Origin of the sequence: Spongiactinospora sp. 9N601 (assembly GCF_044326295.1) — a bacterium.
Lineage (GTDB): Bacteria > Actinomycetota > Actinomycetes > Streptosporangiales > Streptosporangiaceae > Spongiactinospora > Spongiactinospora gelatinilytica.
The window spans coordinates 510,202-552,840 of sequence record NZ_JBIRBB010000004.1; the positions used below are offsets into that span (position 1 = coordinate 510,202).

38 protein-coding genes, 1 rRNA gene and 1 riboswitch (1 of these 40 only partly in view) are annotated in these 42,639 nt (G+C 70.2%); of the genes, 18 read left to right on the plus strand and 21 right to left on the minus strand.

The window, feature by feature from the left end:
* Both ACH34R_RS12190 and ACH34R_RS12195 read right to left on the minus strand, forming a co-directional pair.
* Positions 1–602, minus strand: partial view of a SigB/SigF/SigG family RNA polymerase sigma factor gene (locus ACH34R_RS12190; protein WP_397561469.1) — the 5' portion only. 169 nt of this gene lie to the left of the window's left edge; only the first 602 of its 771 coding nucleotides appear in the window; it begins with the start codon at positions 600–602; its stop codon lies off the left edge, out of view.
* 193 nt (positions 603–795) lie between these two features.
* Entirely contained in the window at positions 796–1,263 is a 468-nt protein-coding gene (locus ACH34R_RS12195; RefSeq protein WP_397561470.1) for a MarR family winged helix-turn-helix transcriptional regulator, read from the minus strand.
* Between the two features lie 46 nt (positions 1,264–1,309).
* On the opposite strand from ACH34R_RS12195, the gene ACH34R_RS12200 reads away from it, so the two are divergent.
* The 3 genes from ACH34R_RS12200 to ACH34R_RS12210 all read left to right on the plus strand — a co-directional run bounded on the left by ACH34R_RS12200 (position 1,310) and on the right by ACH34R_RS12210 (position 4,945).
* Complete coding sequence (locus tag ACH34R_RS12200) at positions 1,310–2,392, plus strand: substrate-binding domain-containing protein (protein WP_397561471.1); 1,083 nt, start codon at positions 1,310–1,312, stop codon at positions 2,390–2,392.
* A gap of 114 nt (positions 2,393–2,506) precedes the next feature.
* Complete coding sequence (locus ACH34R_RS12205; protein ID WP_397561472.1) at positions 2,507–3,934, plus strand: APC family permease; 1,428 nt, start codon at positions 2,507–2,509, stop codon at positions 3,932–3,934.
* Positions 3,935–4,945 (plus strand): acetamidase/formamidase family protein, encoded by a 1,011-nt coding sequence (locus tag ACH34R_RS12210; RefSeq protein WP_397561473.1) that lies wholly within the window; start codon positions 3,935–3,937, stop codon positions 4,943–4,945.
* Here ACH34R_RS12210 and ACH34R_RS12215 read toward each other — a convergent pair.
* Positions 4,937–6,376 carry a DHA2 family efflux MFS transporter permease subunit gene (locus ACH34R_RS12215; protein WP_397561474.1) on the minus strand — a complete coding sequence of 480 codons (1,440 nt, stop codon included), beginning with the start codon at positions 6,374–6,376 and terminating at the stop codon, positions 4,937–4,939. The genes ACH34R_RS12210 and ACH34R_RS12215 overlap by 9 nt on opposite strands.
* Positions 6,377–6,449: 73 nt before the next feature.
* Here ACH34R_RS12215 and ACH34R_RS12220 point away from each other — a divergent pair, with 73 nt between their 5' ends.
* Positions 6,450–7,121: a TetR/AcrR family transcriptional regulator gene (locus tag ACH34R_RS12220; RefSeq protein ID WP_397561475.1), complete on the plus strand. Its 672-nt coding sequence runs from the start codon at positions 6,450–6,452 to the stop codon at positions 7,119–7,121.
* On the opposite strand, the gene ACH34R_RS12225 is transcribed toward ACH34R_RS12220, so the two are convergent.
* The 4 genes from ACH34R_RS12225 to ACH34R_RS12240 all read right to left on the minus strand — a co-directional run bounded on the left by ACH34R_RS12225 (position 7,118) and on the right by ACH34R_RS12240 (position 12,349).
* On the minus strand, positions 7,118–7,642 hold the full coding sequence (locus ACH34R_RS12225) for an RNA polymerase sigma factor (protein WP_397561476.1): 525 nt from the start codon (positions 7,640–7,642) through the stop codon (positions 7,118–7,120). The genes ACH34R_RS12220 and ACH34R_RS12225 overlap by 4 nt on opposite strands.
* 104 nt (positions 7,643–7,746) lie before the next feature.
* Entirely contained in the window at positions 7,747–9,423 is a 1,677-nt protein-coding gene (locus tag ACH34R_RS12230; protein ID WP_397561477.1) for a cytochrome bc complex cytochrome b subunit, read from the minus strand.
* A gap of 119 nt (positions 9,424–9,542) precedes the next feature.
* Positions 9,543–10,217, minus strand: coding sequence for a Crp/Fnr family transcriptional regulator (locus tag ACH34R_RS12235; RefSeq protein ID WP_397561478.1), 675 nt, complete (start codon positions 10,215–10,217; stop codon positions 9,543–9,545).
* A 38-nt stretch (positions 10,218–10,255) separates the two neighbouring features.
* On the minus strand, positions 10,256–12,349 hold the full coding sequence (locus ACH34R_RS12240; protein ID WP_397561479.1) for an adenylate/guanylate cyclase domain-containing protein: 2,094 nt from the start codon (positions 12,347–12,349) through the stop codon (positions 10,256–10,258).
* Between the two features lie 291 nt (positions 12,350–12,640).
* Between ACH34R_RS12240 and ACH34R_RS12245 the strand changes: the two genes are divergently transcribed.
* Positions 12,641–13,456, plus strand: a complete 816-nt coding sequence (locus ACH34R_RS12245) for a hypothetical protein (RefSeq protein ID WP_397561480.1) — start codon at positions 12,641–12,643, stop codon at positions 13,454–13,456.
* Positions 13,457–14,671: 1,215 nt separating this feature from the next.
* On the opposite strand, the gene ACH34R_RS12250 is transcribed toward ACH34R_RS12245, so the two are convergent.
* On the minus strand, positions 14,672–15,673 hold the full coding sequence (locus ACH34R_RS12250; protein WP_397561481.1) for a hypothetical protein: 1,002 nt from the start codon (positions 15,671–15,673) through the stop codon (positions 14,672–14,674).
* A gap of 284 nt (positions 15,674–15,957) precedes the next feature.
* Here ACH34R_RS12250 and rsgA point away from each other — a divergent pair, with 284 nt between their 5' ends.
* The 3 genes from rsgA (at position 15,958) to ACH34R_RS12265 (ending at position 18,412) form a co-directional block, all read left to right on the plus strand.
* Positions 15,958–17,076, plus strand: coding sequence for a ribosome small subunit-dependent GTPase A (gene rsgA, locus ACH34R_RS12255; protein ID WP_397561482.1), 1,119 nt, complete (start codon positions 15,958–15,960; stop codon positions 17,074–17,076).
* A gap of 123 nt (positions 17,077–17,199) precedes the next feature.
* Positions 17,200–17,709 carry a GNAT family N-acetyltransferase gene (locus tag ACH34R_RS12260; protein WP_397561483.1) on the plus strand — a complete coding sequence of 170 codons (510 nt, stop codon included), beginning with the start codon at positions 17,200–17,202 and terminating at the stop codon, positions 17,707–17,709.
* A 79-nt stretch (positions 17,710–17,788) separates the two neighbouring features.
* Positions 17,789–18,412, plus strand: a complete 624-nt coding sequence (locus ACH34R_RS12265) for a DJ-1/PfpI family protein (RefSeq protein ID WP_397561484.1) — start codon at positions 17,789–17,791, stop codon at positions 18,410–18,412.
* 36 nt (positions 18,413–18,448) lie between these two features.
* Here the strand turns inward: ACH34R_RS12265 and ACH34R_RS12270 are convergent, their stop codons facing one another.
* On the minus strand, positions 18,449–19,195 hold the full coding sequence (locus tag ACH34R_RS12270) for an SDR family oxidoreductase (RefSeq protein ID WP_397561485.1): 747 nt from the start codon (positions 19,193–19,195) through the stop codon (positions 18,449–18,451).
* An 88-nt stretch (positions 19,196–19,283) separates the two neighbouring features.
* Here ACH34R_RS12270 and ACH34R_RS12275 point away from each other — a divergent pair, with 88 nt between their 5' ends.
* Entirely contained in the window at positions 19,284–19,868 is a 585-nt protein-coding gene (locus ACH34R_RS12275; RefSeq protein ID WP_397561516.1) for a TetR/AcrR family transcriptional regulator, read from the plus strand.
* A 6-nt stretch (positions 19,869–19,874) separates the two neighbouring features.
* Here the strand turns inward: ACH34R_RS12275 and ACH34R_RS12280 are convergent, their stop codons facing one another.
* The 3 genes from ACH34R_RS12280 to ACH34R_RS12290 all read right to left on the minus strand — a co-directional run bounded on the left by ACH34R_RS12280 (position 19,875) and on the right by ACH34R_RS12290 (position 21,448).
* The gene (locus tag ACH34R_RS12280) at positions 19,875–20,312 is read right to left on the minus strand and encodes a hypothetical protein (protein WP_397561486.1); all 438 of its coding nucleotides are present in this window, start codon (positions 20,310–20,312) and stop codon (positions 19,875–19,877) included.
* A 144-nt stretch (positions 20,313–20,456) separates the two neighbouring features.
* Complete coding sequence (locus ACH34R_RS12285) at positions 20,457–21,140, minus strand: hypothetical protein (protein ID WP_397561487.1); 684 nt, start codon at positions 21,138–21,140, stop codon at positions 20,457–20,459.
* Between the two features lie 68 nt (positions 21,141–21,208).
* Complete coding sequence (locus tag ACH34R_RS12290; protein WP_397561488.1) at positions 21,209–21,448, minus strand: hypothetical protein; 240 nt, start codon at positions 21,446–21,448, stop codon at positions 21,209–21,211.
* Positions 21,449–21,580: 132 nt separating this feature from the next.
* Between ACH34R_RS12290 and sigJ the strand changes: the two genes are divergently transcribed.
* Entirely contained in the window at positions 21,581–22,486 is a 906-nt protein-coding gene (gene sigJ / locus ACH34R_RS12295; protein WP_397561489.1) for an RNA polymerase sigma factor SigJ, read from the plus strand.
* Between the two features lie 36 nt (positions 22,487–22,522).
* Here the strand turns inward: sigJ and ACH34R_RS12300 are convergent, their stop codons facing one another.
* The 4 genes from ACH34R_RS12300 to pdhA all read right to left on the minus strand — a co-directional run bounded on the left by ACH34R_RS12300 (position 22,523) and on the right by pdhA (position 26,427).
* Positions 22,523–22,822, minus strand: a complete 300-nt coding sequence (locus tag ACH34R_RS12300; protein WP_397561490.1) for a Dabb family protein — start codon at positions 22,820–22,822, stop codon at positions 22,523–22,525.
* A gap of 104 nt (positions 22,823–22,926) precedes the next feature.
* A complete protein-coding gene (locus ACH34R_RS12305; protein WP_397561491.1) occupies positions 22,927–24,246 on the minus strand; it encodes a dihydrolipoamide acetyltransferase family protein in 1,320 nt (439 codons plus the stop codon).
* A 34-nt stretch (positions 24,247–24,280) separates the two neighbouring features.
* A complete protein-coding gene (locus ACH34R_RS12310; protein ID WP_397561492.1) occupies positions 24,281–25,261 on the minus strand; it encodes an alpha-ketoacid dehydrogenase subunit beta in 981 nt (326 codons plus the stop codon).
* Entirely contained in the window at positions 25,258–26,427 is a 1,170-nt protein-coding gene (pdhA, locus tag ACH34R_RS12315) for a pyruvate dehydrogenase (acetyl-transferring) E1 component subunit alpha (RefSeq protein ID WP_397561493.1), read from the minus strand. The genes ACH34R_RS12310 and pdhA overlap by 4 nt, the downstream gene beginning before the upstream one ends.
* 308 nt (positions 26,428–26,735) lie before the next feature.
* Here pdhA and purS point away from each other — a divergent pair, with 308 nt between their 5' ends.
* The 4 genes from purS to purL all read left to right on the plus strand — a co-directional run bounded on the left by purS (position 26,736) and on the right by purL (position 30,606).
* Positions 26,736–26,993, plus strand: coding sequence for a phosphoribosylformylglycinamidine synthase subunit PurS (gene purS, locus ACH34R_RS12320; protein WP_397561494.1), 258 nt, complete (start codon positions 26,736–26,738; stop codon positions 26,991–26,993).
* 224 nt (positions 26,994–27,217) lie between these two features.
* Positions 27,218–27,607: an ATP-binding protein gene (locus ACH34R_RS12325; RefSeq protein ID WP_397561495.1), complete on the plus strand. Its 390-nt coding sequence runs from the start codon at positions 27,218–27,220 to the stop codon at positions 27,605–27,607.
* A gap of 66 nt (positions 27,608–27,673) precedes the next feature.
* Complete coding sequence (purQ, locus tag ACH34R_RS12330; protein ID WP_397561496.1) at positions 27,674–28,354, plus strand: phosphoribosylformylglycinamidine synthase subunit PurQ; 681 nt, start codon at positions 27,674–27,676, stop codon at positions 28,352–28,354.
* Complete coding sequence (purL, locus tag ACH34R_RS12335) at positions 28,351–30,606, plus strand: phosphoribosylformylglycinamidine synthase subunit PurL (protein WP_397561497.1); 2,256 nt, start codon at positions 28,351–28,353, stop codon at positions 30,604–30,606. Before purQ ends, purL begins: the two co-directional genes overlap by 4 nt.
* A 38-nt stretch (positions 30,607–30,644) precedes the next feature.
* Here the strand turns inward: purL and ACH34R_RS12340 are convergent, their stop codons facing one another.
* Entirely contained in the window at positions 30,645–32,456 is a 1,812-nt protein-coding gene (locus ACH34R_RS12340) for an acyl-CoA dehydrogenase (RefSeq protein WP_397561498.1), read from the minus strand.
* A gap of 132 nt (positions 32,457–32,588) precedes the next feature.
* Positions 32,589–32,648: riboswitch (guanidine-III (ykkC-III) riboswitch) on the plus strand.
* 29 nt (positions 32,649–32,677) lie between these two features.
* On the opposite strand from ACH34R_RS12340, the gene ACH34R_RS12345 reads away from it, so the two are divergent.
* Positions 32,678–33,001 carry a DMT family transporter gene (locus ACH34R_RS12345; protein WP_397561499.1) on the plus strand — a complete coding sequence of 108 codons (324 nt, stop codon included), beginning with the start codon at positions 32,678–32,680 and terminating at the stop codon, positions 32,999–33,001.
* A gap of 182 nt (positions 33,002–33,183) precedes the next feature.
* On the opposite strand, the gene ACH34R_RS12350 is transcribed toward ACH34R_RS12345, so the two are convergent.
* On the minus strand, positions 33,184–33,642 hold the full coding sequence (locus ACH34R_RS12350) for a hypothetical protein (RefSeq protein WP_397561500.1): 459 nt from the start codon (positions 33,640–33,642) through the stop codon (positions 33,184–33,186).
* A gap of 149 nt (positions 33,643–33,791) precedes the next feature.
* On the opposite strand from ACH34R_RS12350, the gene ACH34R_RS12355 reads away from it, so the two are divergent.
* A complete protein-coding gene (locus ACH34R_RS12355; protein WP_397561501.1) occupies positions 33,792–34,292 on the plus strand; it encodes a GNAT family N-acetyltransferase in 501 nt (166 codons plus the stop codon).
* Here the strand turns inward: ACH34R_RS12355 and ACH34R_RS12360 are convergent.
* Positions 34,279–36,258 carry a molybdopterin-dependent oxidoreductase gene (locus ACH34R_RS12360; RefSeq protein WP_397561502.1) on the minus strand — a complete coding sequence of 660 codons (1,980 nt, stop codon included), beginning with the start codon at positions 36,256–36,258 and terminating at the stop codon, positions 34,279–34,281. The two genes, ACH34R_RS12355 and ACH34R_RS12360, sit on opposite strands and share 14 nt — an antisense overlap.
* Before the next feature lie 85 nt (positions 36,259–36,343).
* The gene (locus tag ACH34R_RS12365) at positions 36,344–37,084 is read right to left on the minus strand and encodes an isocitrate lyase/phosphoenolpyruvate mutase family protein (RefSeq protein ID WP_397561503.1); all 741 of its coding nucleotides are present in this window, start codon (positions 37,082–37,084) and stop codon (positions 36,344–36,346) included.
* A 274-nt stretch (positions 37,085–37,358) separates the two neighbouring features.
* On the opposite strand from ACH34R_RS12365, the gene ACH34R_RS12370 reads away from it, so the two are divergent.
* Positions 37,359–39,887 (plus strand): YbhN family protein, encoded by a 2,529-nt coding sequence (locus ACH34R_RS12370; protein WP_397561504.1) that lies wholly within the window; start codon positions 37,359–37,361, stop codon positions 39,885–39,887.
* Between the two features lie 7 nt (positions 39,888–39,894).
* On the opposite strand, the gene ACH34R_RS12375 is transcribed toward ACH34R_RS12370, so the two are convergent.
* On the minus strand, positions 39,895–41,994 hold the full coding sequence (locus ACH34R_RS12375; RefSeq protein ID WP_397561505.1) for a S9 family peptidase: 2,100 nt from the start codon (positions 41,992–41,994) through the stop codon (positions 39,895–39,897).
* Between the two features lie 555 nt (positions 41,995–42,549).
* On the opposite strand from ACH34R_RS12375, the gene ACH34R_RS12380 reads away from it, so the two are divergent.
* Positions 42,550–42,639: ribosomal RNA gene (locus ACH34R_RS12380) — 16S ribosomal RNA — on the plus strand; the annotation flags it as partial.

Genomic DNA, 42,639 nt, shown 5'->3' on the forward strand with positions numbered 1-42,639 from the left:
TTGACGGCGTGCCTGTCGACCAGGGTGTCCAGGGAGCGGTCCTGGTCGGGCAGGAAGTCGCCGAGGTCGGCGGCGTCCTCGGCGCCGCTCACCGGCGCGTCCAGCGACAGCGCGCTGTAGGCCCCGGACGCCTCCAGCGCCAGCAGGACCTCCTCCTCCGATATCCGCATCCGCTCGGCCAGCTCGGCGACGGTCGGGGAGCGGCCGAGCGCCTGGGTCAGCTCCGCGGTGATCTTGTTGATCTCCAGCCGCCGCTCCTGGTACACCCGGGGCACCTTGATCGCCCATGTGCGGTCCCTGAAGTGGCGCTTCACCTCGCCCATCATGGTGATCATGGCGTAGCCGCGGAACTCGTGTCCCAGCTCGGGGTCGAACCCGTTCACCGCCTTCATCAGGCCCACGTAGGCGGCCTGCCGTAGGTCCTCCATGGGCTCGCCGCGGTACCGGTAGCGCCGGGTCACCTCGGTGACCAGGCCCTCGTGCAACTCCACCACCCGCTCGCGGATCCTGACCCGGTACAGCTCGGAAGCCTCCGGGCGGACCATCTCGGCCAGCAGTTCCTCGGCGGTCATCTGCTCGAACGCGACATCCAGGACGGTCATTTCGCTGCTCCATCGGGGGTTCACAGCGTGCCCCGTCCGTGCGGGAAGCCCGAAAGCCCAGACAGGACACGCCTCATCAACCTGAGACGAAGCCCCGCTGCTGGACTTCGAGATCAACCATGCCCCGCGATCGGTGCTTCGCACCTCACCTTTGTCACAAAACGGTAACGAGGCGGTCTTTCCGGCCGGGCGCTCAGCGCTCCAGGTCGGTGACCAGGGACTCCAGGTCGCGCATCAGAGATTCGGTGCGCTCGGCGCCGAAGGCGGCCAGGATCGCGCGGTGGTGCTCGGCCAGGCCGCCCTCCAGGCGGTGCAGCAGCGAACGGCCGCGATCGGCCAGGAAGACCGCGACGCGGCGGCGGTCGGAAGGGTCGTGGCCGCGATAGACCAGGGCGCGATCGACCAGCCGATCGACGGCCTTGGTCAGGGTGGGGTGCGGCATCAGGGCGGCCTCGGCCAGGTCGCCCATGGAGTGGCCGCGGCCGTCGGCCAGGGCCTGGAGGATGCGCCAGTGCTCGACGGAGAGCTGTTCGCTGGCGAGCACGGCCGCGAGACCCCGGTTGACGCTGCGCTCGGCCTTGCTGAGGAGGTAGGCGAGCGAGGAACCCAGCCCCGCCGTGAAGGTCGTGGAAGGAGGCTTCGCCGTGGGCTCGGTCAGCACCACCGGCTCCTTTCGTTCGCGCGTACGCTAGAGGATACTCTGACGCGTGGTCATCGACCCACTTGAAGCCCACCTGGTCAGGGCCGACGCTTTCCGGATCGCGCTGGTCGCGCCGGTCTCCGGGGTGCTGGGGATGCTCGGCCCCTGCGTGATCAACTGCGCCTCGCTGGGCGCGGCCGAGGTCAGCGACCGGGGCGGGGTGCTCGGCCGGCACGTCGAGCTGGTGCTGGTGGACGGCGGGCGGCCACCCGCCGAGGTCGCCCGCGAGGTCGCCGGGCTGGCTCGGGCCGGCGCGGTGCAGGCCGTGGTGGGCACGCACGCCAGCGACGTGCGCGTCGCCGTGGAGCGCGCGCTCGGCGGCGCCGCCCCCTATATCTACACGCCCCCCTACGAGGGCGGTTCGCGCACGCCCGGCGTCTACTTCCTGGGCGAGCCCGCCTCCCGCCAGGTCGGGCCGGGCATCGACTGGCTGGTCCGGCACCGGCGGGCGCGGCGCTGGTACCTGCTGGGCAACGACTACGTCTGGCCGCGCCTGGTCCACGTCTCGGCGCGCGGGCGGCTGCTGGCCCGTTCGGCGCGGGTGGTCGGTGAGCGGCTGATCCCGTGCGGGTTCGGCGACCTGGCGATGGGCCGGGTGATCGAGTCCCTGGCGGCGCTGCGCCCCGACGCGGTGCTGCTCAACCTGATCGGCAGCGACCTGGTGGCCTTCAACCGCGCCTTCACCGCGGCCGGGCTGCGCTGCGCCCGGCTGTGCGGGGCCCTGGAGGAGCACGGCCTGCTGGCGGTGGACGGCGACTCCACCGGCGAGCTGTACGCCACGATGGGCTACTTCGGCACCGTACCGACCGACGCCAACCTCGATCTCAGCGCGCGTTACGTCCGCCGCTACGGCACCACCGCCCCGATGATGAGCGCGCACGGGCACGGCAGCTACGAGGGCGTGCTGATGATCGCGGCGCTGGTGGCGCGGGCGGGCGCCGCCGCCGTACCGGCGATCGAGGCCGTGGCCGACGGCACCACGGTCAGCACCGGCCGGGGGCGGCTCACGCTGGCCGACCGGCACGTACGGCAGCGCGTCTACGTGGGGCGGGCCGACGGGCTGGAGTTCGACGTCCTGGCCTCGTCCTGAGCGGCGTCGCGGGCGTGACGCGAACAGGTAAAGCTTCCATGTGAAATCTTTCCGCCTGCAAGAATGCGGCATATCGTACGGCTCGGCCCCCCAGAGCGAGAAAGAGCCACAGATATGTCACGTTCGTCCGACGTCTCGGATCAAACCTCCCCACCCGCCCCGGACGGGATCGAGCGCTTCGGCTACAAGCAGGAGCTCAAGCGCTCCCTCGGCTTCGCCGACCTGCTGATCTACGGCCTCATCTTCATGGTGCCGATCGCGCCCTTCGGCATCTTCGGCAGCGTGTTCAACGCCTCCGGGGGAATGGTCGCCCTGGCCTACGCGATCGGCATGGTCGCGATGGCCTTCACCGCCCTGTCCTACGCGCAGATGGCCCGCGCCTTCCCGATGGCCGGCTCGGTCTACACCTACGCGGGCCGCGGCATCGGCGCGCCGGTCGGCTTCCTGGCCGGCTGGGCGATCCTGCTCGACTACGTACTCGTCCCCTCGCTGCTCTACCTGGTGGCGAGCACGGCCATGGCGTCGATCGTGCCCGCGGTGCCGATATGGGCCTGGCTGATCGGGTTCGTGCTGCTCAACACGGTGGTCAACTACTTCGGCATCCAGATGACCGCCAAGACCAACCGGATCATGCTGGTCGCCGAGCTGATCGTGCTGGCGATCTTCCTGGTCATCGGCATCGGCGCGCTCATCCAGGGCAAGGGCGGCGGCGACCCGCTGAGCCCGCTGTTCGACGTGAGCACCTTCTCCTGGCCGCTGATCTTCGGCGCCACCTCGGTCGCGGTGCTGTCCTTCCTGGGCTTCGACGGCATCTCGATGCTGGCCGAGGAGAGCCGCGAGGACGGCAGGCGGCTCGGCCGTTCCATGGTGTACGCGCTCGGGCTGGCCGGGCTGCTGTTCGTCACGCAGACCTGGGTCGCCGCGCTGCTCACCCCGGACCGTGACAGGCTGCTGGCCGAGGGCGATGCCGCCGGGTCGGCCTTCTACGACACCGCCGCCTTCGCAGGCGGCCCCTGGCTGGGCGTGCTGACCGCCGTGGCCACCGCGGTGGCCTGGGGCTTCGCCAACTCCCTGGTCGCCCAGGCGGCGACCTCGCGACTGCTGTTCGCGATGGGCCGGGACGGCCAGCTCCCACGCGTGCTGGGCCGCGTCCACCCCACCCGCAAGGTGCCGGTCAACGCCATCTTCCTCGTGGCAGGCATCTCGCTGGCGCTCGGCCTGTTCATGAGCACGCTGAAGGACGGCATCACGCCGCTCAGCACGCTGGTGAACTTCGGCGCGATGTGCGCCTTCCTGGTGCTGCACGTCTCGGTGGTGGTCCACTACCTGATCAGGAAGCGCAGCCGCAACTGGTGGGCGCACCTGGTGGCGCCGGCCATCGGGTTCGTCATACTCGTGTTCGTCGTGGTCAACGCGCAGGTCGCCGCGCAGCGGCTGGGCTTCGCGTGGTTCGGTATCGGGGTGATCGTCCTGATCGGCTCCTACCTGCTGGGCCGCAAGCCCACGCTGGCGACCGAGCAGGACGCCAAGGAGGTCGCATAAGTGAACGTCGTGTCCTACCGGCCCGGTCCCGAGGACCTGGCCTACACCTTCGGCGGACGCCCCGCCGCGGCTCGGATCGCGCCCGGCACGATCCTTGAGCTCTACACCGAGGACTGCTTCGGCGGCCGGGTCCGCGGCCCGGCCGACCTGCCCTCGCAGGTGTGCGAGTTCCCCTACCTCAACCCGGTGACCGGCCCGTTCCACGTCGAGGGGGCCGAGCCCGGCGACACGCTGGCGCTGCACTTCGTGTCCATCGAACCCGCCCGCGACTGGGGCGTGTCCACCACGTTCCCGCACTTCGGCGCGCTCACCGCGACCCACACCACGGCGATGCTGCACGCTCCCCTGGAGGAGCGGGTGTGGGTCTACGAGATCGACGCTGACAAGCGGACCGTCCGGTACCGGGCCACCCGCGGCGACTTCAGCGTCGAACTCCCGCTGGACCCGATGCACGGCACCGTCGGGGTGGCCCCCGCCGCCTTCGAGGCGCGGATGACGATCACCCCGGACGCCCACGGCGGCAACATGGACACCCCGGAGCTGCGCGCGGGCGTCACCCTCTACCTGGGCGTCAACGTCGAGGGCGGGCTGTTCGGGGTCGGCGACGGGCACGCCCGCCAGGGCCACGGCGAGGTGTGCGGCACCGGCGTGGAGGCCGCAATGAACACGGTCGTCGCGGTCGAGCTGATCAAGGGCGTGGCCACCCCGTGGCCCCGGCTGGAGGACGACGAGCACCTGATGTCCACCGGCTCGGCCCGCCCGCTGGAGGACGCCTACCGGATCAGCCAGCACGACCTGGTGACCTGGAGCGCCGCCCTGACCGGCCTGGACGAGCTGGACGCCTACCAGCTCGTCAGCCAGGCCGCCCAGGCCCCGGTGGGCAACGTCTGCGACGCGAACTACACGATGGTCGCCAAGCTGGCCAAGGCGTACCTGGGCGGGGCCGCCGTCTACGACTCCGCCCACCGCAGGCTGCGCGAACTCGGCGAACGGTACCTCTCCTCACGCTGAGCCGACGCCCGCGGGCTCCTTCGGCCCTCCCTCATCCGCCGCCTCCGGGGTGGGGGAGGGCCGGCGGCGCAGCGCGTACAGGCTGATCGGCACGCCCGCCAGCACGATGACCGCCGCCATGGCCAGCGTGAAGCGGTAGCCGTCCAGGAACGCGGTGAGCGCGGGCAGGCCCTCCGTCAGGCCCGAGGTCTGCCGGGCGGTGAGGATCGCGCCCATCACGGTGATGCCGAGCAGGCCGAAGACCTCGCGGGAGACGTTGATCACGCCGGAGGCCACCCCGGCGCGGCGGTCCGGCAGCGTACCCAGGATCGTCGAGGTGAGCGGCACCAGCAGGCCGCCGCCCAGCGCGTACAGCAGGAACCACGGCAGGATGTCGGTGTAGCCCGTGCCCGCGCCCAGCCGGGAGATCGCGAAAACCGCGCCCGCCATCAAAGCGAGCCCCAGCGCGACCGTGCGGTCGTCACCGAGCACCCGGGCGACCCGCTGGGCGAGCACCGCCACCACCGCCATCAGCAGGGCCATCGGCACGAACGCCGCCCCGGCCTGGGTCGGGGTGAAGCCCAGCACGTTCTGCAACCACAGCGCGCTGAAGAAGTAGATCCCGAAGACGCCGAACGACCACAGCCCCATCGCCACGATCCCGCCGCTGAACACCCTGGACCGGAACAGCGACAGGTCGATCATCGGCTCCGCGCCCCGCCGTTCCACCAGCAGGAACGTGGTCGCCGAGACGATCACCAGGGCGAACGCGGTGAGGATCTGCGGCGAGGTCCAGCCGGCCTGCTCGCCCTCGATCAGGGCGAAGGTCAGCGCGGACAGCCCGATGGTGGCGGCGGCCAGGCCCGGCAGGTCCAGGCTCCGCCGTACCCGGTCACGGCTGGCGGGCAGCGCCCACATGCCGAGCGCCAGCGTGCCGATCCCCAGCGGCACGTTGATCAGGAAGATCCACCCCCAGTGCCAGTTCTCGCTGATGAAACCGCCGGTCAGCGGGCCGAGGGCCATGGACAGCGCCCCGGTGGCCGTCCATATCCCAACGGCGGTGCCGCGCTCGCGGGCGTCGGGGAAGACCCGGGACAGCAGCGCGAGCGAGGTCGGGGTGAGCAGCGCCGCGCCGAGGCCCTGCACCGAGCGCGCCGCGATCAGCATCCCCCCGTTCGCCGCGACGCCCGCCGCCAGCGAGGCCGCCGTGAACACCACCAGGCCGGTCAGGAAGATCCGCCGGCTGCCGAAGACGTCGGCGAGCCGCCCGCCGGCGAGCATCAGCCCGGCGAACACCAGGATGTAGCTGCTCGCGATCCACTCCAGGCCGGACAGGGTCAGCCCCATCTCCCGCTGGATGGTCGGGAGGGCCACGTTGACCACGTTGTTGTCCAGGTAGGTCATGAACGAACCGAGCGCCACCGCGCCCAGCGCCCACCATCGCCGCTCCATTGCGCCTCCTGACTATACGGCGTACATGTACAGTGCATAGTGGAACTTGTACGGCGTATAGTTGTCAAGTGTGATGAGCAAACTGACCCGCGAGGCCGTCCTCGACCGCGCGGTGCGCCTGGCCGACGAGGAAGGCGTCGCGGCCGTCTCGGTCCGGCGGCTGGCCGCCGAGCTGGACGTCACACCGATGGCGATGTACTGGCACTTCAAGAACAAGGAGGAGCTGTTCAGCGCCGCGGCCGACCACCTGCTCGCCGGGCTCATCGGGCCGCCGGTCCCCGAACAGGCGTGGAACGAGCGGCTGCGGGCGATGGTCGGCCGGGTGATCGAGCTGATGCGGGCGCACCGCTCGCTGCCCGAACTCCTGCGCCACTGCGACAAGAGCCGCGCGCTCAACTTCCTGCGGGCCACCGACACCGTGCTCGGCCTGCTGAAGAACGAGGGGTTCACGCTGACCGAGGGCTACTACGTCGCCGGCTACCTGCTCAACGGCTGCATGGGGCTGGTCGCCGGTGACCCGTCCTGCCGGCCGAACATGGGCGAGCGGGAGGCGGCCGAGCAGCGCAGGCAGCACCGGGCCGCGCTGACGGCGCTGCCGCCTGACGGGTTTCCCAGCATCACCGAGTGGGCCCGGACCGCGCCGGAGCCGCCCGACGTCGAGCACTACTACGCCATCGGCCTGGACCTGCTGGTCGCCGGGGTGGAGGGCCTGGCGGCGGCCAGACGTTCCCAGGGGCGTTCCTAGGAGCGGGGCGCGCCCAGCAGCACGGACAGGCGGTGCAGCCCCCTGGTCGTGCGCGCCTTTACCGTGCCGAGCGGCACCCGCAGCCGTTCGGCGATCTCGCGCTGGGTGAACTCCCCGTAGTACGCCAGCTCGATGGCCTGGCGCTGCGCGACGGGCAGCCGGGCCATCGCCGCGTGGATCTCCTCCCGCACGGCCAGCTCCTCACCGGCGACCCGGCCGTCGCACCCCGTGGCGTCCGGCACCGCCGACAGCGGCAGGGTCGCCGGACGGCGGGCGCGCAGGTGGTCCACGGCCCGCTTGTGCGCGATGCCCAGCAGCCAGGCGGGCAGGCTGCGGTCCGGATCGAACCGGAGGCGCGACCGCCACGCCTCGGCGAAGACGATCTGTACCACGTCGTCCACTTCCTGCTCGGGGACGAACCTCCGCAGATAACCCCGGACCAGTACGGCATGCGCGCGGTAACACTCGCCGAGGGCGTCGGCCTCACCCGCGGCCAGCCGCGCGTTGAGTGTGTCGTCCATGCGCGAGCCCCCGCCCCGCCCCTCGCAACCTGCCGGAACGTATTCGTAGCCCGCCGCCCCCGCCCGGACACCCCCCGCCTTTCCCCGATTGCCTCAACGAGCGGTCAACTTCCCTGATCGGGCCTGTGGTAGCTCTCGCCCGCGGTGACGGCCTTCCTGCCCTCGCCGTCCGCCCCCGGCACCTCGGTGATCGGCGGCTCGCTGTAGGCGCGGCTCATCCTGGCCCGCAGCCGCCCGATCCGGCCGCGCAGGCCCTTGGGCCTCGGTTCGCCGTCCTCCGCATCGTCCATCGCCAGCTCCGCGCCGCGCAGTTCCGGGATCGCCTCGGCACCGAGCAGCGGCGCGGCCATGTCGTCGCTGGCCGGTACGTCGATCTCGGTGAACTCGCCCTCCGGCAGCCGCTTGATCACGCCGCTCTCCACGCCGTGCCCGATCATCTGCGCGTCCCGCAGCCGCAGGCCCCGGCACAGCCGGTACGTGATGACGTACGCGAGCACCGGCCCCGCGAAGATCGCGACCCGGCCGAACCAGGTGATCGCGAACAGCGGGATGTGGAAGTGGTCGGAGATCTCGTCGTTCGCGCCGAGCAGCCACAGCACGCCGTAGAAGGTGACCGCCGCCATGCCGATCGCGGTGCGGTGCGGGTTGTCGCGCGGCCGTTCGGCGAAGTGGTGCTCGCGGGTGTCGCCGGTGATCCACCGTTCCACGGACGGGTAGACGATCAGCCCGCCGAAGATGAGGGCCAGCGGCAGCAGGCCGGGGATGAGCACGCTGAGCGGCAGGGTGTACCCGGCGAAGTTGATCTCCCACCCCGGCATGATCCGCAGCGATCCCTCAAGGAAGCCCATGTAGAAGTCCGGCTGGGAGCCCGCCGAGATGTCCGCCGGGGTGTAGGGCCCGAACAACCAGATCGGATTGATCTGCACGGCCGCCCCGAGCCCGGCCAGGATCGCGAAGGTGAACATGAAGAACGCGCCGGACTTGAGCATGAACGACGGGAAGAACGGCCCGCCCACCACGTTCATGTTCGTCCGGCCCTTGCGGGCGAGCTGGGTGTGCTTCTGCACCCACATCAGCGTCAGGTGCGCGGTCACCAGGGCGACCAGCAGGCCGGGCAGCAGCAGAATGTGGATGGTGAAGAAGCGGGCGATCACGTCCTCGCCCGGATACTCGCCGCCGAACAGGAAGAACGACAGGTAGGTCCCCACCAGCGGCAGCCCGATCAGGATGCCCTGGGTGATCCGCAGCCCGGCCCCGGACAGCAGGTCGTCCGGCAGGGAGTACCCGGTCAGGCCCTCCACCAGCGCGATCGCGAACATCACCAGGCCGATGTGGTAGTTCAGCTCGCGCGGCTTGCGGTACGCGCCGGTGAAGAAGATCCGCAGCAGGTGGGCCATCAGCCCGCCGACGAACAACAGCGCCGCCCAGTGGTGGATCTGCCGCATCAGCAGCCCGCCGCGCACCTCGAAGCTGATGTGCAACGTCGACGCGTACGCCTCGGACATCATCACGCCGCGCAACGGCGCGTACGGACCCGTGTAGGCGACGTGTCCCATGCTCGGCTGGAACCAGAACGTCAGGAACGTCCCGGTCAGCAGCAGGATGATGAACGAGTACAGCGCGATCTCGCCGAGCAGGAACGTCCAGTGGTCGGGGAACACCTTGCGTATGTTCCGCCGTACCACGTTCCCCAGCCCGAGCCGGTCGTCCAGATACCGGCTCACCCCCGCGACGACCTTGGGCACCCCGCCCGGCTCGCTCATCGCCCGCCCCCTCAGCATGCGTCCACGCACCTGTCACCTGTGACTTCGTGCGAGACCCCGGCAGCGGTTGCATCGTTCCGGCAGCGCGGGCCGGACGCCGGGCCATGGCGTTGGCGCGGATAGCGGGGGGAAGGGCGTCAGCGGGCGCGTTTGCGGAGGGCTTCCAGGTCGTGGATGGTGACGCGGCGGCGGCCGGTCTCGATGAGGCCGCGGTCGCGGAGGGAGCGCAGGGCCTTGCTGACCGCCTCGCGGGAGGCGCCGGTCCAGCCGGCGAGCTCGTCCTGGGAGAGCGGCAGCGCCACCCGGACCCCGCCGGCGGACTGCTCGCCGTACCGTTCGGCCAGCTCGACGAGGCGCGTCGCGACCCGGCCCGTGGTGTCGAAGGCGCCGTACTCGATCCGCTTGCGGTCGGAGTCGCGCAACCTGCCGATGATCAGCTTCATCAGCAGCACCGCGACCTGGCCGTTCTCCCGCAGGAACCCCGGGAAGTCACCGATCACCAGGGCCTCGACCGGTTCCAGCGCGGTCACCGTGCCCGAGCGGGGCCCGCCGTCGATCGCCGACATGTCGCCGAGCAGCGCCCCCGGACCCCGGACGGCGAGCACCACCTCGGTGCCGCCCTCGGTGTGCGAGGAGACCTTGACCCGCCCGGAAGTGAGCACGGCCACCCAGTCGGCGGTGTCACCCTCGCTCATCACGGCCGCGCCGCGCTCCCATCGGCGGGTCCGGGCGCTCGCCCGAAGCGCCGCGATCTCGTCTTCGGTCAGCAGATCCAGGAACTCGCCGGGCTCCGTGGTCGGCTTGACGCTCATCGGGCTGCCTCCAGGGACGCGGGGGGAATCATCCCCGATTATTTCCCGGAATCCGGGTGCCCGGCGATGGATCGGAGCACGAAAGCCTCCACCGGCTGGTCCTTGCCTTTCAGCCGCAGCGGGCCGAGCGGGCTCGCCACGGCCGTTTCGCCGAGCAGGTCGCGGGTGGTGGAACCGATCACGACCGTACCCGGCTCGGCCAGTGACTGGAGCCGGGCCGCCACGTTCACGCAGTCGCCCATCGCGTTGAAGCCGCGCAATTCCGGGCTGCCGATGTTCCCGACGAGCGCCATTCCGGTGTTTATCCCGACGCGGAATTTCGGCCATTCGATCGTGTTGCGGCGCCCCGCCGCCTGTTCGCCGAGCACCTCGGCGGCCACCCGCTCCGCCGCCTCCTGCATGGCGAGCCCCGCGCGGGCCGCCGCGCGGGCGTGGTCCGCCTGCCGGGCCGGCGCGTTGAACAGCGCCAGCAGGGCATCGCCGACGAACTGCACGATGGTGCCGCCGTTGTCCAGAATGCAGGGGACGGCGGCGGTGTGGTACCGGTTGAGCATTTCCACGATCTCGCCGGGGGAGACCTTCTCGGAGAAGGTGGTGAACCCCTTCAGATCCGCGAACAGCGAGGTCAGCTCCACCAGCGACCCGCCGAGCGCGGCCTGCGCCGGGTCGGCGAGCAGCGCGGAGGCCACGTCCGGCGACATGTACTGCCGGAAGAGCGTGGACAACTCAGCGTAAAGCCGGTCGTTCTCCAGCGCGATCGACAACTGGTTGGCGAGCAGCGCGGCCAGCGGTTCGTCCTGCGGGGTGACCCCGACCGGCACCCTGATCACGCCGGCCAGCCTCCCCTTGACGGTGAGCGGGTAAATGCGCCGGTCGTGGCCGTCTCTGAGCGGGGTGGCGCGGGCGAAGTCGGCTTCGCGGTAGTCGGCCGAGCCCATCGAGACCGTGCCGTCGGCGACCAGGCTGATGCGGACGTCGCCGTACGCCTGCCGCACCCGGTCCAGGGAGGCGCTGAGCAGTTCGCGCTCGGCGCGGCCCACCCGCGCGCCGCGCCCGACGTCCACCAGCGCGGCCAGCCGGTCGGAGATCTCGCGCTCGTTGGCCAGGGCCGCGCCCGCGCGGTCGAGTACCGCCGCCTGCGCCTCGGTCAGCCCGAACTTCCCGGCCAGCCGGGTCGCCACCGGCACCCTGGACACCGAACCCTGCCGCAGGTGATCGACCAGCGCCTCCAGGGCCTGGGCGTACTGGGCCTGGAGCCGCCGCACGGTGGCGGCCAGCGCGATCGAGTCGAACAGTCCCGCGCTGGAACCCTCGTGCCGGAACTGGAGGTAGCCGCTGTAGGCGACGAACACGAAGGCGAAGGTGAGCAGTATGTGCCACTCCCACCAGGAAAGGTGCCAGTTGTTGCGGCTCATCCCGGCGATCATCGCCTCGGCGAGCAGCGTGTAGGCGGTGATCAGGCTGACCAGCATGGCGGCCGGGCGGCGGCGGTGCAGCCGGAACATCATCACCGCCGCCGCCCCGTACAGGGCCACGGCGACCAGCGAGAACGCGCCGAGCGTCGCACCGCCCGGCGGTGGCGGGGCGCTGAGCGGGGTCAGGCCGGGGAGCAGGGAGGCGGCGGTCCAGGCGAGGAGCAGTACGGCGAGGCCGGCGCGGAGCGGGCGGGCGGCGGCGAGCACGGCCTGGGCGGCGCGGCCGTCCAGGGGGAGCGCGGACATGAAGGCGAAGATCGAGGCCACGGTCAGGCCGACCGGCTGGTCCAGGTCGAAGCCCATGCTGCCGGTGGGGAGGATGATCTTGGGGGTGCTCAGGCCGTGCAGGAAGAAGAAACCGGCATTGGTCAGGAAGACCAGGGAGACCAGGAGGATACGGGCGTCGGGGCGGCGGATCAGGGCGCGGGTCATCAGCAGGCCCAGCGCCAGGTTGATGCCCGCGACCAGGATGATCAGCCAGAAGTGGCTGGTCTCGTGCTGCCAGATGATGTTGATGTCGTCCTGGGCGAGCAGCAGCCACAGGCCGAGCATGGGGATCACCATGTGGATCGCCCACACGACGCCCCGGACGGGCTGGGTGGCGGGGGGCAGGTAGAGATCGGGCTGGGGGCGGGGGCGGGGGTTGCTGGTCGGCACTGTTGCCCTCCAGGTCGGGGCGGGGGGCGTGCGTCGGCGCCACCCCGTCGTTGTTCGCCCCCCGAACAGCACCTGATTATCCCGATGGTCGCTGAGGGCGCAAACGCGAGTGTGTGACGGACTTGTGATGTTTGTCGGGACAACCGTTGGAACGGTACAAGCGTGTACTTCTTGCTCATACTCACCAAGAGAAGCCTGGGCCACCGGGGGCGCTCGGTTTCTCTCCAGTCTCCGGCGGCATATTGATTCGGCAGCCGCCGAGGCGCGCAAGTCTTGAAAGAGGTATGCCCAGTGGCTCTCAAGCTGCCTGGCGGACGGGCTCTCGCTCTCGCCGCGTCCGGTGTTCTCGCCGGCTCGCTCGTGGTGGGTGGTTTCGCGAACGCTTCCTCGGCCGCGTCCACCGCCGCCGCGTCGAACGTCATCTATGCGTGTGTCAACAAGTCCACGCAGGTCGTACGGATCGTGGGCGCCAGGACCAAGTGCAAGCCGGGCGAGACCCGGATCTCCTGGAACCGGCAGGGGCCGAAGGGCACGGACGGTGAGGGCGGGCTGGGTCCGATGGGCGCGACCGGTCCCAAGGGGCCGAAGGGCGACCCGGGCGCACAGGGCCCGAAGGGCGACCCGGGCGTGCGCGGCCCGCGTGGGCTGCAGGGCCCGGCGGGCGCGAAGGGCGAGCCTGGCAAGGACGGCGTGGACGGCGCTGACGGCAAGGACGGCAAGGACGGCAAGGACGGCGCACAGGGTCCCAAGGGTGACCCGGGCGAGGGCGGCGGCAGCCTCCGGATCCAGGTCCGGTCGGACGAGTTCTACAACTCCTCCGGCGATTCGGTTTCCTGCCAGTCGAACGAGGTGGTGACCGGTGGTGGCTACCACCTCAACACCAACAAGCGGGTCACCGTGACCGGCAGCTACCCGTCGGGCAACGGCTGGTCCGTGAAGCTCGTCGTCAACGGCGAGGGCCACGACAACGACCTCGCCGCGAACGCCACCCCCAGCCCCAGCCCCAGCCCCGAGGCCGGGGACAAGGGCAACAAGTCCCTCAACAGCGGCGGCGGCCACAACCCCAAGGTCAGCGGTACGGTCTACGCCCTCTGCGCCAAGAAGTAACCCCCGAACAGACGGGCCGCCGCTTCAACAACAAGAAGCGGCGGCCACCCCGCCAATCCCCTTGGCCCACTACCAGGCCCTTACGGCATCCCCCGTACCGCCCGCCCATTTATGCCGGGCCTTTCGCGCGCTCCGCGCCCAATCGCCTTCGCTTCGCTCAGCCCTGTTTCCCATGTCGGGCTCCGCCCGACACCCCGCCTCCGGCGGGACAACGCGCTCCGCGCGTAAGGGCCGGGCTCCGCCCGAGGACCCCGCGCTCCGCTCGGCCTGTTCTCCTTGATGCCTGGCTCCGCCCGACCTCTCCGTCTATGGCGGTGTACACGCCCTGCACCGCCTGGCAGCCAGACTCGCACGTACGGCAGGCCCCCAACTCGCCGCCGGTCTATGCCCCCTACCGCCCTGATATCCGGCGTTTCGCGTGTGTCATGGCCGCGCGCCGTTCCAGCACCGGCTGACCCGGCCCCTTCCAGACCATCGCACCGTCTTATGCTTTTTCGCCATTACCCACCGCCGCCCCCGCCTCTCCGGGGCGATACCCCCGCCTCCGGCGGGCCCGCCGCGCTCCGCGCCCAATCGCCTTCGCTTCGCTCAGCCCTGTTTCCCATGTCGGGCTCCGCCCGACGCTGCCGCCACCGGCCCTGCCGTAACACGCACCCCGACAGGTTCCGAGGACCAAGCCGAGCACCGACCCCAATGGGTGCCTCCACTTTCAGAGGGGGACGGCGCTCGCAGAAATCACATTCGCGCAGGTCCCAGCACTCATCGCAGGCTCCGTCCCACAAGATTCGCCATTCCCCTGGACACCGCCACCACAATAGAAAAGTTGATCACCGACAAATCCCGACACCACACCACACCACAGCAGCTCGGCTGTATCGTTGCTGCTCGCAAAGGGTGCTCCCCACGCCGGTGGGGATGGACCACGGCCGCCAGGATCTCGCTCCCCCTCACCGGTGTGCTCCCCGACGCCCGTGGGGATGGACCGACGCCGAGCATCACCGCGGCCCAGCCGATGGCGTGTTCCCCCTCCGCGCGGTACTCCCCACGCCCATGGGGATGGACCTGACTACAGCGGTCAGCCCTCCGCAGATGCCCCGTGCTCACCACGTCCGTGGGATGGCCCCATCTTCAGCGAGGGTCACCTGATCCACTCCAAGTGCTGCCCGCATCCCCGAGGATGGATCGGAATTCGTCGTCGACCCGCCTTTATGCCGCTCAGGTGTCGAGGAAAGCGGGGACGAAGATGTCCTCGCTGGTCAGCAGGTGCTTGGAGAGTCCCTGCTCGTAGTGGTAGCGCAGGAAGGTGTCGACGGCCTTGCGGTTGGCGGTGAGGCCGTAGGGCCACCAGTCCTCGCCGAGGAGGGTCCTGTTCTCCTCGAAGTGCCTGCTGAACCAGGGGGTGATGACGCCCATGTGCTGCTTCAGGGCGTCTTGGCGGTACTTCTGCTGGGTGAGCTCCTTGGCCTCGCCAAAGGCACGGTAGACCGACTTCAGAATGTCGGTCCGCTCGACCAGTTCCTTGCGGACGGCGACGATATGCATGGGAGGAAAGATCCCGGTACGCCGGTAGTAGTCGCGCTCCACGTTCTCGTAGTCGGGGAAGAGGCGGGCGATCTTCGTCGAGCCGTTCAGCAGGGACCGGGGGACGTCGACCGAGATGAGTGCGTCGATTTCGCCGGATTCGAGCATCGCGCCCAGGGTCTCGCCGTCGGCTGCGTGCCGTACGTCCACCCCGTCCGGCACCGGCTGCGGGACCCAGTCGAACGTGGGGATGGGGTGGTCGGTGCCCCCGATGACCCAGCGGCACCGATCGAAGGTCACGCCGTACTCGTCGGACAGGATGCCCTTGAGCCACACCCCCGCGTCATGACCGAACAGCGCGAACTCGCCGATCGTCCTGCCGGTGAGATCCTGCGGCCTGGTGATCCCCGCTGCGGTGTTCACGAAGACGGCCGAGTGCCGGAAGTTGCGGTTCGGGAAGATCGGCAGTGCCATGAACGGCGCGCCTTCCAGGCTCTCCGGGTCGAAGGAGCGCAGGAAGTAGGTCAGGCCGAACTCCGCCACGTCGTAGCGGCCTTCGAGCATGCCGCGGAAGATGTCCGAGACCAGCGGCGCCGTATGGAGGGTGGCGTCCACCCCGTCGATCGTGACCCGGCCGTCGAACAGCGCCTCGGTGTGTTCGTAGGCGTAGGTGGCAATGCTCAGCTTCGCGCTCATCGTAGATCCTCACTTCCGTGAATGACCTTTGCCGCTACTGCTGCCGCTACTGCTGCTCGCCGCCGGCCGTTTGCGGCGAGCGGGTACTGATGTTACCTTCCCCATTGAAGACACGTTCGTGGCGACAGGAACCCGAAGAGGGAGGTGAGGTTGAATGACCGTCGTGGTGATGGCCGCTGTCTGCGGCACCCGGTCCATCCTCACGTCCCCGGGCCTTGGCTGACCTTCTGAGCCGATCTCCGCCGTAGTCGCCAGGGCCCCTTTCCGCAAAGGGTTCCATTCCATTGTCTTTCCATCATTCTTCCGATGATGGGCTGTCCGCGTACGGCTGGGACGCAGGGCTCGAAGAGTCCTTCGCCCCCCACCGCTCAGCGGGGCTCGTTCCCGCCCGGGTGGTCGGTGTCGATCGCGGCGCCTGCGACGTCATCACCGAAACCGGCCCACTGCGGGCCCGCCTCGCGCTCCCGGAAGCGCCGGATCCGATCTCGTCACCCTGCACCGGCGACTGGGCGGCGCTGTCCCTCGGTCACCAGCCGGAGCCGCCGAAGCAGCCGGAGCCGCCGGAGCCGCCGGAGCTGGTCGCGTTGCTGGCGCGGCGCGGCGTCATCGTACGGTCGTCGGCGTCACGCTCCTCGCACGGGCAGGTGCTGGCCGCCAACGTCGACACGGCGGTGCTGGCCGTCTCGCTCGCCGGGGAGCTGAATCCCAGCCGGATCGAGCGGCTGCTCGCGCTGGCGTGGGAGAGCGGCGCCCTGCCCGTGATCGCGCTGACCAAGGCCGATCAGACGGCCGATCCCGTCCAGGCCATGAACACCGTCGCGGAACTCGCCCCGGGCGTGGAGATCGTCGCCACCAGCGCCGCCACCGGCGAGGGCATCGATGTGCTCAGTGCGGTGATCACCGGCACCGTGGTGCTGCTCGGGCCGTCCGGAGCGGGCAAGTCCACGCTCGGCAACGCGTTGCTCGGTACCGAGACCCTGGAGACCGGCGCCGTCCGTGCGCAGGACGGCAAGGGCAGGCACACCACGGTCCGCCGCCTGCTGGTCCCGCTGCCCGGCGGTGGCGTGCTGATCGACACCCCCGGGCTGCGCGGCGTGGGGCTCATGGACGCCGACGAGGGCCTGCAACAGGTCTTCGCCGACATCGAGGAACTGGCCCTGGGGTGCCGGTTCGGCGACTGCGGCCATGACTCCGAGCCGGGCTGCGCCGTCCAGGCCGCCATCGCCTCGGGTGACCTCGGCGAGCGCCGCCTGGCCAGCTACCGCAAGCTCCAGCGCGAGAACGATTGGGCCACCTCACGCAACGACGCGCGGCTGCGTGCCCGGCACGACGACCGCAAGAAGACGATCACGCGCTCGCTGCGCGAGACGTACGCCTTCCGGGACCGGCAGCGCCGGTCGTAGCCCCGGGCGCGGGTCGCCGGGCCACCATGCCCCGCGGCCCGCGGCCCGCGGCCCGCAGCCCGCAGCCCGCAGCCCGCGCATCATCCCGAACTTTCCCCTGACAACAGAGAAAGGCGACTCATCATGTCGTCCAATTGGATCACCCGGCCCGAGACCCCGCAGGACGTCCCGCTGATCCGCGAAGTCGCGCTCGGCGCCTTCCCCACGCCGCTTGAGGCCGACCTCATCGAGGCGCTGCGCGTCGATCCGGCCTGGTCACCGGAGCTGTCCATCGTCGCCCAGGCCCCGGACGGCACCGTGGCCGGGTACGCGCTGCTCACCCGCTGCCACGTCGACGACGCGCCCGCCCTGGCCCTGGGCCCGTGTGCCGTGCTGCCGCGGTACCAGGGCAAGGGGGCCGGCTCGGCCGCCATCCGCGCGGGGCTCCAGGCCGCGCGTGACAAGGGCGAGAACCTCGTCCTCGTGCTCGGCCACGCCGGCTACTACCCGCGCTTCGGCTTCACCCGGGCCTCGGCCTACGGGATCCGTCCCTCCTTCGAGGTGCCGGACGAGGCGATGATGGCCCTCGTCTTCGACGAGACCGTTCCGGTACCCGCGGGCACCATCGTCTATCCGCCGCCGTTCGGCGTCTGACCTGCACCGGGCCTGTCCAGGGATCTTCCTGGGCAGGCCCGGCCAGGCCGGCGCTCGGGCGGTGGCTATGCTGCGGCACATGGACATCGTGATCCCGCTCTTCGACCGATTCGAGCCGCTCGACGCGATCGGACCGTACGAGATCTTCGGGTACATGCCCGGAGCCAACGTGCGGTTCGTCACGGACGAACCGGGCCCGGTGCAGGACGTGCTGGGCGCCCTGCCGGTCCACGTCCCGACCAGGTACTCCGAGGTGGAGAGCTGCGATGTCCTGCTGATCCCGGGCGGGGGCAGTCACCTGACCATGATGGACGACCCCGCCTTCCTCGACTGGGTGCGCCGGATCCACGCGGGCACCCGCTTCACCACCTCGGTCTGCACCGGTGCCCTGGTGCTCGGCGCGGCCGGGCTGCTGAAGGGCCTGACCGCCACCACCCACTGGAACGCGATCGCCGACCTGGAGTCGTACGGCGCCGTCTACACCGCCGAGCGGGTGGTCCGGCAGGACCGGGTGATCACTTCGGCCGGGGTCTCCTCGGGCATCGACATGGCCATCCAACTGGCCGCCCTGCTCACCGACGAGGTGACCGCCCAGGCGATCCAGCTCTACACCGAGTACGACCCGGAGCCCCCGTTCGACACCGGCTCGGTGGCCAAGGCATCCGCCCAGGTGATCGAAATGGCCCGTGCCCTGGACGGATAGCCGCGCCGCCCGGCCCCTCGGACCACGGCGGGGGCCTCACACCCCCAGTTTCGCGCCGCCCGTGGCGTCGATGTACTGGCCGGTGACCCAGCGGGCGTCGTCCGAGGCGACGAAGGCGACGATGTCCGCGATGTCGTCGGGTGTGCCGAGCCGCTTGAACGTGGAGGCGGCTCGCGCCGCGGCCAGATGTTCCTCGGTCAGGGCTGCGTTCATGTCGGTTTCGATGACGCCGGGGGCGACCGAGTTGACCGTGATGTCGCGTGAGCCCAGTGCGGCGGCGAGGGTGTGGGTCAGTACGTTCAGCGCGCCCTTGGTCATCGAGTACGCGATCGTGTCCGGAGTCGCGACCCGGGTCACGCCCGACGAGACGTTGATGATCCGCCCGCCGTTCCGCAGGCGGGACAAGCCCTCCTTCACGATGAAGAACGGGGCCTTGGCGTTGATCGCGAAAAGCTGATCGAATTCGGCCTCGCCGACCTCCGCGATCTGCTTTTGCAGCGTGATCCCGGCGTTGTTCACCAGAATGTCGAGGCCGTCGGCGTGCCGGTCGAACTCCGTCCACAGCGTGCCGGCGTCGCCGGGAACGCCCAGTTCCGCCCGGACCGCGAAGGCCGAGCCGCCGCCCGCCTCGATCGCGGCCACCGTCTCCTCGGCGGCGGCCTCGTTGCTGCCGTAGTGGACGGCGACCCGGGCGCCGTCGCGTCCCAGCCGTTGCGCGATGGCCCGGCCGATGCCCCTGCTCGCCCCTGTGACCAGCGCCGTCTTACCGCTCAGTGCGCTCATCTCGCCCGATGATCCTTTCTGTAGTGGCCGATACAAAAATGGACGTTAGCACATTATCTAGTGAGCGCTATAGAATTGGGGCGTGGCGATGAGGCAGCGCGGCAGACCCAGGTCCTTCGACCGGGACAAGGCGCTGCGCGAAGCCATCACGATCTTCTGGGAGCGGGGGTACGAGGGGGCCTCGATCGCCGAACTCGCCCAGGCGATGGGGATCGGCGCGCCCAGCCTGTACGCGGCGTTCGGCGACAAGCGGCGGCTGTTCGACGAGGCCGTCACCGTCTACACGGGGGGCGACGGCGAATTCGCCCGCATCGCGCTGCGCGAGGAGCCGACGGCCGAGAAGGCGATCGCGCGAGTCCTCCGGGAGTCCGCCGAAGCCTTCACCCGCGAGGGGCACCCGCCGGGGTGCCTGGTCTTCAGCGCCGGGGACAACAGTACGACGCCCGAGGTCGTCGAACTTCTACGGGCCCGCCGTACGGCGGGCATCGCGGAGTTCCGGCGGCGCATCCAGGCCGACATCGACGCGGGCAGGCTCCCGGCCGGGACCGACGCGGGCGCGCTGGCGCAGTTCTACGGAGCGGTGCTGGCGGGGATGTCCCAGCAGGCCCGCGACGGCGCGACCACGGAACAACTCCTCACCGTCGCCACCGCCGCCCTGTGCGCCTGGCCCTGATCACCATCAGGTGCCGCGCGGCGGCGGCCAGTCGTGGTCGGGCGTTTCCGCCTCAGGGGCGCCGGGGGCGGGGAAGACCCGGTCGTACCTGAGGATCAGCATGATCACCACGACCGCCAGCACCGCCGCGCCCACCGCCTGAACGCCCCCTGTGATCATGGGGATCAACGAGATCCCGGCCCGGACGCCCTCCACCCCCACGCCCAGCCGCCGGGCCCACGAACGGCTGCGCAGGTACACTGCGGCCAGCGCGGTGAGCCCGATCACCACCAGATCCACGACCGCCAGCGGCCAAATCCACCCGGGCACCTCCCGCCCACGCCCGGCCTGGTCCGCGAACGCGACCACCTGAACGCCCCAGAGCAGCAACGACAGCACGGCCTGCGCGAACATGATCCACCGAGCGGTCCCAAGCCCCCGCCGCGCCTTCTCCGCCTCATCCACCACCGGCTCCCCTCCACAGCCCCGCCCAGCCCCGGCACCATAAACCGCCCCCACCCGGACCGGTCCCGCCCAGTGCCCGTGCGACGGCAGAGGAAGGCATGGATCACCCGCCTGGCAAGGTGAGGGCCAGGTGACTCTTCGGCGTTACTCGGGCCCGTCGAGGAGGGCCGCCGCCGCGTGCGGGTCCATGAGGTTGGACCAGATGACTTCTCCCGCCGCGGTTTCACGATGAGGCATCACGTCGGGGTACCAGCTGTCCCGCTCGCAGCCGGGCACGGCGTCGAGGATGACCGCTTGGTCGGCGATCGTGACCTGGCCGATTATCCGGACGCCGACGTAGGTCTCGTGGCCTTCCTCGGCGCGGACCAGGATCGCCAGCGTGTAGCCGGCAAGCTCTTCGCATTGCTCGCGGCCCGTCAACAAGGCATTGACGACCAGGCCGCGGACGGCGGCTTCGAGACGCAGGACTTGCCTTTCGGCGTCTTCCAACCGCATTCGGGCCTCATCGAGCAGGCCGGGCAGCAGATTCGTCGAGCAGGTGTCCGTGGTCAATGGAGGTGTCTCGGCATGGTTGCGGACCTTGCGTGCCTGGCGGCCGCGCTCGGCGAGAACCGCATAGAAGTCGTCGGGGCTGCCGTCCTCGCGCCGGCCTGCGGCGACCAGCCACGGGCATCGGATGTCGCTCCAGACCGCACCCCGCCACCGTTGGATCTTGACCTTGAACAGGACGACATCGTCGATGGACGCGATGCGCTCCCGCGCACCGTCACCGGCGAACTGGGCCGATGCCTTGCGTAGCAACGGATGGTCCACCTCGTCGAGAGGCACGCGTGCCGGGGGGAGTTTGGTGATTCCGAGGTCTTCTCGGAGGCAGCGGATAGTGGGACGCGTCCGGCTCACTCCTCCACTCCGCCGAGCTCGTCGATCTGCTCTTTGGTAAGGCCGGACAGCAGCGCCACCCGGGCGGTATGGGAGCCGTCGAGCTGCCGCATGGCCTCCTGCATGGCCGCGTGCAGCTCGGACTGCCGGACTTGCAGGTAGACGCGCACCGCTTGGGCGACGAACTCCTTCTTGGTGATGTGCAGGAAGTGTGCGCCGTGGGAGATGAGCCGATCGGTTTCGGCGTCGACTTTCAAAGGGGCAACGTTCGGACCAGGCATGCGATCCCTCCAGTACCCAAAGGTACCGTGCCCCGGCCGGGCGGGGGTGTCACATCGGGGGGGTTCGGTTCGTCATGCGGGGTGACCATGGGCGTGAAGGGGACGGGTATGGATGGACGGGAATTCGTGGCGGAGCGGTTCGAGGAGCACCGGGCGCGGTTGAAGGCGGTGGCCTATCGGATGCTCGGGTCGCCGGTGGAGGCGGAGGACGCGGTGCAGGAGGCGTGGCTGCGGCTGGCGCGGTCCGATGCCGGGGAGATCGACAACCTGGGCGGCTGGCTGACCACGGTGGTCGGGCGGGTGTGCCTGGACATGCTGCGCTCGCGGCGGCAGCGGCGGGAGGAGCCGCTGGCGGAGGGGCTGCCGGACCCGGTGGTCGGCAGGGTGGAGAGCGCGGATCCCGAGACGCGGGCGATGATCGCCGACTCGGTGGGGCCGGCGCTGCTGGTGGTACTGGAGTCGCTGACCCCGGCGGAACGGCTGGCCTTCGTGCTGCACGACATGTTCGGGATGACGTTCGAGGAGATCGCGCCGGTCATCGACCGTACGCCGGGCGCCGCCAGGCAGCTCGCGAGCCGCGCCCGCAGGCGGGTCAGGGGGACCACCCCCGAGCCCGATCCGGACCCGGTCGCGCAGCGTCGGGTGGTGGACGCGTTCCTGGCCGCCTCACACGGTGGCGACTTCGAGGCCCTGCTGAGCATCCTCGATCCGGACGTCGTGCTGCGCGTGGACGGCGGGGCGGCGCTGCCCGGCGGCCTGCAGATCGTGCGCGGACGGTCGGCGGTGGCCGGCCGGGCGACCATGTTCGGGCGGACGGCCCGCGCCACGGTCAGTACGCCCGCGCTGGTCAACGGTGTCGCGGGCCTGGTCAACGCGATCGACGGCGAGATCGTCTCGGTCATGAGCTTCACCGTCGTGGACGGGCGGATCGCCGCGATCGACATCCTTTCCGACCGCGACCGGCTGGCCGGGCTCGACCTCGGCGACTCTCAGCGGCCCAGCGCGAACTACTGAGCGGCCTTCAGCGGCCCAGCGCGAACTGGGTGGCCTTCAGCCGTCCAGCGAGAACTGAGCGCCGGTGCGGGAGGCGAGGATGGGCGCGATCAGCTCGTCGATCACCTTCCGGTGCGCAGGGTGGTCGCGGTAGACGATGTAGTCGTCCACCGAGTCGAAGTCGGCGGTGACCACGAAGTTCGCGTTGCCGGGGTTGACGCCCAGATCATCGCCGCAGTGGTAGGCCCGGATCTCCGGAATGGCCGCGGGCAGCTCGCGCAGCCGGCGGGCGATCTCCGCGACCTGCTCGCCGGTCGCCGCTTCGGTCCAATTCATCAGCACCACATGGCGGAGCATCGGCGTACCCGTACCCTTCGTTCCCTGCGTCGCGTGTGCCCCTGAACCCTACGCGGTACCGTACGGCCGGGCCACCGCGGGCCCGGCCGTACCGTACCGGCGTGTCAGGACCAGGCGAGCGCGCGGAGCGGATCCTCCAGCATGTCGCCGACGTCGCGCAGCAGCCGCGACCCCAGCTCGCCGTCGATGATCCGGTGGTCGAAGGACAGCGACAGCGTGCAGATCTTGCGCGGTACGATCTGCCCGTCCACCACCCACGGCAGGTCCCTGATCTGGCCGAACGCCAGGATCGCGGACTCGCCCGGGTTGATGATCGGGGTGCCGGCGTCGACGCCGAACACGCCCACGTTCGTGATCGTGATCGTGCCGCCGGACATGTCGGCCGGCTGCGTCTTGCCCGCCCTGGCGGTCTCCACCAGGGCCTGCATCGCCCTGCCCAGGTCCACCAGGGACAGCGCGTGCGCGTCCTTGATGTTGGGGACGATCAGCCCGCGCGGGGTGGCGGCGGCGATGCCGAGGTTCACCCGGTGCTTGACCACGATCTCCTGGGCGCGCTCGTCCCAGGCGGAGTTCACCATGGGGTGCCGGCGTACGCCGACCAGCAGGGCCTTGGCCACCAGCAGCAGCGGGGAGACCTTGACCTCGGCGAAGTCGGGCAAGGTGCGCAACCGGCGCACCGTGTCCATCGTCTCGGTCATGTCCACCTGGAGGAACTCGGTGACGTGCGGCGCGGAGAACGCGGAGGCCACCATGGCCTGCGCGGTCGCCCGCCGTACGCCCTTGACCGGGATGCGCTCCTCCGCCGCTCCGGCCGGGACGGGCTCGGCCACGGGGGCGGTGGTGGTGCCCGCCGCCGCGCCGTGGACGTCCTCGCGGGTGATCGTGCCCTGTGGTCCGGTACCGGTGAGGGACGCCAGGTCCACCCCGAGGTCCTTGGCCAGCTTGCGCACGGGCGGCTTGGCCAGTACGCCGGGCGCGGACGCCCCCCGCGCGACCGGCACTTCCGGCACTTCCGGCGTTTCACTGACCTCAGGCGGGGCGGCAGCGGCGGTTTTGCGGGGGCGGCGTTTGGAGGCTCCGGCCTTGACGCCGTATCCCACCAGTACCGGCGTCCGCTTCTCCTCGGAAGCCTTAGGAGCCTCGGAAGCCTTGGGGGCCTCGGCCTTCTCCGTGGATTCCTCGGCGGACCCGTCGTCGATGGTGATGATGGGCGTGCCCACATCCACCGTCGCGCTCTCCTCGACCAGCAGCCCGGAAACCGTCCCCTCAAAAGGGGACGGCAGCTCCACCACGGCCTTGGCCGTCTCGATCTCCACGATGATCTGGTTCAGCTTCACCGTGTCGCCCTGGCGTACGTGCCAGCGGACGATCTCCGCCTCGGTCAGGCCCTCGCCGACGTCGGGCAGCTTGAACTCGCGTCGCATGCGGTGTTCCCTCTCAGCGCTCTCAGAAGGCGACTCAGTAGGCGAAGGATCGGTCGACCGCGTCCAGCACGCGATCGAGGTCGGGCAGGTAGTGGTCCTCCAGGCGGGAGGGCGGGTAGGGCGTGGAGAACCCGCCCACGCGGATCACCGGGGCCTCCAGCCGGTAGAAGCACAGCTCGGTGAGCCGCGCCGCGAGTTCGGCGCCGAAACCGCTGTAGATGGGGGCCTCGTGGACCACCACGCACCGCCCGGTACGGCCGACCGACTCGGCCACCGTCGCGGTGTCCAGCGGGTTGAGCGAACGCAGGTCCACCACCTCGATGGACCGCCCGTCCTCCTCGGCGGCGGCAGCGGCCTCCAGGCAGGTCTTCACCATCGGCCCGTACGCGAGCATGGTGAGGTCGTCGCCCCGCCGTACGACGGACGCCTTGTCCAGCGGCTTCCAGTCCTCCGCGCCGGAGATGTCCACGTCGGCCTTGTCCCAGTAACGCCGCTTGGGCTCGAAGAAGATCACCGGGTCGTCGCAGCGGATGGCCTGCTGGAGCATGGAGTACGCGTCCACCGGGTTGGAGCAGGCGACGACGCGCAGGCCGGCGGTGTGCGTGAAGTACGCCTCGGGCGACTCGCTGTGGTGCTCGACCGCGCCGATGCCGCCGCCGCAGGGGATGCGGATCACCACGGGCAGCTTGAGCGCGCCGAGCGAGCGCATCGGCATCTTGGCGAGCTGGGTGATGATCTGGTTGCTCGCCGGGAACACGAACCCATCGAACTGGATCTCGCACACCGGCCGGTAGCCGCGCAGCGCGAGGCCGATCGCGGTGCCGACGATGCCGGACTCGGCCAGCGGGGTGTCGATGACGCGGTCCTCGCCGAAGTCCTTCTGCAACCCGTCGGTGACCCGGAACACGCCGCCGAGCCTGCCGACGTCCTCGCCCATGACCAGGACCTTCGGGTCGTCCTCCATGGCCTTGCGCAGGCTCTCGTTGATCGCCTTGCCCAGGCTGAGCGTGGTCATCGGGTCTCACCTCCGGCCGCGTCGTCGTCGAATCCGGCCAGGTAGGCGGCGAACTGGTCGCGCTCCTCCGCCGTCAGCGCGTGCGGCTCGGAGTAGACGTGCTCGAACATCGCCAGCGGGTCGGGGTCGGGCAGCTCCAGACATCGTTTGCGCACGTCACGGCCGAGTGCGTCGGCCTCCGTGTCCACGGCGTCGAAGAAGTCCTGGTCGGCGAGCCGGTTCTTGAACAGGTACGCCTTGACGCGCTCGATCGGGTCCTTGAGCTTCCACGCCTCCAGCTCGGTGGCGACCCGGTACCGGGTCGGGTCGTCAGAGGTGGTGTGCGCGCCCATCCGGTAGGTGAACGCCTCGATCAGGGTGGGGCCCTGGCCCTCGCGGGCGGCCTTGAGCGCCTGCGTGGTCACCGCGAGGCAGGCGAACACGTCGTTGCCGTCCACCCGGACGCCGGGGAAGCCGAAGCCGCTGGCCCGCCGGTAGAGGGGGATGCGGGTCTGCTTCTCCAGCGGCTCGGAGATCGCCCACTGGTTGTTCTGGCAGAAGAACACGACCGGCGCGTTGAACACGCTGGCCCAGGTGAACGCCTCGTTGACGTCGCCCTGGGAGGTGGCGCCGTCGCCGAAGTACACGATGGTGGCCGAACCGTCCTCGCCGACCGCGCCGTCGCGCTGCATGCCCATGGCGTAGCCGACGGCGTGCAGGGTCTGGGTGCCGATGACGATCGTGTAGAGGTGGAAGTTGTGCTCGGCCGGGTTCCAGCCGCCGTGGTTCACGCCGCGGAACATGCCGAGCAGCTTGACCGGGTCCACGTCGCGGCACCAGGCGACACCGTGCTCGCGGTAGGTGGGAAAGGCCATGTCGGCGTTGGTCAGCGCCCGGCCGGAGCCGACCTGTGCGGCCTCCTGGCCGAGCAGTGAGGCCCAGAGCCCGAGTTCGCCCTGCCGCTGGAGCGAGACCGCCTCCAGGTCGACGCGGCGGACCATGACCAGGTCGCGGTAGAGGCTCTTGACCTCGTCCGGGGTGAGATCGATGTCGTAGTCGGGGTGGTGGACCCGCTCGCCCTCAGGGGTGAGAAGCTGGACGAGAGGAGGTTCGTCCGTCCCCGTGTTCGCCGGGGAGAACGCCCCTGTGGCCGGTCTGGTGAAATCGTGAGAGGCGTCGGTCGTCACGTGCCGCTCCTGTACGTTCGGGGCCGGGCGGATGGGATCGCCATCCACATTCGGCCGGTTGCCCACACGTACGCCCCAGATGGTTGTGGGCCGTGCGCGTATGTGCACATCGTGGCAGAGGCCACAGCGGGGTGCGCAAGACCCGAGCCCTGTCCACTTCATGCGTCCACTTCATGTCCTTCCCCTGTGGCCCGCTCCAGATGTGCCCGATGTGCGGCACATCACACGTTCGTACCACCTGCTCGGCACATCCCCCGGCCTGGAGTAGCCTGGAGCCGCTCATCCCCGCCCCACCCTGGAGGAACACCGTGGCGCGCGCCATCGTCGACGTCATGCTGAAGCCCGAGATCCTTGACCCGCAGGGGCAGGCCATCGCCCGCGCGCTGCCGCGCCTGGGGTTCTCCGGCGTCTCCACGGTACGCCAGGGCAAGCGATTCGAGATCGAGCTGGACGGCCCCGCCGACGAGGCCGCGCTTGCGGACATCCGAAAGATGGCCGAGACCCTGCTGGCCAATCCCGTGATCGAGGACTTCACCGTTCGCGTCGAGGGCGAGCCGGCGGAGTAAAATAGCACATTTGACGCACAAAGCTTGCACAGCATGACGTAAAGCGGGCTCAGGACGTGCCACAATCCCACAGGTTGACCAACAGTAAATAACAACAGCGTTATTTTGCGGTTAGGCCCGATTTCTCGGGGAAGCCTTGTCAAGGTGACGATCCGCGACGGGGAGGGACTCGGGTGGACATCGAGTTCTCGCTGGCTCTTCCACGAGATGCAGTAGGTATTCCGATGGTCCGCCGAGTGTTGGGCGATGCCCTGCGTTCGCTCGGCGTGGCCGAGACCTGCGTCGCAGACATCCTGCTGGCCGCCTCCGAGGCGTGCGCCAACGCGGTACGGCACGGGGGGCCGGCCAACCGCTACCAGGTGCTCGCCGCGATCGGGGAGGGCCGCTGCGATCTGCGGGTCATCGACCGGGGGCTCGGCCTGACCGTCGTCCCCGACCGCTGTCCGCCCGCCGACATGGAGAACGGCCGCGGCATCCTGATCATGCAGGCGGTCGTCGATGAGATCTTCTTCAACAGTGAGCCTGGCCGTGGCACCACGGTTCACCTGCGTAAACGGCTTTCCTGGGACGAGGAGGCGGCGGCGAGCCGAGACCTGGCACTGGCCGCTGTCTGACCGCGGGTAGCCTTCATGTCGCAAGCATGTCGGCGGCGCCCTGGTGCGCGGAGGGGAAATACGGCGATGAGTGCTGCCCGTGTGGGCGTGGTCACTTTTCCGGGGACACTGGACGACCAGGACGCCGCGCGTGCCGTACGGCACGCCGGGGCCGAGCCGGTGCCGCTGTGGCACGCCGACACCGACCTGCGCGGCGTGGACGCCGTGTTCCTCCCCGGAGGCTTCTCCTACGGCGACTACCTGCGCTGCGGGGCCATCTCCCGGTTCGCGCCGCTGATGGGCGAGCTGGTGCCCGCGGCCCGCGCCGGGCTGCCGGTGCTCGGCACCTGCAACGGCTTCCAGATCCTGTGCGAGGCCCACCTGCTGCCCGGCGCGCTGGTGAAGAACGCCGGCCTGCACTACATCTGCCGCGACCAGCGGCTGCGCGTCGAGTCCACCGCCACCGCCTGGACCTCCGCCTACACCCGCGGCCAGGAGGTCGTGATCCCGATCAAGCACGGCGAGGGCCGCTACGTGGCCGACTCCGAGACGCTGGCGGCGCTGGAGTCCGGCGGCCGGGTGGTCGTGCGCTACCTGGGCAACCCCAACGGCTCGCTCAACGACATCGCGGGCATCAGCAACGAGGCGGGCAACGTCGTCGGCCTGATGCCGCACCCCGAGCACGCCCTGGAAGACCTCACCGGCGGGCCGGGCACCGACGGGCTCGGCTTCTTCACGTCCCTCCTCAAGGCCATGGTGAACGCATGATCGACTCTGTTGGCCGCGCCGCGGAGACCCCGCGGGAGCCGCAGCCGTACGCCGAGCTGGGCATGAAGGACGACGAGTACCAGCGGGTGCGCGACATCCTCGGCCGCCGGCCCACCAGCAGCGAGCTGGCCATCTACAGCGTCATGTGGAGCGAGCACTGCTCCTACAAGTCCTCCAAGGTGCATCTGCGGCAGTTCGGCACCAAGGCCCCCGAGTCCGAGGCCCTGCTGGTCGGCATGGGCGAGAACGCGGGCGTGGTCGACATCGGCGACGGATGGGCGGCGACCTTCAAGATCGAGTCGCACAACCACCCCTCCTACGTCGAGCCCCACCAGGGCGCGGCCACCGGCGTCGGCGGCATCGTGCGCGACATCATGTCCATGGGCGCCCGCCCCGTCGCGGTGATGGACTCCCTGCGGTTCGGCGCGGCCGACGCGCCCGACACCCGCAGGGTGCTGCCCGGCGTGGTCGAGGGCATCAGCTCCTACGGCAACTGCCTGGGCCTGCCCAACATCGGCGGCGAGGTCGTGTTCGACCCCTGCTACATCGGCAACCCGCTGGTCAACGCGCTCTGCGTCGGCCTGCTGCGGAAAGACCAGATCAAGCTGGCCACCGCGCCGGGGCCGGGCAACCAGGTCGTCCTGTTCGGCGCGCTCACCGGCCCTGACGGCATCGGCGGCGCGTCCGTGCTCGCCTCGGCGACCTTCGAGGACGAGTCGCAGGCCAAGCGGCCGAGCGTGCAGGTCGGCGACCCGTTCATGGAGAAGCTGCTGATCGAGTGCTGCCTGGAGCTGTTCGCGGCCGACGTGGTCGTCGGCATCCAGGACCTCGGCGCGGCCGGCGTCGCCTGCGCGACCACCGAGCTGGCCGCCAAGGGCACCGGCGGGATGGACGTCCGGCTGGACCTCGTGCCGCTGCGCGACCCCAGGCTGCGTCCCGAAGAGATCCTGATGTCGGAGTCGCAGGAGCGGATGATGGCGGTCGTCACGCCCGCGGACATCCCGGCCTTCATGGAGATCTGCCGCAAGTGGGACATCCCGGCGACGGTGATCGGCGAGGTCACCGACACCGGACGGCTGGTGATGACCTGGCACGGCGAGACCATCGTCGACATCGAGCCGGGCACCGCCGCTGACGAGGGGCCGGTCTACCAGCGGCCCTACGCGGAGCCCGCCGGGCAGCACGCGCTCAACGCCGACGACCCGTCCCGCCTGGCCCGCCCCGGCGACCTCGGCGCGACGCTGCTGCGCCTGCTCGGCTCGCCCAACCTCGCCTCCAAGGAGTGGGTGACGAGCCAGTACGACCGATACGTGCGCGGCAACACGGTGCTCGCTCAGCCCGCCGACGCGGGCGTGCTACGCATCGGCGAGGTCATGCCGGGCGCGTCCGAGACCGTGCGCGGCATCGCTCTGGCCACCGACGGCAACGGCCGGTACGCCCGGCTCGACCCCTACTGCGGCGCGCAGCTCGCGCTGGCCGAGTCCTATCGCAACGTCGCCGTCACCGGCGCGCGCCCGCTCGCCGTCACCAACTGCCTCAACTTCGGCTCTCCGGAAGACCCCGAGGTCATGTGGCAGTTCGCCGAGGCGGTACGCGGGCTGGCCGACGCCTGCCGGGCGCTCGGCGTGCCGGTCACCGGCGGCAACGTGTCCTTCTACAACCAGACCGGGTCGGCCGCCATCAACCCCACGCCGGTCGTGGGCGTGCTCGGCGTGCTCGACGACGTACGCCGGCGCGTGCCGCACGGGTTCACCGGCCCCGATGAGCGGGTCCTGCTGCTCGGCGAGACGACCGCGGAGTTCGGCGGCTCGGAGTGGGCGCATGTCGAGCACGGGCACCTGGGCGGCCTGCCGCCGCGGTTCCAGCCGGAGGTCGAGCGGGCCCTGGCCACCGTCCTCACCGAGGCCGCCGCGCGCGGCCTGCTGACCGGGTCGCACGACCTGTCCGACGGCGGGCTCGCGGTGGCGCTGGCCGAGTCGTGCCTGGCCCACGGGGTCGGCGCGACGGTCAGCCTGCCGCCGGGCGACGACCCGTTCGTGGCGCTGTTCAGCGAGTCGGCGAGCCGGGCGCTGGTCACCGTACGCCCCGAGTCGTTCGACGCCTTCGCCGCGCTGTGCGGCAAGCACGAGGTGCCCTGCACGACACTGGGCACCACGGGCGGCGCGGCGCTGTCGATCCCCGGCGTCCTGGACATCCCCATCGACACCCTGCGCACCACCCACGAGGGCACCCTGCCCGCCCTGATGGCCTGACCCGGCTTCTGGCGCGGGTCAGGCCGCCGCGAGCGGTTCTAGAAGGCGTCCTCGGGCAGGTCCATCAGGTCCAGCCCGGTGGCGGCCAGGGCGCGGCGCTCGGCGGCCAGCCGGGGCAGTACGTTCTGCGCGAAGAACGCGGCCCCCGCCACCTTGCCGGAGTAGAAGGCACGGTCGGTGTCGCCGTCGGCGAGCGCCGTCAGTGCCACCTCGGCCTGCCGGAGCAGCAGCCAGCCGATCACCAGGTCGCCCAGCGCCAGCAGGAACCGGGTGGTGTTCAGCCCGACCTTGTAGATCTCCCTGGGCGCCTCCAGCGAGGAGAGCGCCCAGTGCGCCATCGTGTCGCCCATCGCGGTGACGTCGGCGACGGCCTCGGCCAGCAGCCCGCGCTCCTCCTTCAGCCGGCCGTTGCCCGCCTCGGAGGTCGCGAACGCCTCGATCTCGCCGACCAGCGAGCGCAGCGCGCCGCCCTGGTTGCGGATGATCTTCCGGAAGAACAGGTCCATGCCCTGGATCGCGGTCGTCCCCTCGTAGAGGGAGTCGATCTTGGCGTCCCTGATGTACTGCTCGATCGGGTAGTCCTGGAGGTATCCCGAGCCGCCCAGCGTCTGTAGCGAGCGGGTCAGCATCTCGTAGGAGCGCTCCGAGCCGACCCCCTTGACCAGGGGGAGCAGCAGGTCGTTCATGGCGTGCGCGGCGGTGTCGTCCGGGTCGAGCCGGATGGCGTCCTGCCAGGTCGCGGTGAACAGCACCAGGGCCCGCATGCCCTCGGCGTAGGTCTTCTGCATCATCAGCTCACGCCGTACGTCGGGGTGGTTGACGATGGTGACGCGGGGGGCGGCCTTGTCGGTCATCTGCGTCAGGTCCGCACCCTGCACCCGCTCCCTGGCGAAGGCCAGCGCGTTGAGGTAGCCGGTGGACAGGGTGGCGATGGCCTTGGTGCCGACGGTCATCCGGGCATGCTCGATGATCATGAACATCTGCTTGATGCCCTCGTGCACGTCGCCGACCAGCGTACCGACCGCGGGGTGCCGCTCGCCGAAGGTCAGCTCGCAGGTCGTGGAGACCTTCAGGCCCATCTTCTTCTCAAGGTTGGTCACGTAGACGCCGTTGCGCTCGCCCAGCTCGCCGGTTTCGAGGTCCACCTGGTACTTCGGCACGACGAACATCGACAGGCCCTTGGTGCCCGGCCCCGCGCCCTCGGGACGGGCCAGCACCAGGTGGACGATGTTGTCGCTCAGGTCGTGCTCGGCCCCGGTGATGAACCGCTTGACGCCCTCGATGTGCCAGGTGCCGTCCGGCTGCCTGATCGCCTTGGTACGGCCGGCGCCCACGTCGGAACCGGCGTCCGGCTCGGTCAGCACCATGGTGGCGGCCCAGTCGCGCTCGATGGCGAGTTCGGCGAAGCGCTTCTGCTCGGGGGTGCCGACCGTCCACAGGGTGTGGCAGAAGCTGGCGCCCCCGGCGTACATGTAGGCGGCCGGGTTCGCGCCGAGGACCAGTTCGGAGACCGCCCACACGAGGCTCGGCGGCACGCCGGGGCCGTTCAGCTCGGGCGGCAGCGCGATCTGCGCCCAGCCGCCCTCGATCAGCGCCTGGTAGGACTTCTTGAAGCTCTCCGGCATGGTCACCGAGGAGGTGGCGGGGTCGAACACCGGCGGGTTGCGGTCACTGTCCTCGAACGAGTCGGCCAGCGTGCCGGTGGCCAGCCGGTTCACCTCGTCCAGGATGCTGCGCGCGGTGTCCTCGTCGAGGTCGGCGTAGCGGCCGGTGCCCAGGATGTCCCCGCGGCCGAACACCTCGAACAGGTTGAATTCGAGGTCGCGTACGTTGCTCTTGTAATGACCCATGGCCCCGCTCCATCAGCATGTTACGTACTGGTCAGTAACCTCTCCTAGGATGCTACCCGCCAGTAACCGGGTCAACCAGGGTATGCCGCAGGGGACCGTTCACCCTGTCGGGGGACGTTTGCTAGCGTGCGAGTTGAGGCCCAGCCTCCCGGACGAGACGCGCCGTACCCGGCTCCGACAAGACGACGCATCGACAGCCGTCCGTGAGAGGGAGAAGAGGCATGGCCTGGTTGATTCTCATCGCCGCCGGAGTGTTCGAGGTCGCGATGGCGTACTCGCTGAAGATGAGCCACGGGTTCACCCAGGTGTGGTGGGCGGTGTCCTTCGGGGTGTTCGCCGTGCTGAGCTTCGGGCTGCTGGCGATGGCGCTGAAGAGCCTGGAGGTGGGCACCGCCTACGCGGTGTGGACCGGCATCGGCGCGGTCGGTACGGCGGTGGTCGGCATCCTGCTGCTCGGCGACGACGCCTCGATCGTCAAGATCGTGTCCATCGGGCTCATCCTGACCGGCGTGGTCGGGCTGAACATCGCGGGTGCGGGGCACTGAGCGGGCCGGTCGCTTCGCCGCCCTCGGGGCCGGGTCGCCGCAGGACCATCGTGGTCCTGACGATCGGGCATGGGTGACCATGCCGGCCCCCGAGGGCGTCGAGTCGTTTCGGGTCTGCCTGTGTCTGTTTCGGGTCTGCCGGCGCCTGTGCGGTTGATGGGGCCGGCTCGCGTACGGCCACCTCAGCGGGGCTGGACGGCACGTCCCTTGAGCGCCACGGCGAGCACCCCGGCGATCAGATAGACCACCGCGCCGCCCCACACGGCGTCCCACGCCGCGCCGAACATGCCGTTGCCGTCCAGGATGAGCTGCACCGGGTACATCAGGATCGCGGCGGCTGCGGCCGGATAGAGCGCGAACTTGAAGGGGTGCCGCAGCGACCACACCCGGGCCTGCCGGGTGACCCGGTCGCTCACGTCGGGCCGGGCGATCGCCCCGACGGCCGCGACCAGCGTGAACAGCGTGATCCCCAGGCACAGCGCCCAGGTCGGGCTCGCGGGGCCGGGTAGCAGCCACCCCATGGTCAGGCTGGCCGCGGCCACCGCGCCACCGCTGATCACGGCGGCCTTCCAAGGCGCCCCCCGCAGGGCCGCGCCGGCGAGCGACATCTCCTCGCCCCGGCTCAGTTGCTTTTCGTTCATATCCCAAGAGTGCGCCATCGACTCGTCACCTCACATCGGGGACAAACCCTGATTGACCCCCTACCCGCCCTGACAGGGCGGTCCTTCCCGGCGAGTCACGATCTTGAACGTTACGATTGCGGCGGTAGCCCGGTGATTTGGGGGAGAACGTGAGTGATGTGGTGATCGATCGCCTGACGGTGGGCGAGGGGCGGCGGTTCCGCGAGATCCGGCTCAGGGCGCTGGCGGAGTCGCCGCACGCCTTCGCCTCCACCTACGCCAAGGAGGCCGCGATGTCCGACGCCGAGTGGGAGGCCCGCCTGGCGGAGGGCACGCCCGCGCGGTACGTCGCGGTGGCCGACGGGGCGGACGCCGGACTGGTCGGCATCTTCATGGACGAGCGGGACGAAGTCCCCGGAACCGCGCACCTCATCGCCATGTGGGTCGATCCCGCCCACCGTGGGCGCGGCATCGGCTCGCTGCTCGTGGACGAGGCCCTGGCCTGGGCCCGTGCGGCCGGCGCCCGCCGGGTCGGCCTATGGGTCGTGGACGCCAATGACCCCGCCTTCGCGCTCTACCGGAGCAAGGGGTTCGCCCCGAGCGGCCGGACGATGGCGCTGCCCTCCGACCCCGGCGTGACCGAGACCCACTGCGTGCTCACGCTGGACTGATCTCCACGAAGTTGTCGTGGAAGGCCACACCCGGGCCCAGATCGGTGTCGCGCTCCTCCACCACCGCGTTGACGTTCGTCCCGCCGGGGCTGAGCTTGGCCCAGTGCCCCTTGAACGTCGCGGCCACGCCGGGCCGCACCCGGTCGCTGATCTCGACTTCGGCGGTGAACTCGCCGTGCGCGTTGAACACCCTGGCCCACTGGCCGTCCGTCAGCCCGCGCGCAGCCGCGTCCGGCTCGCTGACCAGCACCTTCGGCCCCTTGGCACGGCGGCGCAGCTCCGGATTGTTGGCGAAGATCGTGTTCAGGAAGGTGTGCGAGGCGGGCGTGACCAGCATCAGCGGGTACTCGCGCGAGGTCACCCGGGACGTCATCGGCGGGATGTACCCGGCCACCCTGGGCAGCCCCAGGGCCGCCGCCCGCTCCGAGACGAACTCCAGCCGCCCGCTCGGCGTCGGAAACCCCTCCGTGAACGGCACGAACGGCGTGGGCACCGCCAGCCGTACCCAGCCCTCCTTGCGCAGCCGGTCGAGCGTGACCCCGGAGAGCGCCGGATCGCCCGAGCCGAGCAACTGCTCGGCCAGCTCAAGGTCGGAGTCGAACAACGCGGGCTCGGTCATCCCCATGTGCCGGGCCAGCCGGCGGAAGGTCTCGGTGGTGGACAGGCACTCGCCGGGCGGCGGCACGGCGGGCTCGTTCCACACCAGGTACATGTGGCCGTAGCCGCCGTGCAGGTCGGCGTGCTCGATCTGCGTCGTGGCCGGTAGCACGATGTCGGCGTAGTCGACCGTGTCGGTCGGGAACTGCTCCATGACCACGGTGAACAGGTCTTCCCTGGCCAGCCCGCGGCGGACGCGGCTTTGGTCGGGGGTGCTGCCCAGCGGGTTGGCCGCGTACACCCACAGGCACTTGACCGGCGCCTCGGTGTCCTCCAGGCCCTCGGCTAGGCGGGTCATGGTGAGCTTGCGGACCGGCTTCTCCAGCAGGTCGAAGCGGGCGTCGGGATAGATCGGCATGTGGTCGGCCGTGGAGTAGCACACGCCGCCGCCCGGCCGCCGCCAGTCGCCGGTCACGCCGGGGATGCAGGCGATCGTCCGCATCGCCGTACCGCCGCCGTCGTGGCGCTGGATGCCCATGGTCGCGCGGATGCCGGTGGGCCGGGTGGTGGCCAGCCGCAGGCCGAGAGCGCGGATGGACTCCTCGGGCAGGCCGGTGATCTCCGCCACCCGCGCCGGGGGATATTTCAGGATCTCGGCCCTGAACTCGCCCCAGCCGTGCGTGTGGTTCTCCAGGTAGTCGCGGTCCTCCGCGCACTCCTCCAGCACTACATACAGCAGCCCGAGCGCCAGCGCGGCGTCCGTGCCCGGCCGGATCGGCAGGTGCTCGTCGGCCTGGTCTGCGGTCCGCGTGCGGATCGGGTCGATCGCCACCACGTACGCGCCGCCCGCCCGCGCCTCCTGCACGAACTTCCACAGGTGGTGCCCGGTGGTCAGCGTGTTGGTGCCCCACAGCAGGATCAGCCGGGACAGCGCGAACGTCTCCGGGTCCATCCCGGCCGAGGTGCCGTTGGTGAGCTTCAGCCCCTCGTTGCCGGACCGCGCGCAGATGTTGAGGTCGTGCCGGGACGCGCCGATCATGTTCCAGAACCGCCACCCGGCCAGGCCCATCTCGCCCTGGATGTACCCGAGCGTGCCGGTGCCCTGGTACGGCCAGATCGCCTCCCCGCCGTGCTCGGCGACGATCGCGCGCAGCCTGGCGGCGATCTCGTCGAACGCCGCCTCCCAGGTGATCCGCTCGAACCGGCCCTCGCCCTTCGCGCCGACCCGGCGCATCGGGTAGAGGATGCGGTCGGGGGCGCTCGCGTGCTCCAGGTACCGGTTGACCTTGACGCACAGCGCGCCGCGCGTGAACGGGTGCTCCGGATTGCCGCGCATCGAGGTGGCCACGCCGTCCTTGACGGTCACCACCCAGGAGCAGGTATCCGGGCAATCCAGCGGACAAGCCCCCAGAACCTTCAGATCCCCCGGCACCCGGCCGATTCTAGCCACCCGGCTACTCGTCTCCGTAGGGGCTGGCCCCGGCCGCGATGCGCTCGGCCATGCCGCGCACGGCGTCGATCATCGCGTGGTAGAGGCCGCCGCCGAAGGTCACCCTGGCCACGCCCAGCTCGGCCAGCCTCGGCAGGCTCGGGCCGTCCGGCGTGAACAGCACGTTGACCGGGCCGGGGACGCGCTCCACCAGCTCGGCGATGGCCGCCTCGCCGGGGGCCAGGATGGGGTAGACGCAGTCCGCCCCGGCGTCGAGGTAGGCGATCGACCTTTCCACGGCGTCGTCCGTCGTGCCGCCGTGCAGGTAGACGTCGACCCTCGCGTTGATCACCAGCTCGGGGGCGGCCTGCCGTACGTCGGACAGCCACCGGACCTGCTCGTCCACCGGCACGAGCCCGGACGCCGGAAGCGCGGAGTCCTCAAGGTTGCAGCCGACCGCCCCGGTGTCCAGCAGGCGGGCGGCGAACTCCTTGGCGGGCAGGCCGTACCCGGCCTCGGCGTCGACCGTGACCGGTACGTCCACCGCGCCCGCGATCCGCGCCGCCGCCGCGAACATCTCCTCGACCGGCGCCCCCTGCTGGTCGGTGTGCCCCAGCGACTCCGCGATGCCGCTGCTCGGTGTCGCCAGCGCGGGAAAGCCCGTCGCCGCGAAGACCTGGGCGGTACGCGCGTCCCAGACGTTGGGCAGTACCAGCGGGCGGTCGGCAGAATGGAGATCACGCAGTCGCTTTGCAAGATCACTCATAGTGACAGGCTAGGCGGGCCTGCCCCCGCGGCGGGAGGTCCACTCACCCGCGAAACGGGCCGTCCACTTGGCCGATACGGGCGAGAAGGCAGGACATGAGGGCCGTGACCACAGCACCATGGAGGGACCGCACCGGCCCGGTGACCACGGTCGGTGATATAGGCATGGGGGTTGAGGGAAGCGTGCGTGCGGGACAAGAGATCTTGAAGTGTTGACAGATCTTGATGTTCCCGCATAACGCGCGCCCGGTTGGAAAAGGGCAGAATCGCGGGCGGTGACACAAATAAGGGATCACGACGGGGTGGAGAACCCGGAGAAGGACACGACGTCCTCCCCGGGCGATCCGGCCGTGTCCACCCCTGACGACAACTCGGCGGACGGCTCGGGCCGAGATACGGGCCCGTTGACTCCGGGGGGTGACACGACGAGGGACACGCCGGTGCTCGTCGTGGAGCCGCTGCTGCCACAACGCCTGCGGCGGCCCTCCGACGCGCTGCGCTGCCTGGCCAGCCTGCTCATGTTCATCGGGGTCGTGCTGCTGGCCCTGGTGGCCAAGCAGACGCTCAACGGCATCGAGCAGGACGTCGAGGTCGGCACCTCCCGCGCGCCCTTGCCGCTGGTGATGATCGCCGGCTTCGTCGGCGGCGGGGCCGTGCTCATCATCCCGGCCGCCCTGGCCGTCGAGCGGGTCTTCCACCGCGACGGCCTGCGGGTCGCCGAAGGACTGATCGCGGCCATCGCCGCCGTTCTGGTCGCCTTCGGGCTCGGCGAGTGGCTCATCGTGGCCTCAGAAGACCTCCGCCAGCTCCTCACCGGCGGCAGGGCGGGCGTCGAGCCGCTCAACACGCTGCTCACGTCCGTCGTGGCCTACATGACCGCGGTCCGCATCTCCCGCCGCCCCACCTGGCGGTCGCTGATGTGGGTTGCCATCGCGCTCGACGTGTTCGCCCTGTTCACCGGGGCCGACGCCACCGCGCTCGGCGTCATCGTGAGCATCCTGGTCGGCCTCGGCGTCGGGTACGGCACGCTGTACGCGATCGGCAGCCCCAACACCCGCCCGCCCGGCAGCGCGATGGTCGCGGCCCTGCGCCGGCTCGGCTACGCGCCCACCAAGGCCCGCAGGATCGACGACGACGTGCAGGGCAGCCGCCGGTACGCGGTGATCACCGAAGAGGATGAGGAGGAGCGCCGGGTCGATGTGACCGTGCTCGACCGCGACCGCCAGGTGGCCGGCCTGGTCTACCGGCTCTGGCGGCGGTTGCTGCTGGCCAGCGAGACCCGCAGGCGGGCCATCCGCTCGCTGCGCGCCGAGCTGGAGCGCGAGGCCCTGATGGCCTACGCCGCCAAGGCCGCCGGCGCGAACACGCCGAGATTGCTCGGCACCAGCGAGGTCGGTACCGAGGCCGCGCTGCTCATCTACGAGCACCTGGACACCAGGGCCCTTGAGGACGTCCCGGACGACGAGATCACCGACGACGTGCTCACCGAGATCTGGCAGCAGGTGCGGCTCTTCCAGGCGCAGCGGCTGGCCCACCGGCGGCTGGAAGGCGAGAGCATCCATCTCGACAAGTCCGGACATGTCGTGCTGGTGGACGCGCGCAGCGGCGAGATCGCGGCCGGTGACCTCCTGCTCCGCCTCGACATCGCCCAGTGCCTCACCTACCTGGCGCTCCGGGTCGGGCCCGAGCGTTCGGTGGCCACCGCCGCCGCCGTACTCGGCCCCGACGCCCTCGCCGGCGCGCTCCCGTTGCTCCAGCGCATCGCGCTGACCAGGCAGACCAGGTCGGCCCTGCGAGGCAAGGACAAGAAGCTCCTGTCGGCGGTCCGCGAGCAGATCGTCGAGCTGAAGCCGCCCGGCGTGGTGGCCCAGGTACGCCTGGAGCGCTTCCGGCCGCGCACGCTGGTGACCATCATCGGCAGCGCGCTGGCCGCCTACCTGTTGCTTTCCCAGCTCGGCCAGGTCGACTTCGTCAGGGTGCTGACCACGGCCGAATGGGCCTGGACCGGCATCGCGCTGGTCGCCGCCGGGCTGAGCTACGTTGCGGCGGCCCTGATGATCAAGGGGTTCGTGCCGGAGTCGCTGCCGCTCGGCCGTACGGTGATGGTGCAGTTCGCCGGGTCGTTCGTGAAGCTGGTCGCGCCCGCGGCGGTGAGCAGCGTCGCGCTCAACACCCGCTACCTGCAAAAACGCGGCATCCCGCCGGGGCTGGCGGTGGCCAGCGTGGGCGCCTCCCAGCTCATCGGGCTGGCCTTCCACATCGCGCTGCTGCTCTTCTTCGCCTACGTGACCGGCAGCGACGCGGCGGCCTCGCTCACGCCGTCCAGGACCCTGCTGATCGTGCTGCTGGCCGTGTCCGTGGCGATCGTCGTCGTGCTGGGCGTGTCTCCGCTGCGCCGGATGATCAGCACGCGGGTCCGTTCGCTGTTCTCCGGCGTGGTACCCCGGCTGCTGGACGTGCTCCAGTCGCCGCGCCGGATCGTGCAGAGCGTGACGGGCACGCTGCTGCTCACGCTGACCTTCGTGGTGTGCCTGGACGCCTGCGTGCGCGCGTTCGGCCACGACATGAGCTTCGCGGCGGTCGCCGTGGTGTTCCTGGCCGGCAACGCGATCGGCTCCGCCGCGCCCACGCCGGGCGGCCTGGGCGCGGTGGAGACGGCACTGATGGCCGGCCTGACCCTGTCGGGGGTGAACCCGGGGGTCGCCACCTCGGCGGTGCTGTTGTTCCGGCTGCTGACCTTCTGGCTGCCGGTGCTGCCCGGCTGGGCGTCGTTCACCTGGCTGCAACGCCACAAGGCCATCTGAGCCGGTCCTACCCCACTGGTTCTACGGTGGCCTCCGGGCCGGTGACCTCGCGGACGCCGAGCCGGTCGAGAATCCACGACAGCGTGAACGCCTCCTCGCGCCAGGAGTCGTACCGCCCGCTGCGCCCGCCGTGCCCCGCGCCCATCTGCGTCTTCAGCAGGAACGGGCCGCCGCTCGCGGTGGCCCGCAGCCGCGCGATCCACTTGGCCGGCTCGTGGTAGAAGACCCGGGTGTCGTTGAGGCTGGTGATCGCCAGGATCGGCGGGTAGGTCGCGGGCTCGACGTTCTCGTAGGGCGAGTACGACTTCATGTACGCGTAGACGTCGGCGTTGTGCAGGGGATCGCCCCACTCGTCCCATTCGATGACGGTGAGCGGCAGCGACGGGTCGAGGATCGTGTTCAACGCGTCCACGAACGGCACCTCGGCCACCACGCCCGCGAACTCCCCGGGGGCGAGGTTCGCCGCCGCGCCCATCAGCAGCCCGCCCGCGGACCCGCCGCGCACGATGACGTCACCCGCCCAGCCGGACGCCTTCAGGTGCCTGGCGCAGGCCACGAAGTCGGAGAACGTGTTCTTCTTCCGGGTGAGCTTGCCCTCCTCGTACCACCGGCGGCCCATCTCGCCGCCGCCCCTGATGTGCGCGACCGCGAAGATCACCCCCCGGTCGAGCAGGCTCAGCCTGGCCACCGAGAACGCCGGGTCGACCGACATCTCGTAGCTGCCGTAGCCGTACAGCACCATCGGCGCGGGCCGCGGCGTGCCCCGGCGCGTCACGATCGAGATCGGCACCCGCGTGCCGTCCTCGGCCGTCGCCCACTCCCGGTGCTGCTCGTAGTCGGCCGGGTCGAAGCCGCCCAGCACCGGCCGCTGCTTCAGCAGGATCAGCTCGCGCGCGGCCAGGTCGTAGTCGTACACCGACGGCGGCGTCACCATGCTGGTGTAGCCCAGCCGCAGCCGCGCGGTGTGGAACTCGGGGTTGCCGCCGGGCTCGGCCGTGTAGAGCGGCTCGGGGAACTCGATCTCGTACGGCTCGCCGTCGCGCGGCATGATCCTGATCCCGGTGAGGCCGTCCCGCCGGAAGTGGACCACGGTGTGCGTCGCGAACGCGTCCACGTCGAGCAGCCGTGTGTCCTCGCGATGCGCGATCAGCGGCGTCCACACCCCGGGATCGTCGACCGGGGCGGTGGCCAGCTCGAAGTTCTCAGCGCCGTCGTTGTGCAGGACCAGGAAGCCGTCCTCGGCGTGGTCCAGGCCGTACTCCACTCCGGTCTTACGCGGCCTGACCAGCTCGAACTCCCCGGCCGGGTCGGCCGCGTCGAGAATCCGGACCTCGCTGGTGATCTTGCTGCCGACGTTGAGCATCAGGTAGCGCTCACTCCGGGTCAGCCCGATCCCCACCCAGAACCGCTCGTCGTTCTCCTCATAGACCAGCACGTCGGAGTCGGCCGGGCCGCCTACGGTGTGGCGGTACAGCCGGTACGGCCGCCAGGCGTCGTCCACGACCGTGTAGAAGAACGTGGTGCCGTCGGCCGACCAGGTGCCGCCATAGGAGATGCCGGGGATCGCGTCGGGCAGCGTCTCACCCGTGACCAGGTCCTTGAACCGCAGCGTGAACCGCTCGTCGCCCTTGAAGTCGGTGGAGAACGCCAGCTTGGTGCCGTCCGGGCTGACCACCGACGTGCCGACGGCGAAGAAGTCGGCCTCGCCGGCCAGCTCGTTGCCGTCCAGGAGCACCTGCTCCCCGGGCAACGGCCCGCCGTCCTCGCCCATCACCGGCGGGGTCTCACCGTCGGCGGCCACCCGGCACTGGATGCCGTACTGCTTGCCCTCGACCGTGCGGGAGTAGTACCACCAGTTGCGCTTACGCGTGGGGACCGACAGATCGGTCTCCTGCGTGCGGTTCTTGATCTCCTGGAAGATGGTGTCCCTGGGCTGGTCGAGATGCGCGGTGACGCGCTCGGTATAGGAGTTCTCCGCCTCCAGATAGGCGACGGTGTCCGGATCGTCTTTGTTGATCAGCCAGGCGTATTCATCCACCACCACGTCTCCGTGATGGACCCGCTCGCTGGCTACCCTCTTCGCCACCGGTGGCGTGTCAGTCGTCATCCGGCCCAGTCTATGTCGCCGCCCCTCTCCCACCTCGCCCTTCGCCTCCGACCCGCCGTGCCCGGGCCGTGGGACTTCTGGAGGGGCGAAGACCCGGTGGCGTAGGCGATGCGGCTCGATCCACCTCTGGGGCCTGATACTCTTATGGAGCAGCGCAGCTCAGCGCACACCACTCCGAATCACTCCGGTGAGGTTGGCATGTGGTCGGGCGCGGGCGGCTGTCTCCTTGTAGCTCATTTTGGTCTGGCCGATCCGCTTGCGGAGCAGGACACGACCTGGTAAGTTAGAGGGGTTGCCCTGGAGACGGGGCGACGAAATGAGGAATAGGCTTCAAGCCCCGGAGGGCTGGATCGGTTCGGCTGGTCTGGTTCGACGGTGTACGCGCCCGTTTCTTGAGAACTCAACAGTGTGCTAAAAGCCAGTGCATGTACAACATGTATGACCCCGTCACCCCGCCCATCGGGCTGGGGTGGTGGATTCCTTTGAACGAGACACCGTTCATCATCCGTTTAGCCGGATGGGTGTCTCGCGCAGGATTAGTGGTTCTTCAAGCATTGTTTGGAGAGTTTGATCCTGGCTCAGGACGAACGCTGGCGGCGTGCTTAACACATGCAAGTCGAGCGGAAAGGCCCTTCGGGGTACTCG

What these genes read in the sequence shown, in the direction of transcription:
- ACH34R_RS12205 (WP_397561472.1), top strand. Translation starts at nt 2,507, where the DNA reads ATGTCACGTTCGTCCGACGTCTCGGATCAAACCTCCCCACCCGCCCCG.
- ACH34R_RS12305 (WP_397561491.1), bottom strand. Translation starts at nt 24,246, where the DNA reads ATGCGACGCGAGTTCAAGCTGCCCGACGTCGGCGAGGGCCTGACCGAG.
- ACH34R_RS12250 (WP_397561481.1), bottom strand. Translation starts at nt 15,673, where the DNA reads ATGAGCGCGAAGCTGAGCATTGCCACCTACGCCTACGAACACACCGAG.
- purL (WP_397561497.1), top strand. Translation starts at nt 28,351, where the DNA reads ATGATCGACTCTGTTGGCCGCGCCGCGGAGACCCCGCGGGAGCCGCAG.
- ACH34R_RS12325 (WP_397561495.1), top strand. Translation starts at nt 27,218, where the DNA reads ATGGTCCGCCGAGTGTTGGGCGATGCCCTGCGTTCGCTCGGCGTGGCC.
- purQ (WP_397561496.1), top strand. Translation starts at nt 27,674, where the DNA reads ATGAGTGCTGCCCGTGTGGGCGTGGTCACTTTTCCGGGGACACTGGAC.
- ACH34R_RS12225 (WP_397561476.1), bottom strand. Translation starts at nt 7,642, where the DNA reads ATGGACGACACACTCAACGCGCGGCTGGCCGCGGGTGAGGCCGACGCC.
- ACH34R_RS12220 (WP_397561475.1), top strand. Translation starts at nt 6,450, where the DNA reads ATGAGCAAACTGACCCGCGAGGCCGTCCTCGACCGCGCGGTGCGCCTG.
- ACH34R_RS12265 (WP_397561484.1), top strand. Translation starts at nt 17,789, where the DNA reads ATGGACATCGTGATCCCGCTCTTCGACCGATTCGAGCCGCTCGACGCG.
- ACH34R_RS12235 (WP_397561478.1), bottom strand. Translation starts at nt 10,217, where the DNA reads ATGAGCGTCAAGCCGACCACGGAGCCCGGCGAGTTCCTGGATCTGCTG.
- ACH34R_RS12365 (WP_397561503.1), bottom strand. Translation starts at nt 37,084, where the DNA reads ATGAGTGATCTTGCAAAGCGACTGCGTGATCTCCATTCTGCCGACCGC.
- ACH34R_RS12275 (WP_397561516.1), top strand. Translation starts at nt 19,284, where the DNA reads ATGAGGCAGCGCGGCAGACCCAGGTCCTTCGACCGGGACAAGGCGCTG.
- ACH34R_RS12350 (WP_397561500.1), bottom strand. Translation starts at nt 33,642, where the DNA reads ATGAACGAAAAGCAACTGAGCCGGGGCGAGGAGATGTCGCTCGCCGGC.
- ACH34R_RS12260 (WP_397561483.1), top strand. Translation starts at nt 17,200, where the DNA reads ATGTCGTCCAATTGGATCACCCGGCCCGAGACCCCGCAGGACGTCCCG.
- ACH34R_RS12310 (WP_397561492.1), bottom strand. Translation starts at nt 25,261, where the DNA reads ATGACCACGCTCAGCCTGGGCAAGGCGATCAACGAGAGCCTGCGCAAG.
- ACH34R_RS12340 (WP_397561498.1), bottom strand. Translation starts at nt 32,456, where the DNA reads ATGGGTCATTACAAGAGCAACGTACGCGACCTCGAATTCAACCTGTTC.
- ACH34R_RS12230 (WP_397561477.1), bottom strand. Translation starts at nt 9,423, where the DNA reads ATGCTGAGGGGGCGGGCGATGAGCGAGCCGGGCGGGGTGCCCAAGGTC.
- ACH34R_RS12215 (WP_397561474.1), bottom strand. Translation starts at nt 6,376, where the DNA reads ATGGAGCGGCGATGGTGGGCGCTGGGCGCGGTGGCGCTCGGTTCGTTC.
- ACH34R_RS12375 (WP_397561505.1), bottom strand. Translation starts at nt 41,994, where the DNA reads ATGACGACTGACACGCCACCGGTGGCGAAGAGGGTAGCCAGCGAGCGG.
- ACH34R_RS12345 (WP_397561499.1), top strand. Translation starts at nt 32,678, where the DNA reads ATGGCCTGGTTGATTCTCATCGCCGCCGGAGTGTTCGAGGTCGCGATG.
- ACH34R_RS12270 (WP_397561485.1), bottom strand. Translation starts at nt 19,195, where the DNA reads ATGAGCGCACTGAGCGGTAAGACGGCGCTGGTCACAGGGGCGAGCAGG.
- sigJ (WP_397561489.1), top strand. Translation starts at nt 21,581, where the DNA reads ATGGATGGACGGGAATTCGTGGCGGAGCGGTTCGAGGAGCACCGGGCG.
- ACH34R_RS12300 (WP_397561490.1), bottom strand. Translation starts at nt 22,822, where the DNA reads ATGCTCCGCCATGTGGTGCTGATGAATTGGACCGAAGCGGCGACCGGC.